The 57,671-nt window shown below is 37.9% G+C and carries 49 protein-coding genes, 1 rRNA gene and 1 riboswitch; of the genes, 12 read left to right on the top strand and 38 right to left on the bottom strand.

Translation table 11 applies throughout. From position 1 onward, the window contains the following. Positions 1-15 precede the first annotated feature (15 nt). From ACK3CR_RS24505 to allC, 5 genes are all read right to left on the bottom strand, one after another. Complete coding sequence (locus ACK3CR_RS24505; RefSeq protein ID WP_488976244.1) at positions 16-891, bottom strand: fumarylacetoacetate hydrolase family protein; 876 nt, start codon at positions 889-891, stop codon at positions 16-18. After that, positions 888-2,102 (bottom strand): amidase, encoded by a 1,215-nt coding sequence (locus ACK3CR_RS24500; RefSeq protein ID WP_488976242.1) that lies wholly within the window; start codon positions 2,100-2,102, stop codon positions 888-890. The genes ACK3CR_RS24505 and ACK3CR_RS24500 overlap by 4 nt, the downstream gene beginning before the upstream one ends. Positions 2,103-2,115: 13 nt before the next feature. After that, positions 2,116-3,456 (bottom strand): uracil/xanthine transporter, encoded by a 1,341-nt coding sequence (locus ACK3CR_RS24495; RefSeq protein WP_243515425.1) that lies wholly within the window; start codon positions 3,454-3,456, stop codon positions 2,116-2,118. Between the two features lie 140 nt (positions 3,457-3,596). Further along, complete coding sequence (locus ACK3CR_RS24490) at positions 3,597-4,868, bottom strand: pyridoxal-phosphate-dependent aminotransferase family protein (RefSeq protein ID WP_243515426.1); 1,272 nt, start codon at positions 4,866-4,868, stop codon at positions 3,597-3,599. 12 nt (positions 4,869-4,880) lie between these two features. Next, positions 4,881-6,122 carry an allantoate deiminase gene (gene allC, locus ACK3CR_RS24485; RefSeq protein ID WP_488976290.1) on the bottom strand — a complete coding sequence of 414 codons (1,242 nt, stop codon included), beginning with the start codon at positions 6,120-6,122 and terminating at the stop codon, positions 4,881-4,883. A 221-nt stretch (positions 6,123-6,343) separates the two neighbouring features. On the opposite strand from allC, the gene ACK3CR_RS24480 reads away from it, so the two are divergent. Further along, complete coding sequence (locus ACK3CR_RS24480; RefSeq protein ID WP_488976240.1) at positions 6,344-7,972, top strand: PucR family transcriptional regulator; 1,629 nt, start codon at positions 6,344-6,346, stop codon at positions 7,970-7,972. 233 nt (positions 7,973-8,205) lie between these two features. Next, positions 8,206-9,594 carry an NCS1 family transporter gene (locus tag ACK3CR_RS24475; RefSeq protein WP_488976239.1) on the top strand — a complete coding sequence of 463 codons (1,389 nt, stop codon included), beginning with the start codon at positions 8,206-8,208 and terminating at the stop codon, positions 9,592-9,594. A gap of 49 nt (positions 9,595-9,643) precedes the next feature. Here the strand turns inward: ACK3CR_RS24475 and ACK3CR_RS24470 are convergent, their stop codons facing one another. Then, positions 9,644-10,681 (bottom strand): polysaccharide pyruvyl transferase family protein, encoded by a 1,038-nt coding sequence (locus ACK3CR_RS24470; RefSeq protein WP_243515437.1) that lies wholly within the window; start codon positions 10,679-10,681, stop codon positions 9,644-9,646. A 142-nt stretch (positions 10,682-10,823) separates the two neighbouring features. Beyond that, positions 10,824-12,179 (bottom strand): cation:dicarboxylate symporter family transporter, encoded by a 1,356-nt coding sequence (locus tag ACK3CR_RS24465; protein WP_488976238.1) that lies wholly within the window; start codon positions 12,177-12,179, stop codon positions 10,824-10,826. A gap of 325 nt (positions 12,180-12,504) precedes the next feature. On the opposite strand from ACK3CR_RS24465, the gene ACK3CR_RS24460 reads away from it, so the two are divergent. After that, a complete protein-coding gene (locus ACK3CR_RS24460; protein ID WP_019390786.1) occupies positions 12,505-12,822 on the top strand; it encodes a winged helix-turn-helix transcriptional regulator in 318 nt (105 codons plus the stop codon). 102 nt (positions 12,823-12,924) lie between these two features. Continuing rightward, a complete protein-coding gene (locus tag ACK3CR_RS24455; protein WP_243515440.1) occupies positions 12,925-13,560 on the top strand; it encodes an FMN-dependent NADH-azoreductase in 636 nt (211 codons plus the stop codon). 49 nt (positions 13,561-13,609) lie between these two features. Here ACK3CR_RS24455 and gdh read toward each other — a convergent pair whose 3' ends face one another. After that, positions 13,610-14,395 carry a glucose 1-dehydrogenase gene (gene gdh / locus ACK3CR_RS24450; protein ID WP_040060818.1) on the bottom strand — a complete coding sequence of 262 codons (786 nt, stop codon included), beginning with the start codon at positions 14,393-14,395 and terminating at the stop codon, positions 13,610-13,612. Positions 14,396-14,447: 52 nt separating this feature from the next. Next, complete coding sequence (locus ACK3CR_RS24445) at positions 14,448-15,299, bottom strand: GRP family sugar transporter (RefSeq protein WP_019390783.1); 852 nt, start codon at positions 15,297-15,299, stop codon at positions 14,448-14,450. A 550-nt stretch (positions 15,300-15,849) separates the two neighbouring features. Between ACK3CR_RS24445 and ACK3CR_RS24440 the strand changes: the two genes are divergently transcribed. After that, positions 15,850-16,485, top strand: a complete 636-nt coding sequence (locus ACK3CR_RS24440) for an FMN-dependent NADH-azoreductase (protein WP_488976237.1) — start codon at positions 15,850-15,852, stop codon at positions 16,483-16,485. Between the two features lie 51 nt (positions 16,486-16,536). Here the strand turns inward: ACK3CR_RS24440 and ACK3CR_RS24435 are convergent, their stop codons facing one another. Beyond that, complete coding sequence (locus tag ACK3CR_RS24435) at positions 16,537-17,184, bottom strand: Bax inhibitor-1/YccA family protein (RefSeq protein WP_243515445.1); 648 nt, start codon at positions 17,182-17,184, stop codon at positions 16,537-16,539. A gap of 441 nt (positions 17,185-17,625) precedes the next feature. Here ACK3CR_RS24435 and ACK3CR_RS24430 point away from each other — a divergent pair, with 441 nt between their 5' ends. Further along, positions 17,626-18,762 (top strand): acyltransferase family protein, encoded by a 1,137-nt coding sequence (locus tag ACK3CR_RS24430; RefSeq protein ID WP_488976236.1) that lies wholly within the window; start codon positions 17,626-17,628, stop codon positions 18,760-18,762. 65 nt (positions 18,763-18,827) lie between these two features. On the opposite strand, the gene ACK3CR_RS24425 is transcribed toward ACK3CR_RS24430, so the two are convergent. Together ACK3CR_RS24425 and ACK3CR_RS24420 are read right to left on the bottom strand one after the other, a co-directional pair. Next, entirely contained in the window at positions 18,828-20,162 is a 1,335-nt protein-coding gene (locus ACK3CR_RS24425; protein ID WP_243515451.1) for a gluconate:H+ symporter, read from the bottom strand. 277 nt (positions 20,163-20,439) lie between these two features. After that, positions 20,440-20,736 (bottom strand): hypothetical protein, encoded by a 297-nt coding sequence (locus ACK3CR_RS24420; protein WP_243515453.1) that lies wholly within the window; start codon positions 20,734-20,736, stop codon positions 20,440-20,442. Between the two features lie 177 nt (positions 20,737-20,913). On the opposite strand from ACK3CR_RS24420, the gene ACK3CR_RS24415 reads away from it, so the two are divergent. The 4 genes from ACK3CR_RS24415 to ACK3CR_RS24400 all read left to right on the top strand — a co-directional run bounded on the left by ACK3CR_RS24415 (position 20,914) and on the right by ACK3CR_RS24400 (position 24,631). Beyond that, positions 20,914-21,369 carry a hypothetical protein gene (locus tag ACK3CR_RS24415; protein WP_430240177.1) on the top strand — a complete coding sequence of 152 codons (456 nt, stop codon included), beginning with the start codon at positions 20,914-20,916 and terminating at the stop codon, positions 21,367-21,369. Positions 21,370-21,380: 11 nt separating this feature from the next. Continuing rightward, positions 21,381-21,701 carry a DUF2653 family protein gene (locus tag ACK3CR_RS24410; protein WP_488976235.1) on the top strand — a complete coding sequence of 107 codons (321 nt, stop codon included), beginning with the start codon at positions 21,381-21,383 and terminating at the stop codon, positions 21,699-21,701. 807 nt (positions 21,702-22,508) lie between these two features. Then, positions 22,509-23,999: an FAD-dependent oxidoreductase gene (locus tag ACK3CR_RS24405; protein ID WP_410914386.1), complete on the top strand. Its 1,491-nt coding sequence runs from the start codon at positions 22,509-22,511 to the stop codon at positions 23,997-23,999. Between the two features lie 32 nt (positions 24,000-24,031). Continuing rightward, entirely contained in the window at positions 24,032-24,631 is a 600-nt protein-coding gene (locus tag ACK3CR_RS24400; protein WP_243520990.1) for a TetR/AcrR family transcriptional regulator, read from the top strand. Positions 24,632-24,815: 184 nt separating this feature from the next. On the opposite strand, the gene rlmD is transcribed toward ACK3CR_RS24400, so the two are convergent. The 9 genes from rlmD to pcrB form a co-directional block, all read right to left on the bottom strand. Then, positions 24,816-26,192, bottom strand: coding sequence for a 23S rRNA (uracil(1939)-C(5))-methyltransferase RlmD (gene rlmD / locus ACK3CR_RS24395; protein WP_243515463.1), 1,377 nt, complete (start codon positions 26,190-26,192; stop codon positions 24,816-24,818). 3 nt (positions 26,193-26,195) lie between these two features. Continuing rightward, complete coding sequence (locus tag ACK3CR_RS24390) at positions 26,196-27,158, bottom strand: diacylglycerol kinase (protein ID WP_243515465.1); 963 nt, start codon at positions 27,156-27,158, stop codon at positions 26,196-26,198. Positions 27,159-27,514: 356 nt separating this feature from the next. Next, the gene (gene gatB / locus ACK3CR_RS24385) at positions 27,515-28,945 is read right to left on the bottom strand and encodes an Asp-tRNA(Asn)/Glu-tRNA(Gln) amidotransferase subunit GatB (RefSeq protein WP_243515467.1); all 1,431 of its coding nucleotides are present in this window, start codon (positions 28,943-28,945) and stop codon (positions 27,515-27,517) included. A 14-nt stretch (positions 28,946-28,959) separates the two neighbouring features. Beyond that, positions 28,960-30,417, bottom strand: coding sequence for an Asp-tRNA(Asn)/Glu-tRNA(Gln) amidotransferase subunit GatA (gene gatA, locus ACK3CR_RS24380; RefSeq protein ID WP_328123825.1), 1,458 nt, complete (start codon positions 30,415-30,417; stop codon positions 28,960-28,962). A 17-nt stretch (positions 30,418-30,434) separates the two neighbouring features. After that, positions 30,435-30,725, bottom strand: coding sequence for an Asp-tRNA(Asn)/Glu-tRNA(Gln) amidotransferase subunit GatC (gene gatC / locus ACK3CR_RS24375; RefSeq protein WP_040060835.1), 291 nt, complete (start codon positions 30,723-30,725; stop codon positions 30,435-30,437). A gap of 244 nt (positions 30,726-30,969) precedes the next feature. Continuing rightward, positions 30,970-32,154 carry a CamS family sex pheromone protein gene (locus tag ACK3CR_RS24370; protein WP_243515473.1) on the bottom strand — a complete coding sequence of 395 codons (1,185 nt, stop codon included), beginning with the start codon at positions 32,152-32,154 and terminating at the stop codon, positions 30,970-30,972. Positions 32,155-32,247: 93 nt separating this feature from the next. Further along, the gene (gene ligA, locus ACK3CR_RS24365; RefSeq protein WP_243515476.1) at positions 32,248-34,257 is read right to left on the bottom strand and encodes an NAD-dependent DNA ligase LigA; all 2,010 of its coding nucleotides are present in this window, start codon (positions 34,255-34,257) and stop codon (positions 32,248-32,250) included. Positions 34,258-34,272: 15 nt separating this feature from the next. After that, positions 34,273-36,477 carry a DNA helicase PcrA gene (pcrA, locus tag ACK3CR_RS24360; RefSeq protein ID WP_243515488.1) on the bottom strand — a complete coding sequence of 735 codons (2,205 nt, stop codon included), beginning with the start codon at positions 36,475-36,477 and terminating at the stop codon, positions 34,273-34,275. A 21-nt stretch (positions 36,478-36,498) separates the two neighbouring features. Continuing rightward, positions 36,499-37,185: a heptaprenylglyceryl phosphate synthase gene (gene pcrB / locus ACK3CR_RS24355; RefSeq protein ID WP_488976234.1), complete on the bottom strand. Its 687-nt coding sequence runs from the start codon at positions 37,183-37,185 to the stop codon at positions 36,499-36,501. Between the two features lie 439 nt (positions 37,186-37,624). On the opposite strand from pcrB, the gene ACK3CR_RS24350 reads away from it, so the two are divergent. Then, on the top strand, positions 37,625-39,007 hold the full coding sequence (locus tag ACK3CR_RS24350; protein WP_488976233.1) for a glycine--tRNA ligase: 1,383 nt from the start codon (positions 37,625-37,627) through the stop codon (positions 39,005-39,007). 36 nt (positions 39,008-39,043) lie between these two features. Here ACK3CR_RS24350 and ACK3CR_RS24345 read toward each other — a convergent pair whose 3' ends face one another. Together ACK3CR_RS24345 and ACK3CR_RS24340 are read right to left on the bottom strand one after the other, a co-directional pair. Further along, positions 39,044-39,343 (bottom strand): YerC/YecD family TrpR-related protein, encoded by a 300-nt coding sequence (locus ACK3CR_RS24345; RefSeq protein WP_019395164.1) that lies wholly within the window; start codon positions 39,341-39,343, stop codon positions 39,044-39,046. A gap of 177 nt (positions 39,344-39,520) precedes the next feature. Then, complete coding sequence (locus tag ACK3CR_RS24340; RefSeq protein WP_488976232.1) at positions 39,521-41,263, bottom strand: adenine deaminase C-terminal domain-containing protein; 1,743 nt, start codon at positions 41,261-41,263, stop codon at positions 39,521-39,523. A gap of 104 nt (positions 41,264-41,367) precedes the next feature. On the opposite strand from ACK3CR_RS24340, the gene ACK3CR_RS24335 reads away from it, so the two are divergent. After that, complete coding sequence (locus ACK3CR_RS24335) at positions 41,368-41,625, top strand: YgaP family membrane protein (protein ID WP_488976231.1); 258 nt, start codon at positions 41,368-41,370, stop codon at positions 41,623-41,625. Between the two features lie 162 nt (positions 41,626-41,787). Here ACK3CR_RS24335 and purD read toward each other — a convergent pair whose 3' ends face one another. The 15 genes from purD to rrf form a co-directional block, all read right to left on the bottom strand. Beyond that, positions 41,788-43,035: a phosphoribosylamine--glycine ligase gene (gene purD / locus ACK3CR_RS24330; protein WP_243515505.1), complete on the bottom strand. Its 1,248-nt coding sequence runs from the start codon at positions 43,033-43,035 to the stop codon at positions 41,788-41,790. A gap of 30 nt (positions 43,036-43,065) precedes the next feature. After that, on the bottom strand, positions 43,066-44,604 hold the full coding sequence (gene purH / locus ACK3CR_RS24325; RefSeq protein WP_243515508.1) for a bifunctional phosphoribosylaminoimidazolecarboxamide formyltransferase/IMP cyclohydrolase: 1,539 nt from the start codon (positions 44,602-44,604) through the stop codon (positions 43,066-43,068). Positions 44,605-44,655: 51 nt separating this feature from the next. Further along, positions 44,656-45,240 carry a phosphoribosylglycinamide formyltransferase gene (purN, locus tag ACK3CR_RS24320; RefSeq protein WP_488976230.1) on the bottom strand — a complete coding sequence of 195 codons (585 nt, stop codon included), beginning with the start codon at positions 45,238-45,240 and terminating at the stop codon, positions 44,656-44,658. Then, a complete protein-coding gene (gene purM, locus ACK3CR_RS24315; RefSeq protein WP_111924704.1) occupies positions 45,237-46,274 on the bottom strand; it encodes a phosphoribosylformylglycinamidine cyclo-ligase in 1,038 nt (345 codons plus the stop codon). Before purM ends, purN begins: the two co-directional genes overlap by 4 nt. A gap of 18 nt (positions 46,275-46,292) precedes the next feature. Further along, positions 46,293-47,705 (bottom strand): amidophosphoribosyltransferase, encoded by a 1,413-nt coding sequence (gene purF, locus ACK3CR_RS24310; RefSeq protein WP_040060852.1) that lies wholly within the window; start codon positions 47,703-47,705, stop codon positions 46,293-46,295. After that, positions 47,681-49,909 carry a phosphoribosylformylglycinamidine synthase subunit PurL gene (purL, locus tag ACK3CR_RS24305; protein WP_328123820.1) on the bottom strand — a complete coding sequence of 743 codons (2,229 nt, stop codon included), beginning with the start codon at positions 49,907-49,909 and terminating at the stop codon, positions 47,681-47,683. Before purL ends, purF begins: the two co-directional genes overlap by 25 nt. Continuing rightward, a complete protein-coding gene (gene purQ / locus ACK3CR_RS24300; protein ID WP_243515516.1) occupies positions 49,893-50,576 on the bottom strand; it encodes a phosphoribosylformylglycinamidine synthase subunit PurQ in 684 nt (227 codons plus the stop codon). Before purQ ends, purL begins: the two co-directional genes overlap by 17 nt. After that, a complete protein-coding gene (gene purS / locus ACK3CR_RS24295; RefSeq protein WP_061803869.1) occupies positions 50,573-50,824 on the bottom strand; it encodes a phosphoribosylformylglycinamidine synthase subunit PurS in 252 nt (83 codons plus the stop codon). Before purS ends, purQ begins: the two co-directional genes overlap by 4 nt. Beyond that, positions 50,817-51,536, bottom strand: a complete 720-nt coding sequence (purC, locus tag ACK3CR_RS24290) for a phosphoribosylaminoimidazolesuccinocarboxamide synthase (RefSeq protein WP_111924701.1) — start codon at positions 51,534-51,536, stop codon at positions 50,817-50,819. The genes purS and purC overlap by 8 nt, the downstream gene beginning before the upstream one ends. A gap of 70 nt (positions 51,537-51,606) precedes the next feature. Next, positions 51,607-52,899: an adenylosuccinate lyase gene (gene purB / locus ACK3CR_RS24285; protein ID WP_243515519.1), complete on the bottom strand. Its 1,293-nt coding sequence runs from the start codon at positions 52,897-52,899 to the stop codon at positions 51,607-51,609. Positions 52,900-52,913: 14 nt separating this feature from the next. Then, positions 52,914-54,083, bottom strand: coding sequence for a 5-(carboxyamino)imidazole ribonucleotide synthase (gene purK / locus ACK3CR_RS24280; protein WP_488976229.1), 1,170 nt, complete (start codon positions 54,081-54,083; stop codon positions 52,914-52,916). Continuing rightward, entirely contained in the window at positions 54,025-54,513 is a 489-nt protein-coding gene (gene purE / locus ACK3CR_RS24275; RefSeq protein ID WP_243515532.1) for a 5-(carboxyamino)imidazole ribonucleotide mutase, read from the bottom strand. Before purE ends, purK begins: the two co-directional genes overlap by 59 nt. A 96-nt stretch (positions 54,514-54,609) precedes the next feature. Next, positions 54,610-54,711: riboswitch (purine riboswitch) on the bottom strand. 84 nt (positions 54,712-54,795) lie between these two features. After that, positions 54,796-54,993 (bottom strand): NETI motif-containing protein, encoded by a 198-nt coding sequence (locus ACK3CR_RS24270; RefSeq protein WP_243515534.1) that lies wholly within the window; start codon positions 54,991-54,993, stop codon positions 54,796-54,798. Between the two features lie 92 nt (positions 54,994-55,085). Further along, positions 55,086-57,263: a 5'-nucleotidase C-terminal domain-containing protein gene (locus ACK3CR_RS24265; protein ID WP_488976228.1), complete on the bottom strand. Its 2,178-nt coding sequence runs from the start codon at positions 57,261-57,263 to the stop codon at positions 55,086-55,088. Between the two features lie 151 nt (positions 57,264-57,414). Beyond that, positions 57,415-57,530, bottom strand: a 5S ribosomal RNA gene (gene rrf / locus ACK3CR_RS24260). Positions 57,531-57,671: the final 141 nt, after the last annotated feature.

Below are 57,671 nucleotides of genomic sequence, written 5' to 3'. Positions count from 1 at the left end.
TCTCTAGCTTCCTATTTATTTTGCAAGTAACAAATCCGCTCGTACATCATTTTTTAACGGTGCCAATTCTGTAACTCGACATTCTACAACGTCTTTCTCATTAATAAGGACAGAACCTGGTGTGCCTGTCAAAATTATATCGCCAGGATTAAGCGTCATGATACTTGAAAAAAACTCAAGGAGCCAAAGTGGCTCGTACATCATATTTGAGACTGTGTTGCTATATCGAACTTCTCCATTTAACACCGTTTCTACTTTAATTGCATGAAGGGAAGAAAACTCATCTAAAGTCACAAGGGAGTTCCCAATGCTACAAAATGTATCAAAACTTTTAGAACGTTGCAGATAGCGAGGATTTTTCCCATGAATATCTTTTGCTGTAACATCTAATGCCGTTGTAAAACCCGCAATAAACTCCTTTGCATCTTCTTGTTTTACATTTTTGCATTGTTTTCCGATTACAATCGCAAGCTCTCCTTCTGCTGTCACTTCTTTTGATTGAACAGGAAGTAAAATAGATTGATTTGGACCCACAAGTGTAGAGCTTGGTTTTGTGAACATTACGGGCTCTTCTTCCGGAAGTTTACCAGAAAGTTCAATTGCTTTTTCTACGTAGTTCATTCCAACACCTAAAACAGTACTAGGATTTTTACAAAGGGCGATTTCAATCGCTTCTTCTTTTATAGAAGGAAAAGCGCTTAGCTTTTGTTTTCCTTCTGTTTTATACCATGTGCAAAGCTCGCTGAATTGTCCTTCTCTTAGTAAAGAGACGAAGTCTTCTTCAAAGCACGTACCTTCCATTTCATTAATAGTCTCAATAGAAACAAAATGATTGTTATGAGTGAGGGCTATCGTTTCTTTTCCGTCTATACTTAAAGCAGCTAATTTCATACATTTTCACCTCTTTTGCTCGTTACGAAGCTTTGGTCTATTTTTCTTAGGAAGCGCTGAGACCAGCGTAATAGTTTCAAGTCTTGATTTCTATTTGCAATAAGAGATAACCCAACAGGTATTCCGTTCACTTCAACAACTGGAAGCGTCACTTGTGGGAGACGAGCTAAACCAGCAATACACGATAAGCTCATTGTTTTCGCTCTATACTTTTCAGCTGCTTCTCCTTGAAGATTAAGGAGAGGTGCTCCACCAGGGGCTGTTGGGATTACAAGTATTCCATCTTCCCCAAGTAAATGTGTAAGCTCATTCGTTATTTTCTCTCTTAGCTTATAAGCATCTTCATTTCGTTCTTTTTTTAATGTACTTATCCAACTGAATCGTTCAGAGATTCCTGGCCCAAAGGTTGGGTTTTCATTCTTAATCCATTGCTCATGCTCTTTCCAAATTTCGGTTCCTTGAATTGTTCTAAAGACACTTGACCACTCTGCTAAACCTTCTTGTGAAATTCTTTGCCATCTGCTGTTTTCACTTTCCTCTTCTAACAACTTTAAAAAGGGAGAAAAAGCAGCTTTTGTTTCTCCCCCAAGGAGTTCCCATGCCTCTTCTGCAAACTCAATGTTTGTAAAATCTCCGTCTTCTTTAAATTGAGGAAGCAGCACACGTCCAATTTCAAGTAATAAGTCAATGCTATTTGCCATCCATCCTACTGTGTCATAGCTTTTAGCAAGTGGAATAACCCCTTCTATCGGCACAGCTCCATGTGTTGGTCTGAACCCATAAATACCACAATAAGAAGACGGAATGCGGACAGACCCTCCGGTATCGGTTCCTAGAGAAAAATCAACTGTTTGAGCCGCAACAGAAACAGCTGATCCACTTGAAGAACCTCCAGGAATGCGATTTGGAGCTTTCGGGTTAATAGGTGTACCATAATGGAAATTCTCACCGTTTAAACTGTACATCAATTCATCTGTATGAGTGGTTCCACGCAGCTTTGCACCTTGATTAAGCAACATGTCAATTGCCACTGCATTTCTTTTAGATTCCTCATGTGTACGAAGCCATGTAGGATTTCCTGCACTGCTTTGATAATGTTGAATGGCAAAGACATCTTTCACAGAAAAAACCAAGCCATCCAAGCTACCTTTCCCTGTTGGGGCAATTGCTACATTCTGATTAAAAAAAGCATTCCATTGATCTTTTATCATAAGCTCCTCCTCATTATCCTTTATATCTTCTCTCTTCTTCTACTGAAGCTTCTTTTTTTATATTTCGTTTTGAAAGTTTTATATTTTCTAATAAAAGAGATAATAAAATTCCCACGAGTAAACCATTGCTAGCAAGCGGTCTTAAAATACTTGGCACTGTTTCAAAATAAGAAGCAGGAAACGTCATTAAACCTATACCAATAAACAAAGGAATGCTTAATCGATACACATTTTCTGGCGTAAACGTGATTGTAATAAAATAGTTAAAAGAAGAATGGAGCAACCGTAAGTATGTCACAAGCAAAACGGCACTACCTACACTAAGAGGAAGCTTAGCCATCATGTTTCCTACGTATGGAACGGCCCCCATCAAAGTAAACAGTGCTCCTCCAATCAGAAAAGGAAGTCGTTCAACAATTTTTGTTTGCTGAAGGAATCCAATAGAAGAGACATATGGTGCGAAAGGAACTAAGCCAAATAATCCAGAACAAATGCCTAACACGCCGCTAATTGTAAATGAGCCCCTATACTCTCCATTTGTCGCCTCTTTCTTATAAATTTCATCTGTTCCTTTTAGAGCTCCGAATGTGTTGGATGTATTGATGAGACCTGCAATAACAGCCGTTAAAATAATGCCAATATCAAAACTAGGAGAACCAAGTGGAAAAAGTTTTATACTTACTCCTTCTGAAACCTCTACAGCCGCTTTCTCCCCAAATAAAAGATTAAACGAAATCCACCCAACAATAATGCCAATAAGTAAGGAATATTTAGCAAAGGAAGGGCGGGCCTTTATACTAAAGATAATCACAAAAGCAACAACAGCTACTGACAATAAAAGAACTGGTACGTCGATATGTGCTTCTCCGTCGCCTTTGCCAAATGGAATACCTAGCATTCCTTGAAGGAACATTGTATTGAGACGGCAAGCTAATAAAAAAAGAAAAACAGCCATAACACCATTGTTAAATAAACGGGACAAATACCCTGATAGGCCGCTCAACCCAATAACAATTGTAATAATTCCTGAAATGATGATTCCAACACTTAAACTTCCTCCAATAGTTGCTAGAGACATACCGCTCTCAGCAGCTCCATAACAAAGGCTTAAAATAACTCCCCACCATAACCCTGATTGTCCTTCCATAATCGAACGCTTATGTCCTAGGAAAGCTTGTAAAATACAAGCTAGACCCGTAAACAAAAAGGAACATTGAACTAATGAAACAAGCGTTTCATGGGAAAGCTGAAAAGCCGCTCCAACTGTAATCGGAATAACAACTGTGTTGGTAAAAATAAAAAAGAGCCATTGCAAACCTGCAAGCCATCCTTTTATACTAAGAAACTCTCTCATAAACTCACCTTCTATATGTGTAAGGAATGGGATCTATTTATCTATTTTTCTATTTTTCTATTTATCTGTATCGGCTATAGTGCGCAAAAAGATTCCGGAGCCTCCGGAATCTTTTTCTAAAAATCACATCAGCATCTTCTTTACTTTATTACTGTGCTCTCTTTTCCATTCTCTTTTTCTTGAAGGCTTCCTGCTTCATACACATCTAGCGCTGCTTGAAGTCCTCTGCCAACTTGAATTTTTGCTCCATTACGAATAAGGGATGCTTCGAGCGCTGATAAAACAAATAAAATATTTTCTTTACGGCAGCTGTAGCCCATTGCTCCAATTCTCCAAATCTTGCCGTGTAGCGGCCCAAACGAACTAGCAATTTCAATTCCGAATTGTTCAAGAAGCATTGTTCTAACTTTTTCGCCATCAACGCCTTCTGGGATGTTTACACATGTTACCATCGGTAATTTTTGAGCTCCTTCATTAAATAAGGTTAAGCCCATTGCTTTAATTCCTTCAATAAGTGCTCTCTCATGGAAACGGTGACGCGAGAACCTTTCTTTTAAACCCTCTTGAAGAACAATGCGCACTCCTTCACGCAAAGCATATAGCATTGATGTTGCTTCTGTATGGTGATTAAGACGACGTGGTCCCCAGTAATCTTGAAGCTGGCTTAAGTCAAAATAATTGCTTCGAATCGGATGCTGGACATTGACGCGATCCTGATCTGTTGCAACGCCTTTTTCAACTTTTTTACGACGAGCAAGAATTTCTTCAACTCGCTCATTGTAAGTAATAGGAGCCATTCCTGACGGTACAGAAAGACACTTTTGTGTTCCGCCAATAACAGCATCAAGCTGCCACTCATCAACTTTAACTTCTGTTCCACCAATTGTTGCAACAGCATCTACGATTGTTAACACGCCAAGCTCTCGACAAGCAGGACCAACTTTATCTAACGGCTGCATACATCCTGTTGACGTTTCACCATGAACAACAGCAAGTACTTTAGGTTTCACTCGTTTTACTTCATTAATGATCTCTTCTTGATCAAATACTGTGCCCCACTCACATTCCATCAAATGAATGTCTGCTCCGTTGCGCTCAGCAATTTCTGTTAAAAGATGACCAAATCTACCGAATATCGGAATTAAAACTTTATCACCAGGCTCTAAAACACTGCATAACACAGCCTCAAGTCCTGATCTAGATGTTCCATCAATTGGAAATGCCCACTTGTTTTTTGTTTGGAATACTCCTCGAAGCATTTCCATTGTTTCGTTCATCATCGTTGTAAAAGCAGGATCAAATTGCCCAAGGATTGGGTTGCTCATTGCACGTAGAACTCTTGGATCAACTTCTACAGGACCTGGTGTCATAATTGTTCGTAAAGGTGAATTTATTTCTTGGAAACTTACCATCCTTTTTCCTCCTTAATAGGCTAACTTGTGCAATATTTTGATTAAAAGATTTATTCCCTTTTCTAAATCTTCTGTTTTAGTAAATTCGTGCGGTGAATGACTTATTCCTTTATGACTTGGGACGAACAAGAGCGAGGTTGGGATGAATTGTCCAAAAACCTGCGAATCATGTCCAGCTCCACTAGTCATTTCTTTAAATGAAGTGCCTTCTGTTTGAAGGATTGTTGTTGAAAGTTCGTTAAGATTTTCACACATTTTAATAGGCTGCTCATCCATCCACTTGTGAATGTCTAATGATGTGCCCCTTTCTCTCGCTAGACCTTCAAAGCTTTCAAATGCCTCCTGACAGAATGATTGAATAATATCACTGTCACTATGACGAATATCAATACTGAATGTTACCTGATTTGGGATAACATTTGGTATATTTGGCTCAACAATCATTTGACCCACTGTTACAACAAGATCAGCAGGCATTCTTTTCGATTTCTCCATTAGTACTTGAATAAGTGCTGAAGCCGTGTTCATTGCATCCTTACGCCACTTCATTGGGGTTGTTCCAGCATGGTTACTTTCACCGTTGACTGTTACATTGTATCGGCGCTGTCCAACAATATGAGACACAACTCCAATGGATTTGTTTTCTCGTTCTAGCACTTCCCCTTGCTCAATATGCAATTCAATAAAACAATCAAAATGAGCACTTCCTGGGTGCTGATACTTTCCCTTCCCAAATCCTGACTTTTCCATTGCTTCTATAAATGAAGTACCTTCTTGATCTTTTAATAAATAAACGTCATCAAGCGATCTTAGGCCTGTAATACTTCCTGACCCCCAGTAGGTCATTGGAAATCGACTTCCTTCTTCCTCACATAGTGAAACAACTTCAATTGTTTTTTTCGGACGACCGTAGTGTTCATATAAATATTTGAGCGCAAGAAATCCCGCAATAATTCCGTATGCTCCGTCATATTTCCCTCCATTTACGACCGTATCAATATGAGAGCCTGTAAGAATTGCACGCCCTTCTTTTTCACTACCTTCTAGCCTTCCAAAGAGGTTTCCAGCATCATCATAGTAAGCATGGAAAGAAGCCTCCTCCATTCGTCCTTTGAGTGCCTCTTGAGCAAGTTTCCAGCTCTCAGAATAAAGAAGTCGTGTCACTCCACCGCTTTCACTGCCTCCAAATGAAGCTAACCATTCCACCATCTCAGCTGTTTGCTGTGCTAGTGTGAGCTTTTTCTTTTCCTCCATTACCAAGCATATCCCTCCTCTCTCACAAAAACCCTTACTTATATTCCATTCGTTACTTTTCCTAACATTGTTTGTAATATATATTGATTTTAAAATAGATACCTGCTAAAATCATTGACATAATTGTAGAATATTCAGTCGTTTCTTTATGCATATTAACTAAAATCTTATCTTTCTTGTCCTAAACTTTTAAATATCCTACAAAAGGAGAACTGAGTTTTATGAAATTAAGCAAATTATTAGAGTTATCAGTATTTGAAGGCACGATTATACGAGCTGGAAAGAAGAATATAGATTATGAGGTAAATACCGTTAACATGATGGATGCCCCTGATATTATCCATTTTCTCAAAAAAGATGAACTCCTTATTACAACTGCTTTTCATTTTAAGGATGACCTTCACTCTCTTATTACACTTATTGAGGAGATGAAAAAGAAAGGTTGCTCAGGTTTAGGAATTAAAACAAAGCGTTTCTTACAAGAAATCCCACTACAAGCCATTGAATTAGCTCAACAGCTCAACTTTCCGCTTTTGGAACTTCCTATGCATACTTCACTAGGAGATATTGTTCATAAGTCTCTAAATTATATACTTGATATTCGTACAACTGAACTTCGAAATGCAATGATGACGCACCAGCAGTTTACAAATCAAATTATGAGTGGACAAAACGTACATAAAATTTTGCAAAGTTTATCATCACTCATTCATTTTCAGGTTGTTTTACTAAATCACCATTTACAACCTATTACAAATTCAAACCATGATTCTTCTATCTATGAAAAATTAGAAACTATTTTAGTTGAGAACGATATTTTTCAACACACGCCTTTCACTTTTTCACTTCTTGGTGCAGATAAAATTACGCTAACTCTTTTTCCTGTCCATACACACAAGCAATACAGCTACTTATGTGTTTTTGGGGAGATCCATCCAACAGATCGTTCTACTGTTCTTACAATTGAACAAGCTATTAATGTTATAGCTTTTGAGCTAATGAAAGAAAATGCCTTAAAACAAAACGAACGCCGCCTTCACAACGAGTTTTTTAACAATTTTATTAATGGAAGCTTTACAACATCACAAGAAATCCTTAGCCGAGGAAAAGAATTTGGATTAGAAAATGAGCAACGCTATGTTTGTGCAGTAGGAAAAACAATTGAACGTCATAAAGAAACTTCATTTTCACAACACAGACAAGATTATGAGCTTATTTATGACACAATCGAAGCTGAATTACAGCGCTTTTCTCAGACCGTTCATTTTTTCACAGTAAATGGAGCTTATGTTTTACTTTTTCCTTTAAAGAGCAAACAAGTTCAGATGGATCAGTTTATTCTCGATTTACTGAGAAAACTTCAAGTTAAGGTCTCAACCCGTTTCAAAAAAGACCTTTGTTTTGGACTTAGCAATTATGCTCAACAGCTTTTACATGTTCCTATTTCATACAAAGAAGCAAATGACACACTATATTATGGACAGCTATCAGGACAAGAAGGCTTTATTGAGACATATCAACCGAAAGAAGTTCCTGAAATTTTGCGCATGGTTCCATATGAGCAATTAAAAAAATTCTACAGTGATACATTTCAGCCTTTTTTTGACGGAGCGAAAAAAGATCATGACGTCTTACTCCACACCCTTTCTGTTTATTTGGAAACTCATTGTCAACTTTCTGAAACAGCAAAGCGTTTATATGTACACAGAAATACTGTGATTTATCGCCTTGAAAAATGTGAAGAACTTATAGGAAGAAGCTTGAAAGAGCCTGACGAAACACTCCGTTTGCGTCTCGCCTTTCGAATTAAAGCATTGATTCAAGGTCAAGGAGAAACCATTCATGTATAGACACTATAATATATACAGCCAAACATTCTAGTAAGAGATGTTTGGCTTTTTCACGCTTTCTTTTCTACTAAAATAATTTGTCATATTGCACAAAACATTTTCAGAAAATTCACAAATATGTCAATGACATCTCTTTTTTCATCTTATAAACTTTATACATGTCAATTTTCTTAACGTCTAAAGTCAAAACAATTAACTACATAGAGAACTTTATGAAAAGGAGCTGAATAATAGTGTCTACAAATTTAGCAAATCCAGTCGTAGAAGAACAAAGTACAAAAGACACCCTGAAGATTGATGAGTCACTTCTTCCAAAAAAGGAACGACCTGTTAGTCCTCTATCTTATATGTTCATGTGGATTGGTGACGGAGTAAATCTTGGTAATATGACGCTCGGTGCAAGCTTAGTTGTAGCAGGAACGGCGACACTCAACATCTTCCAAACATTTGTGGCAGCAGCCATTGCAATTGGGATTATCTCCACCTTTTTCACTTTGAACGATCGATTCGGCTATAAAACAGGCATTCCTTATGTCATGCAGCTTCGAATGTCATTTGGAGTAAAAGGTTCCATCATTTCTTCTCTCTTGAGAGGAATTCCAGCTATTATTTGGTACGGATTTCAAAGCTGGATTGGTGGTACTGCGCTCAATGAAATTGTAAAAGCCTTGACAGGGGGAACTGTTGATAATATTGTAGTATGTTTTATTGCCCTACAACTTCTACAAATTGTTCTCTCTCTTTACGGATTTCATGCCATTAAATGGGTTGAAACACTCGCCTCTATTGTCATTATGCTTGCTCTCCTCTATGTATTTAGTATCCTTCTCACTTCTTACAAAGATGTGATTACAGAAAAGTGGGTTCATACAGAAGGAACATGGGGACTTCCATTTTTCGCTTTTATTATGGTTTTCCTCGGTAACTACGCAGCAATTTTCTTAAGCGCTGGTGACTACTCTCGAGAGTTAAAAACAGGTATAAGCAATAAGAAACGTGGTTTGTTATATTTCTCTCCTATTACTATTGCTTATGGTTTTGTACTAACAATTGGCGTTATGCTTGCTTCAGCAACTGGTATTTCAAATCCAGTTAAAGCTTTTGCCGTTGTTGTAGACAATCCTTATATTACTGTTGGGGTATCTGCTTTTATTGTGATTGGAGCTGTAGCAGTTAATATGGTTGCAAATATTGTTCCGCCAACATACGTGATTACTTTGTTAACGAAAATGAAGTACAAAGCAGCTGTTATTGTAACTGGATTGCTTGCACTTTGTTCATTTCCATGGGTTCTTGTTCAAGATTCTTCTGCAAACGGACTCAATTTGTTTGTTCTCATCTATTCAGCATTCCTGGGTCCTATCGTTTCTATTCTTTTAGTAGAGTATTATATATTAAGAAAACAAAAAGTAAATGTTGATGATTTATATAAAAAAGATGGACCGTTTTCAGGTGTTAATCCATGTGCTTTAATTGCAATGCTAGCAGGGGCTTTAGCAGCCTTCATAGAAGTTGATCTCGGATGGATTATCGGTGTTGTTGTCGGAGGCAGTTCATACCTTCTTCTTATGAAGTTCACCTTCAAAAATTCTAAATTCAAAAAAGGTACTATTTTTGAGTAAATTAAAAAAGCGTGAGGAGTTCTTTCCTCACGCTTTCTTATGCAGCTTTTTATTTTTTAAAATAGGCGCGTAAAGGTCTAAAATCTTCTTTTAAGTCAATGTCATTTGGCTCTGCTTGGAGTAGACGATCAATCATTTCTTCGAGTTTATTAATATCTTTTTGATCTGTATACTCAATAAAATTCAATGCTTCAAGCCAGTCTCGATAAGAGTGTTTCGCTTTTCCATAGCTGTTACCAAATACAACACAAGGTGTTTTTGTAATAATGGAGAAGATCATTGCATGCAGACGATCTGTAACAATTAACTCGCTTGATCCGATGCGATTTAGCATCTTCATAAATTGATCTTCTCGGTCCTTGTAATCAATAACATCAATATCGTGTAGCACTGTATCTGTACGCCCAGTACGTTTCCCTTTTTCCTGTTCTATCCACTCTCTTAACTCAGAAATAAACTTCTCTTCTGTTACCTTTTCTTTATCTTCTCTTAGAATAAAGAGAACTCCTTCTCGCTCAAGCTCTTGAGGCTCAATATCTAATGATAATACCATATCAGGTGTATACATCACTTCAGAATCAAATGTATCTTTCACATATTCAAGCGTCTGCTGTTCTCTCGTTCCAATTGTTAAATGACGATTTTGATGATAAGCATCTTGGGTTTTCTTTTTCTCCTTATCTCCTTCCTCTGTTTCTTCAAAGTAAACAGATTGGGCAAAGGAGAGCGTCTTGTAATCTTTGAAAGTTGAAATTACTTTTCTTCGATCTTCCTCAATATCGAGATACAAGTTTCCAAGATTTCCGCCACCTGTAAAACAAACAATGTCATCTTCACTAATAATTTCTTTTACAATTTTGATTCCTTCATCTGTTGCATAGTCCATAATTTCAATATACTCATAGTAAGGGTAGTGATTTCTTATAAATTTCTCTTCTGAATAAGCAATTGCTTGGTCTCCTATATTTGTATAACTTGGAGAACCAAAGAGAAAGACTTTTCGTTTATCGTTTGTAAAAGCTTCTGGGCTTACATTTGGCCCGACCCCTTTTGGTAATTCCTTATTTAGAATTGTTTGTTTGCTCATTGTTATGGTCCTCCTTCATTTTTCTAGGTTTAAGTCGATACCTTTCCTATACCCTTGAAAAAAATAAAATATACCTCTGCATACTCACCAAGTTTATCCAAAATAAAAAAGATGCCTTGTTTAGAGGCACCTTTTTTATTGTTTATGATACAGTTTTGCTAGATGTTGTGACTTCATCAAAATCCTCTTCTATCTCCACATTTTTTGGTTCGTACACAAGCTCACCTTCAAGCATTGCTCGTGCCTGCTCTTTATCAAGCAACTTCTCCCAGCTTGAGATAATAAACGTAGCTACAGCATAACCAATAATGTTAACTGTTGTTCGATAGTTTCCCATAAAACGATCTGGCGCTAGCATCAGGGCAACAGCGGCAACTGGGATAGATCCCATCGCAGCGGCTGTTGCAGAAAGGGCAACAAAAGCAGATCCCGGAATTCCAGCCATTCCTTTAGAAGTTAAAAGTAAGATCCCTAACATAAGTAGCTGCTCTCCAAGACTTAAGTCAACTCCTGTTGCTTGAGCTAAAAAGACAAGGGCGATAGATAAGTAAATTGAAGCCCCATCCAAATTAAAAGAGTAACCTGTTGGAACAACTAAGCCAACTACAGCCTTATTACATCCTGCTTGTTCAAATTTATCCATCAACTGTGGCATAACGGCTTCTGTGGATCCTGTCGCAAAAGCAAGTAAAATCTCTTCTTTTATATATACAATGATTTTCCACAAACTGAGTCCAATCATTATCCGAACAATAACAGCTAATACTAGAATAAATAAAAGACAAGCAACTGTCATCGCAACAAACAGTTTGCCGAATGAAGCAAGTGTCCCAATCCCGTATTGACTTACTGCAAATGCCATTGCACTAAAGGTTGCTAGTGCTGTTAGTTTAATAATATAACTCATAATTTTGAAGAGAACGTTGTTTATTTTTTCTAGTACATCAAGCAAAACTTCCGACGTTTTCCCCCCAATATGCACAAGAGCAATTCCAAACAAACATGAAATTAATAGAACCTGAAGCATAGAGTTATTCGCAAAAGCTCCAACAGCACTATCTGGAATCATATTCAGAAAAAACTCACCTTCACTCGGCAGATCTGAACCGTTTGTTTTCTCTTCAACAGTTGCTGTACTTAATGTTGAAGGATCTACATTCATTGTTGAACCTGGATTCATCATGTTTGCTACAACAACCCCAATAATTAAAGCAAACGTTGTAACAACCTCAAAGTAGAGAAGTGTCTTCCCTCCGATTCTTCCAACGGTTTTGATGTTGCCTACTTTTGCAATCCCGACAACAACTACCCCAAAAATGAGTGGCGCAATAATCATTTTAATAAGCTTAATAAATCCCTCTCCAACTGGTTGAAGAGCACCCCCAACGCTTGGCCACAGATACCCAACAACTGTTCCTAAAATAATAGCAACAACAATTTGAAAGAAGATCCCTTTATAAAAAGGTTCTTTCTTTATCTCTTTCTTCGTTTCCCCCATTATATTTCCCCTTCCCCTAATCTACATATAATTGAATATTCCGATAAATAACTTTAAGTTACATCTCATGTTATATTAATTAACATTGTAATATAGGAGAAAGAGAACGTCATTGTACTTATTAACCAAAAGTTTCATTCTGCTTTGGAACATCTATGAAAACTTTAAAATGAGTTTCGAACAGAGTACATTCCTTTCTAATGATATTTACTGTTATGAAACTTTACTAATTACCTCATACTAAAAAAATCTATTTCATTCGGTTTTTTGTTACAATAAGTACATAAGTAATCCTTTGTCGAATTCAGGTAAGGAGGCTAAACGAGTGACAGAGAATAGAGAATTGCATCCAAAGGTAGAGAAGAGCTTTGAATTAATCGGGAAAAGATGGACAGGACTTATTATTTATGTTCTAATGAGCGGTCCTAAAAGATTTAGTGAATTAAGCGAAACTATTCCAGACTTAAGTCGACGTATGTTAACAGAGCGAATTAAAGAGCTTGAAGAGCACGGAATTGTTGTTCGCAACGTAATTCCAGATCGCCCTATTCGTTCAGAGTATTCCCTAACTCAAAAAGGAACTGAATTAGGAAAAATTCTTGGTCCTATTAGTCAATGGGCTGAGAGCTGGGTTAAAGATTAAAAAAGAAGAAATAGAAAACATTCTCTGTTCGCGGAAGGAAATCCCCCACGAGCCAGGCTGAACATCATTGCGTTTGATCGCAAGGAAAGGTAGGAAAAATGTATGGCAAATGTTTTATATATTACAGCACATCCATTACAAGCAGATGCATCACTTAGCATGGCAGTTGGCCAAGAATTTATTGAAACATATAAGAAAGAAAATCCATGTGATGAAGTGGTTCATTTAGATTTATATAAAGCGGATATTCCATATTTAGATGCTGACGTTTTTAGCGGTTGGGAAAAGCTTCGAGCTGGTAACTCATTTGAGAAACTAGAGACAAATGAAAGATTAAAAGTTGGAAGACTAGCTGAGTTAGGCGGGCAGTTTCTATTAGCAGATAAATATGTGTTTGTAACACCAATGTGGAACTTCTCTATTCCAGCAATTATGAAAACATATATTGATGCAATTGCCGTTTCAGGCAAAACATTTAAATATACACGAGACGGAGCTAAAGGGCTTCTAAAAGGAAAGAAAGCTGTACATATTCAAGCACGCGGAGGCATCTATTCTGAAGGTCCTGATGTTCATAAGGAGATGGGACATCGCTATCTTGAAGTAATGATGGATTTCTTTGGGATTGAGTCGTTTGAAACAATTGCAATTGAAGGACAAATGATCCACCCTGAAGAAACGGATAAGATAAAAGCAAAAGCTATTGGTCAAGCTAAAGATTTAGCACATCACTTTTAAATAAAAAAATCCCCTTTAGGTATTTCGCCTAAAGGGGGTTTTTTATTTATTAACCTCTACCAGCTTGGAAAGAAGGATATTTTGTCATACCACCGTCAGCAAATAGCGTAATTCCTGTTACATAGCTTGCTTGAGAAGAAGCTAAGAATGCTGCAACATTCGCTACTTCTTTAGGATCTCCAATGTAACCCATTGGAATCATGCTCTCAACGTCTGCACGCTGCTCAGGATCTGCAAATTTCTCAGCATTAATTGGTGTGTTCATTGCACCTGGTCCAATGTTGTTGACACGAATGCCTTTTGGAGCATATTCAAGTGCTAGTGTTTCAGTCATTAGCTTCATACCGCCTTTACTTGCTGCATAATGAACAAATAGTGGCCAAGGAATCATTTCATGAACGCTAGACATGTTGATTACATTTCCTTTAATATCGTTTTCTACAAAGTATTTAAGAGCTTCACGGCTACCAAGGAATGCTCCTGTTAAGTTTGTATCAATAACTTTATTCCAGTTATCTAATGTAAGCTCATGAGATGGAACAGGATTTTCAACACCTGCGTTGTTAATCATTACATCCAATGTACCGAATTCTTTTACAGCTGTTTGAACAAGATTAATAACATCTTCTTCTTTTGTTACGTCACCTTGAACAATGATTGCTTTTCCACCTGCTTCTTCAACTTCTTTTTTTGCTTCTAACGCTTCTTCTTCATTATTCCAATAGTTGATAACAACGCGAGCTTCTTCTTCTCCGAAACGAACAGCCATTGCTCGTCCTAATCCAGTAGATCCACCTGTAATAACGACAACTTTATCTTTTAAATCTGTATACATTATACTTCCTCCTTAAAAATGCTAACTTTATAATTTAACCTTCACGTTAACGTTAACTCTTAGCCATTCCTAAGAATACGCCACCTAAAATAATAAGAATAATACCGATTGTAATAAACACAAGCTGACGTTTTGATTTCTTTTCTCCTAAGAGGAAAATACCGCCTAGTGTTGAGATTACAATTCCCATTTGTGATAGTGAGAAGCTTGTAGCAACTCCAACTTTTGGCTGTGAAATAAATAAGAACATATTTCCTGCAGCCCAAATGAGCCCTGGAATAATATTGCGAATCGCATATTTATTAAATGGTTTATGTTTATACGTTAAAATGAGTCCACCAATAAACATCCCAATTGCTTGGGGAAATAGAGCTACCCATCCATCAACATTAAACAAACGCGCCACAACAACATAAATTAAATACCCGATAGTAGAAATAATAAGGGTAACAATCCCTTTTTTGAACTGAGCATTTTGATTGTCATCTTTCTTATCTTCCACTGAGGTAAGTACAATCCCAATAACGATGAAAATTAATGCTAACACACCTAAAATAACGGTCGTTGTTGTTGACCACTCGTGAAATACAATGACGCCAAATAAAGCAGTTGATACAAGCTGCATACCTGTTGAAATTGGCATTGTTTTTGAAACACCAATATAATCAATAGTTTTCAACTGGTTGCTTTGTCCAAGTGCCCAAAACAATCCTGAAACGATTCCAACTATGAAAATCGTTGGGGTCAACACTGGATGAACAACGAGATAGATAACAACAGAAAATAAAAGTGCACCGATTGTTGTTCCTAGTGTCTGACTATATGGACCTCCGCCTAATTTAACATTAAATAAGACGATACTCCCCCAAAAGATTGCTGGCAGAATAGCCAAGAGGATATCCATTTGATCCTAACCTTCTTTCTTAAATAAAAAGATTTAAGTGCTTAACTTTTGTAAGCAACACCACGTTACTAATAGTAACTTAAATTAAATAAAGGAGTCAATCATTTTGTTTAACTTACTTAATTATTAACTTAGTGTGGAAACCTTTTCTTTCTTCTTCTCTTTTCACCTTAAACCTTTAGAAATAAGTATTGGTAGCGATTACGTATAAATGGTCATTTTTAGAGTGAAATTTTTTTATTTTACGGCTTTAGAATTGGATAATATAGCGTTATCATGGGATATATTGCAACGTTAAGAAAATTTCATTTTTTCATTTCACTTTCAAAACTATTCCTTATTTACAAAAGTGAAATGTTTCACAAATTAAAATTTTTATCTTCTTTCATAACCTCCCTTCTTCTTTCTATATATAGAATTATGTTAGTGTAAATCAAAATGATTGACTAAAATAAGTACACAGGTTACTATTAGTAACAAGGTTAACTTTTTGAAACTAACAATACTTTCGCGAGTATACATTTTAAAAATAGAAAGGTGTCGATTCATAATGACAAAAGTATTATATATTACTGCACATCCACATGATGAGCAAACATCTTACAGCATGGCAGCAGGTCAAGCATTTCTTGAGAGCTATAAAGAAAATAATCCAAGTGATGAAATTGTTCATATTGACTTGTATAAAGAAAACATCCCACACATTGATGCTGATATTTTCAGCGGATGGGGCAAACTTCGTTCAGGAAGTGAATTCACTGAGCTTTCTGAAGTAGAACAACAAAAAGTAAGTCGTCTTGCAGAACTGAACGAACAGTTTATTTCAGCTGATAAATATGTATTTGTTACACCACTGTGGAACTTCTCGTTCCCACCAGTGATGAAAGCATACTTAGATTCTGTAGCTGTTGCAGGGAAATCATTCAAATATACAGAGCAAGGTCCTGTTGGCTTACTAACAGACAAAAAAGCCCTTCATATCCAAGCACGTGGCGGCTACTATTCAGAAGGTCCTGCAGCAGACTTAGAAATGGGTCATCGTTACATCGGTATTATGATGAACTTCTTCGGCGTTCCATCATTTGAAGGTCTATTTATTGAAGGACATAATGCAGAGCCAAGCAAAACTGAAGAGATTAAAGCAGATGGCATTAAACGCGCAACAGAGTTAGGAAAACAATTCTAATTTTAAATTACAAAAAAGAGCGAGACTGCTCAAACAGTCTCGCTCTTTTTCTTAATCATCGCTACCAAGAATACCGAAGAAGCGAAGTAAATTAATAAACAAGTTAATGAAATCTAAGTATAGAGATAAAGCAAGTAATGGCACGTCTGCTTGTGTAATCTGCATTCTCTTCATTTGGTTAAAATCATATAGAACATAAAGAGAAAATACAATTGTTCCAATAACAGATAAAGCCATTAAAGAACCTGATGTAAGTCCTCCTGTAAATAAACCAAATAGACTTACAAAAATCATTGATAGAACAGCAACTAATAAGAATGAAGATAAAAATGATAAATCTTTTTTCATTTTCGATCCAATCACAGCCATTACTAAGAAAATACCGAATGTAGAACCAAACGCCTGCAAAACAACGTTCGCTCCACTCATTGATACATAATAGCTTACAATTGGATATGTTGTAATCCCTGAAATCGCTGCAAAAGCATACACAAAAGCATAGCCAACACGGCTTTTTCTTCTTAACCAAAAAGCTGCAATAAGCATCACAACTTCAGCAACTGCAAGCGGCAGCATTAATGCAGCAGGCACGAATTGCCCTATGTATAATCCAACTGTTGCAATGAGCAGTGTTAATACAAATGTAGATAAGACCTTTTGAAATAGAGGTCTTTCTTGTACTGATACGTCTTTTAACACTCTAATCCCTCCTCTTTTTCCTATATTATATTTTCTATTCCATAATTTCCATCTTTTTTTGAAAAATCAGTTCTATGTCCCTGATTAGTAAAGAATGACAAATGATAATTTTAAAGGTTGAGCCCTCTTGCATTGTTTTTCTTCATCCATCTTTTCTAAAGAAAGTTTTTACTATACGGGTAACTTTCAAAAAAAAGAGTCAAAAAGCAAATATTTGAATTTCTGTAGAAGGGATATTGTTCTCTCGATAGCTATGTTATCGTGGTAACATACTGCTGTTCTATTTTCTGTTATAGTTTCTATCATAGCTAAAGCTTATTTTAATCAAATAGTATAAGCCATACTCTCTCTAACACCCTATCCATATATATCCATTGCGAAGAAATCAGACAATGTTTATAATTCTAAGTGTTTTATAACAGACTCGAAAAGGAGGGCACTATGAATAAAAACGATAGGGATTTAGCCCTAGCATCAAGTACATCAGTACCAAACGTGGAGCCAAGCCCTAAAAAAAAGAGAAAAGTTTTAAATGAAATTACGATTATAAGAGCCTTAGCATGTCTAAGCATTGTAATGCTCCATTCAACAACATTTACAGTCAACTATGCGCAAGAAGGAATACTTGTTACAACATTAGCAACAATACTTTGTTTTGGTACTCCAACTTTCGTTTTCATATCTGGATTAATTTTAGCTTATTCATATCCTAACAATCTTCCCAAAGGATTCTATTGGAAAAGAATTAAATTAATTTTATTTCCATTCATTTTTATGGCAATCTTCTATGCTGTATTCTCAGGACGTGCCGTACCTGAACAAATTCCAAGCTTGATTTGGAATAACCTCACAGGTGGATATCATGGCTGGTTTGTATTAGTTATCTTTCAATTTTATGTTTTACATCATTTATTTACAAAATTCTTTTACAAACTACCAGCTGCGCTTGTTTTAAGCGTTTCGCTAATTATTAACGTAGCTTATTTGTCTATCTTCAACTTTATACAACCTACTTCCCACACACCTTTTACAAGTTATCTGTGGAGCGGTGGATACTATATCCCATTTGTAGCTTGGTTATTTTATTTCTCTTTGTCATATTATTGTGGAAAAAACTTTATGACTTTTGTAGAAAGCTTAAAAAGATTCAAAGCGCTGATTTTCTTTTTCTTAATCGTTTCATTAGGTGTGCTTATATATAATAATGTGAATGAATATTTCGCTGTAGGATCGAAACGTATTGATATTATTTTCTTTACCGTTATGATGATTCTGTTCCTACTCCTTGTATGCCAAAGCCTTAAGAAGACGCCGAAAATTTTAACGATTGTCAGCCAATATTCGTTCGGTATCTATCTTGCTCATTGGTTCTATCTTACAATTATTCAAGACTTCATTGCTTCACAAGGATGGGAGCTCGGTTACATGCAAATTCCACTCTTGTTCATTTCAGCTCTTATAAGCTGTATTATTACGATTAATATTCTAAATCGTTTTCCATTTGGTAAATATATGATCGGGAAAGTTAATCGTAAGAAACAAACCCCTGTTAAAAAAGAGACCGTTGTTACTGGTTAATGATGTTTAATAAGAAAAGCTTGCTTTATCGAGTGATAAAGCAAGCTTTTTTGTTTTGGGCTTTATTAGAGAAACATGCCAAGCAATAGAACACAGGATAGACCTGTTACAGAAAGAACTGTTGTGAGTAAACTCCATGTTTGAAATGTCTCTTTCATACTTAAGCCAAAGTACTCTTTTACCATCCAAAACCCAGCATCGTTCACATGACAAAAAATAACGCTGCCCGCTCCTGTTGCTAATACAATTAAAGCGGGATTAACCGCGCTTGCCGCCATAAGAGGAGCTACTAATCCTGCTGTTGTTAAAGCTGCTACTGTTGCAGATCCTAAACATAGCCTTAAAAGAGCTGCAATCATCCAAGCAACTAAAAGCGGAGACAGATTTGTATCTTGAAATAAAGAAGCTATATAGTCTCCAACTCCCCCGTCTACTAGAACTTGCTTGAATGCCCCTCCTCCCCCAATAATAAGAAGCATCATTGCAATTTGAGAAATAGATTTTGATAAAGAATCTCCGATATCTGCCATCGGGATTTTCCTTGCATATCCCATTGTATAAATCGCAAGTAATAGAGAAATTAACATGGCTGTTCCAGGCATTCCAATAAATTCAACAATCTCTTTTATTTTAGATTCTTCGCGAAATAATAGAGACATAACGGTCGCAATCGCCATAAAAATAACAGGAAATAAGGAAGTTAAAACACTAATGCCGAATCCAGGGGTATCCTTAAGCTTAAACTCTTTACGAGGACCTAATGCTGTTAAATTCCCGCTTCTTTTATAAGCATTTGGAAATACCTTCATCGCAAATTTATTAAACAATGGGCCTGCTACAATTGTGGTTGGGATACCAATAATGATACCTAATAAAAGAACTTGCCCAATGTTTGCTCCATATGCAAGTGAGATAGCTGTTGGAGCTGGATGTGGAGGTAGGAATCCGTGTGTTACATTCAATGCTGCTGCCATTGGAATCCCCAGGTATAAGAAAGGAACCTTCAGCTCTTTTGCAATCGCATAAATGATAGGAATCAACAAAACAAGACCAACTTCAAAAAATAGAGCAATTCCAATAATGAAAGAAGAGACTACAACTGCAAACTGAATTCTCTTTCGTCCAAACATATTGATAAGTGTAATCGCAATACGATAACCACCACCTGCATCTGACACAAGCTTACCAAGCATTGCCCCTAACCCAAATACTAATGCTAAATGCCCTAGTTGACCGCCAATCCCCGCTTCAATTGAAAGCACAATCTTATCGAGTTCCATTCCAAGACCAATCGCAACTAAAAAGGAAACAACAACAAGTGAAACAAACGTATTTAGCTTTACTTTCATAATTAAAAATAAAAGAATAAGAACTCCTATTGCTACAATCAAAATTGGCATCTTCTTCTCCCCTTAACTATTATTATGTTTTATAAAAACCTCAAAAATTTAAAACCAACTCCCTTCTAGTTAAGAGTATAATTGAATGCGCTTTCATTCATGTTCTCTTTTCTTCCTTTTACCGGAAAATGACCAATAAAATAATATAAAGTATTATAGCATCTCTTGATTAAGTTATGGTTATTTTTTGATAATATATTTCTTTTTTATTTTTATGTGCAAACAATAAAAAAAGCAAGGTAGACATGCTACCTTGCTTTTTTTTAGTCTTTTTATCTTATTTTTTCTGTTTTTCTAGTTCTTCCAGTTCCATATGTGTTTGGGGAAAGCCGTTTGCTACCCAATCTGATTTTAAAGCTGAATCATATTGAGTAAGTCCTTCTTCATCTCTTGCTTTGTCCGCATCCACACTTTCTACTTGATCAATCTTTTTACTGTTTCTCATATCTGTATCTGGACGTACTTTAAAAGATGCTTTTCTTTTCTTTGTATATGCAGCAACCGCTAGTGCTGCACCGCCTGTTGAAATAAGTGTACCAAGTACCACTTTCTTTTTCTTCGATTTCGTCATCATATTTATTCCCTCCAGTTTTGATATTTTCTCTCTTATTATTTGTTGTACCCGTTTTTTGAATTTTAAAAAGTTTCATTTGTGTAACAAATGAGTTTTCCGTTAAAAAGCATTAGACGGGCATTTTATTATTTCATGTAGTAAAATATATATATTACTAACAAAGAGGTGCAAAGGATTTTGAAAAAAGTTTTATCAATCTTTACGCTTATGATGGTGGTAGCTGCTATGGTTCTTCCACATGCAGCAGAAGCAAGAGGTTACAGCAGTGGGGCACGAAGCCATTCATATAGCACACCAAGCTCTAGCTATTCATCTAAGAGTACGAGTGGTTACTCTTCTAATAGAAGCTATTCTGGTGGAACATCTACGAAGAAAGACAATTCACAAACATCTACAAACTCAACTCAAAAAAATTCAAACACAACAGCAAACAATAAAAAATCTTCAACAGCTAAGAAAATTGCTTCTTATGCCGGTGCATTTGGGGTCGGTGCTTTATTAGGAAGCATGTTCCATCCATTTGGCGGGGCAGGAACTGGATTCTCAATGTTCGGTCTGCTGTTAGATATCGTAGTCATCCTTGTTATCGTATGGCTTATTAAAAAAATCTTCACAAGAAGGAAGTCATCATAGAAAGAGGTTAAATGATGGAAATTAAATTTAACGAACAAAACGTACACGACAGTGTTTGCGAATATATAGCGTATCATGAAAAAAACGTTTCTCCTTACGAGGTGTCTGTTGAATTATGTACAGACGACTTTGAAGAATTCTATGCTCTTGTAGAATTTGGAGGATATGGAAAAACAATTTATACAAAAGAATTAATTGAAGCTATTCACTTGAACCTTGTTGATAAACATAACTTTGACCGTACTATGTTAAAAACAGAAGTTACGTTTGCAGAAGGTGAAGGGATTATTGCTTTTGTGAAGGTTGAGAAGGGCATTAGTTTGGTTAAGTAATAGGGTATATATAAGCCAAGCATTCAAAATTGAATGTTTGGTTTTTTGTTTAAGGTATAGAGAATAGTTATTATAAAATTAACTGTGCTACATACTCCCCGTGTATTGTGTGTTAGTCCCTAAATTAGACTACTACAAATAACGGATTCATAAATTTATAATGAATCGTTACCTCACTATTATCATTCACTTTAATTATCTCGACTAAACGATGTAATATCTCTACATTCAAATCCCCAAATATCAGAATTCTCTTAGCAACTCTAAAAAGCTTCTGCAACTGTTTACGATGTGTTCGTTACAATTGTTTTTCAAGCTTAATATCTCTAACCCTAACGAATTAATTTTCTCTTGATTAGGGCTTGTAATATCCCTATATTCACGTTGAGTAATTACCTCATTAGCAAGTAGCTTTAAAAGTTTTCTATTTTCATTCTTAAGCTTATCAAATTCTCTTTACTTTTGTATAAACTTCTTCTCCATCTCTACTTTAGTCTTTTGTGTGTTTTTTTATTCTATCAAAGAGGCTCTCTTTATCAATGCTTGCATGTGCAATTATCTTAAACTGCTCCATTTTAACCGTATTTCTTGTACAAGCACATTTACCAAGTTTAATATATCATCCACCCTTCTTGATTTCACTTATATCAAAAAGAAGTACCACAATCTAATTAAGTTTTTGTTGACATTTTATATAGTACAATTTATTCTTTTATTGAATGAACCATTCATTCTAAGATTTTTTTTTCGTTAGAAGCTAATTTATTATTAACAGTTTTACAAATGAGTATATTGGGGGCTATAATGATGATCAAAACAGGGGTATCATTTAAAAAAGGCAATTGGGAAAAAGCAATTGTAATTGGTGGAGGAATGGCTGGACTACTCTCTGCAAGAGTACTTTCTGATTATTATGCAGAAGTGCTTATCGTAGAAAAAGATGATCTACCTGTGAAACCGGAAATTCGTGCAGGTACTCCTCAAGCTTTTCACCCACATCGATTTACACCTCGAGGTAAAATGATAATAGAACGACTCTTCCCTGGATTTAATGATGAATTATTAAATCGCGGCGCTCCATCTACGCAGAATAAAATGATTCACCAGACCAATCAATATGGATCCCTTGTAATGCCCAATACAGAAAACGATGCAACATTCAGCAGAGCTCTGCTTGAGTGGGTGTGCCGTCAGCGTGTGAAAAAGATTTCAAATGTTCAGTTTCTTACAAAGGTTGACGTAACCGGCTTACTAACAACATCAGATCAAACAGTTGTAACAGGTGTCCATATACGAGAGCGAGAACAACTAGAGCAGCAGAAAACGCTTGGTGCTGACCTAGTAATTGACACTAGTGGCCGTTCCTCTAAATTGGCAAAATGGCTACAAAACCTCGGATTTGATGTACCAAATCCTGATATCCTTAAAGTCTCACTTGGTTACAGTACTCGCCATTACAAAATCCCCTCTCATTTGTCAGTAAAATGGGATGTCATTCGAATTGCAGGAGATGCTTCCAATAGGAGTTTAACTGGTGTATTTTCCACAATTGAGAATAACATAGCTGAAACAGTACTTTATAGTCCTGGCGGGCATTATCCATCCACTAATGTCGCTGAGTATGAACAAGAGATTGCAAAGCTGGCTGATCCATTGATAGCAGAAGTGCTGCAAGAGCTTGAACCGATTACAGTTCCTAGAAGTTATAGAGTTACTGAATTATTCCGTCATCACTTTGAAGAAATGGAGCAATGGCCAACAGGATTATTGGTTTTAGGAGATGCTTTCTGCAATTTTGACCCGATTTTCGGCCAAGGAATTACAATGGCTGCAATAGAAGCAGAAATGTTAGAATCCTGCTTGCGTGAACAAAGAAATTATCCCTCGCCTTATTTCGAACGTAACATGCTTCAAAAAATGAATGAAATTGTTGAACCTGCTTGGTGGTTGAATTGTGTTGCTGATCTACCATGGAAAGGAGTATCATATGTAGGAACACCGCTGAAGGGGATTGAATTTGCCCAGAAATACTTTGAATTGTATATTAAACATGCCACTACCAAACGTAATTTTGAACTATATGGTTTGTATTGGGCGGTGAATACTTTACTTTTACCACTAGATAAAATAATAAATTCGCAAATACTAGCAGCCATTCTTGCTTCTGAAGAAACATCTTCTGAAAGCAAAGAATTGCTCTGTGAACTCTCAAAGGCATGTGGTCAGACACTTGATGAACAATTGTCTCAGCTTATCCCTCCCTTTCCCTCAACAGCTTATGAGCATTTGAATGCTTAATAATAATGAAAATAATCTAGGAGTGAAACATCATTGCACCTTTAAACGAAGAACAGTTGCAGCAAATTCGTGATGAAAGAAAAGAACAAATTATAGAAGCAGCCCTTAGGGTCTTTGCTCGACGAGGAATTATTGGCACGAAAATGAGTATGATCGCTAGTGAAGCTGGAATAAGTGCTGGGCTTCTCTACCGCTATTTTAATTCCAAAGACGAACTATTTACTACACTCGTTCAGCAAGCAATAGACGAATCTATTGCTGGAATCAAGAGTATCTATCAACTACCTGGAACTCCATTAGATAAAATAAAAACTTTAACCGCTGAGATACTCAATGAAGGTTCCCAATTTTATTTCATGTTGATGCATCACGCTCGTACGTCAGATGAAGTACCCATAACTGCTAAAAAGCTTATTGAGGATAATACAATGAAGACTTACATCGACATATTGGAACCCCTATTCATTGAAGGACAGAAGAAAGGGGAAATTGCAGAAGATAATCCTAGTGAACTGATATCATGCTATTTATCACTTCTTTCCGGACTAATGACGGTGAATATTCAGGGAGATGAAAATTATCAGATACCAAAAGTCGACTTATTATTAAGATTTATAGTAAGACCCTCTTAACATTGAAAAGCTCAAGGGGCTAGTCTTTCCGCGACAAGCATATGACGATGCGGCTCGATGGATTTTTATCCTTTCGGTTTATCATCTAGGGCCCTGTTGCCTTTGGAGCTGGGAACAAAATCTCTATTTAAAAAGAGCCTTCCGACTTAGGAAAGGCTCTCTCTTTACTGTTATATCCTTTAATCTAATCTTTCCTTACAAGGAGTGCACAGCACTCCACATGCGTCGTATGCGGGAACATATCAACAGGCTGAACCTCAGCTGTCTTATAGCCGCCTCCCTCTAGCACCTGCAAGTCTCTCGCAAGCGTTCCAGGGTTACAAGATACATAGACAACGCGGTTTGGCTTCATGTCGATGATTGTGTTTAATAACGCCTCATCACAGCCTTTACGCGGTGGATCCACAACAAGTGTGTCAGCGCTAATTCCTTTTTTGTACCATGCAGGAATAACTTCTTCTGCTTTCCCTGCTTCAAATTCTGCGTTTGTAATGCCATTTAATTCAGCATTGCGCTTCGCATCTTCAATTGCTTCTGGAACAATTTCAACACCATACACTTTCTTTGCTTTTTGTGCAAGGAATAGAGAGATTGTTCCGATCCCACAGTAAGCATCAATGACTTCTTCTTCTCCTTGCAAGTCAGCGTACTCTAATGCTTTGTCATAAAGCACTTTCGTTTGTGTTGGGTTTACTTGATAAAATGAACGAGCTGAGATGGCAAACTTAATATCACCAATGTTGTCGTAAATATATTCTCCGCCCCAAAGCACGGTTGTTTCGTCGCCCATAATGACGTTTGTTTTCTTGGAGTTCACGTTTTGAACAATTGATTTTAGCTGCGGCAGACACGCTCTTAGTTCTTCGATGACTTTATTTTTGTTTGGAAGCTCTTTTGTACGAGTCACAAGCACAACCATTTGTTCACCAGTAGTCGCACCATAGCGGACCATAACATGGCGAAGCGTCCCTTTATGCTTTGTTTCGTCATAAGCACGAATACCGTACTTTGAACAAATTTCACGGACAGCTTGAACAACGTCATCATTTTGTTCTTGCTGGATCATACATCGTTCAATATCAATAATGTCGTGACTGCGCTGTTTGTAAAAGCCTGCAACAAGTCCGCCTTCACTTTCACCTACAGGTACTTGTGCTTTATTTCGGTAATTCCATGGATCTTCCATTCCAAGTGTTGGGTGTACCGTAACGTCTTTAATATTACCAAGACGAGCAAGCACTTCTTTTACTTGCTTTGTTTTGTAGTCAAGCTGTGCTTCATATTTCATATGCTGAAGCTGACAGCCGCCACACTGTTTGTATACTGGGCAAGGCGGTTCTGTACGGAAGCGGCTTTCTTTCGTTGTTTCCATCATTCTGCCGATCGCAAAGCCTTTTTTCACTTTGATAATCTTCACGTTTCCTTCTTCTTCCGGAAGCGCATTTTGAACAAAAATAGGGAAGCCGTCCACTTTTGCGACGCCTGCTCCTTCATGTGTTAAGTCTTCAAACTTAACTGTAACATATTGATTTTTCTCAACAGGTGGTGTTAGCTTAGCCATTTATTAAACATCCTTCAGTTCATTTTCCATATTCAATTCTTTTTCTTTCTCTCGAATTTCCTGCGCTTTCTCTTTTGGCATATACACATTGATATGACGATACATATTCACAAACTCTCCTGGAAGCAGTCCGCCAAATTCGCCGTCTAAGTTAAGCTGCATTTTCTCTTCTGTACTAATTTTTACTCTGTTCGCTTTTGTATAAATCACATGGGAATCATGCATATGCTCACCTCGTAGTGCAAGGGTCGCAACGCGAATGAACTCCGCTAAGTTGGCTTTCTTTAAAATAAGCAAATCAAATAAGCCGTCATTTAAAGAAGAATCTGGTGCTAATTTTTCAAATCCACCAACAGAGTTTGTAAGCGATACGAGAAAAAGCATAACTTCTCCATCGTACACACGTCCATCATATTCAATTCTTACATTTGTTGGTTTGATGAATGGAAGCATCTCCATTCCTTTTAAATAATAAGCAAGCTGACCAAGCATTGTTTTTGTTTTGCTTGGTACTTCATATGTTAGCTCTGTTAGCTTACCTCCGCCTGCAATGTTAATAAAATAATGGGTGTTGCCTTCATTTGTTACACAGCCAAGGTCAATTGGCATTGCTTCGCCATCTGTAATGGCTTGGCATGCGCCCATAATTGTTCTTGGGATATTTAAAGCACGAGCAAAGTCATTTGTTGTGCCAACAGGAATTACGCCAAGGTTTGGACGGTTCTCTTTTCCAGCCATACCGTTTACAACTTCATTAATTGTTCCATCTCCACCAGCTGCAACGATGAGATCATAGCCGCGTTCAACTGCAACCTCAGCTGCTACTGTTGCATCTCCTGCACATGTTGTTGCATGACAAGATGTCTCATACCCAGCTTGTTCAAAATGCTGAAGCACTTCTGCTAGATTTTTTTTAATTAATTCACGCCCAGATGTTGGGTTATAAATAATTCTTGCACGTTTCATCATACATCATCCCACTAATTAGATTTTTCGTTCTTCTATATACAAAGAGATCTGTTTATGATCGTGTTACTACTATTGTCTCCAATATATCGTAAGTAAAACTTCTCTTCTAAAAGCGTCCTAAATCCCCAAAAGCTTAGTTTAAGCTCTTACTGCCCGTTGACCTTACAATATAAGCCTCAACCGGCAGTAAGATGGGGATGCTCGCCTGTTTCGTTTCCAAACGTTAGTATATCGCGAAAAACTGAACCCTTCAACTCACAAGACATAGTAAAGGATAGAATGTTTCCCAAAAAAAGAAACACAACGGCCACGAGATGGTCGTGACCGTTGCTTTCATTTAAACAAACGTTTGATTAACGTTTTTTGATTTCTTCAAGTAAAATTTTGTTAACCATTGGAGGGTTTGCTTGCCCTTTTGATGCTTTCATAATTTGACCAACAAGGAAGCCGATTGCACGATCTTTCCCATTTTTGAAGTCATCGATGGATTGAGGATTGTTATCAAGCGCGTCTGTTACAAACTTACGAAGTGTTTCTTCATCTGAAATTTGAACAAGACCTTGCTTTTTCACAAACTCATGTGGATCTCCACCGTCTTTGATAATGTGCTGGAATACTTTTTTCGCAATTTTAGAAGAAATAGTTCCTTCTTCAATAAGTTTGATCATACCAGCTAGATTCTTTGGTGTTAGAGCTGTTTCACCAAGCTCTTGGTTGTTTTTGTTAAGGTATGCTGATACTTCACCCATTAGCCAGTTTGATGCTTGTTTTGCATCTGCTTCTTGTGCAATTGTCTCTTCAAAGAAATCAGACATTTCTTTTGTAAGAGTTAACACGTGAGCATCATATGATGGAAGGCCAAGCTCTTTGACATAACGCTCTTGGCGTGCGTCTGGAAGCTCTGGAATGCTTGCGCGAACACTCTCTTTCCACTCATCATCAATATAAAGCTCAACAAGGTCTGGTTCTGGGAAGTAGCGATAATCGTCAGATCCTTCTTTTACACGCATAAGAATTGTTTTCTTTGTTGCTTCATCATAGCGGCGTGTTTCTTGTTCAATTAAGCCACCTGAAAGAAGTACTTGCGCTTGACGCTTTTCTTCGTATTCAAGTCCTTTTTGAACATACGTGAAAGAGTTTAAGTTTTTAAGCTCTGACTTTGTTCCGAATTTCTCCTGACCGTACGGACGAAGTGAAATGTTCGCATCACAGCGAAGAGAACCTTCTTCCATTTTACAGTCTGAAACGCCTGTATATTGGATAATTGATTTTAACTTTTCAAGGTATGCGTATGCTTCTTCTGGTGAACGCATATCTGCTTCAGATACGATTTCAACAAGTGGTGTACCTTGACGGTTAAAGTCAACTAAAGAATAACCGTTGCCTGAGTGAGTTAACTTACCAGCATCTTCTTCAAGGTGAAGACGGTTGATGCGGATACGTTTCTTCTCACCTTTTACTTCAATATCAATCCAGCCGTTCTCACCGATTGGCTTATCAAATTGTGAAATTTGGTATGCTTTCGGGTTATCTGGATAGAAGTAGTTTTTACGATCAAACTTTGTGTCAGTAGCAATTTCACAGTTTAGTGCCATTGCTGCTTTCATCGCAAATTCTACCGCTCTTTTATTTAAAACAGGTAAAACACCTGGATATCCTAAATCAATTACGCTCGTGTTAGCATTTGGCTCAGAGCCGAATGCATTCGGGCTTGCGGAAAAGATTTTAGAATCTGTTTTTAACTCAACGTGTACTTCAAGACCGATAATCGTTTCAAAATTCATCTCTTTTTCACCCCTTACAATGCTGGTTTTTGTTTATGATGATCTGTTGCTTGCTCAAACGCATGTGCAACACGATAAACAGTGCTTTCATCAAAGTGTTTTCCGATAATTTGTAATCCTAGTGGAAGACCGTTAGAAAATCCGCATGGAACAGAGATTCCTGGTACACCTGCAAGGTTCACTGGAATTGTTAAAATATCGTTTGCGTACATTGTTAATGGATCATTTACGTTTTCACCAATTTTGAATGCTGGTGTTGGCGTTGTTGGTCCAACAATAACATCGTACTTTTCAAAAACATCTTCAAAGTCTTTTTTAATTAATGTCCGAACTTGCTGTGCTTTTTTGTAATATGCATCATAGTAACCAGAGCTTAAGGCAAATGTTCCAAGCATAATACGGCGTTTCACTTCATCTCCGAAGCCTTCGCTACGCGTTTGCTTATACATTTCAATTAAGTTCTCTGCATTGTCTGTACGGTGACCATAACGAACCCCATCAAAGCGCGCAAGGTTTGCAGACGCTTCAGAAGACGAAAGCAGGTAGTATGTTGCAAGAGCATATTTAGAATGTGGAAGAGATACTTCTTCCCATGTTGCGCCTTGTGCTTCTAATACTTTTAGAGCATCAAGTACAGATTGACGTACTTCTTCATTTACACCTTCTGCAAGGTATTCTTTTGGTACCGCGATTTTAAGACCTTTTACATCTCCTGTTAGAGAAGAAAGGAAATCTGGTACTTCAACGTTTGCAGATGTTGCATCCATCTTATCAACGCCAGAAATGGCTTGAAGAAGGAAGGCATTGTCTTCTACATTACGTGTAATTGGTCCAATTTGGTCAAGAGATGATGCAAACGCAACAAGACCATAACGAGAAACGCGACCATATGTTGGTTTTAATCCTACAACACCACAAAATGCAGCTGGTTGACGGATAGAACCACCTGTGTCAGAACCAAGTGCAAATGGAACTTCACCAGCTGCAACAGCCGCTGCTGAACCACCGCTTGATCCACCAGGTACGCGATCTAAATCCCAAGGGTTACGCGTAACTTTTAATGCAGAGTTTTCGTTTGAAGACCCCATTGCAAACTCATCCATATTAATTTTCCCGATTGTAACAGACTCAGCTGCACGTAGACGCTCTACAACTGTTGCGTCATAAATCGGATTAAAGTTATCAAGCATTTTACTTCCGCAAGTTGTGCGCAAGCCTTTTGTTACGATATTATCTTTTACTCCAATTGGCATACCAAATAAAAGACCAAACTCGTCTTTTGTGCCAATTGCTTCATCTAATTCTTTTGCATATGCATGTGCTTTTTCTTTATCTAATGTTAGAAATGCCCCAACTTTTTCATCTACTTCGCCAATTCGCTTGTAAGACTCATTAACAAGTTCTTCAACGCGAACTTCTTTCTTATGTAGTAAGCCGTGTAATTCAGACATTTTATGGTCAAACAATGACATAAAAAAAGCCTCCTTCCCTATTCTAAAATTGATGGAACACGAACTTGTCCATCTTGATGATCTGGTGCATTTTTTAACACTTCTTCACGTGGTAACCCTTTTGTTGGTTTATCTTCACGCATTACATTCTTCACTTCAAGAACGTGTGTTGTTGGTTTAACACCTGTTGTATCTAACTCATTCAACTGTTCTGCATATGTAATAATTGCATCCAATTGCTTTGTAAACATTTCTGTTTCTTCTTCAGTAATCGCTAAACGTGCAAGATGTGCAACGTGCTCTACTTGTTCTTTTGAAATTCGTGACATACCTTTCACCTCCACATATTCGAACCGTAACAATATACTGATAATATCAGATTTTATTGTTCTTAAGCAACTAACGTTATAATCCATTTTCCATTTTACCAAAAGGGAAGGAATATTTCTCGTTTTGAGAAAAAAAACATCAATCTCTTCTTGTTTTAAGAGAACGCCTTTTCTTCCATCATGATGGCAAAATATAAAGCTTTTAAACATATAAAAAAGCATCCCCACAGTGGATGCTCCTCTATTACTTGTAAATATGAACGAATGGTTTCTTCTCATCTGGCTCGCGAGAAATAAGAGCTTCTGGTCCTTGAACAGTACTAATGTTAACATTTACTTTCAAATATGAAGGGAAATGTTCCATAACAAGTCCTGCTATATACTGTGTAAAGCCTGTAATCTCTTGTTCACCAAAAAATTGAATTGGAATATCAATTGTCATTTCTTGAAGTTCCCCATTTTGGTAGAATCCTCGTCCAATAATGTTTGTGTAATTCGGGAAATAGTCTTGAATTTCTGCTTTAAAGTTTCCAAACATGTCGCTATCGCTTCGCTCATCTGCTGCTACTGCATTTGATGGGAAAAGATAATATCCTTCATCTACTTTATCCCAACTGCCAAGTTCGCTGCTGCCTTTTTTCGCTGTTGCTTTCGCAAAGTAGCTACCAGGCACAAGTGATGATTTTTCTTCCTGTTCAAAAAGTCCAACTGTAATTGGAACATTTTCTAATCCTTTGATCTTTCTCATCCGCTGAACGATCTCAGCCGCCATTTTTTCTCCTTCTTCCTGAAGTTTTTCACGGCTAATTTTCTTTTCACGCGGATAGCCTTTCTCTTGTGTATAGTAATAAACAGAGTTCATCGCAAGACCAATTGAAACGCCGCCAAGCTTTAATTCATCTCCATCTTTTACTAGATAATCTTGCTCTAGAATATGAGCTAGGTAGATTGGACTTTTTTCACTTTGTTCTGCTGCACTGCCTTCTCCCGTATTAATTGGGTTTAAACCAACATTTTTCACTTTATCTCGCTCTTCTTTATCGTAATCTTTCAGAACATCTTTATACTGTTCTTCTGTCCATTTACGACGAAGCCAAGAGCTGATTGTATCTTCATCAAGATACTGCCCTTCTTGATAATAGTAATCGTCTGTTGAAAACTCATCTTTAGAAAGACGAGTCAAACCTGATTCAAACTCTTTCACATCAAGACGTGTGTTTAAGTTCGATACGGTTAATCCTCTTGATTTACTTTCTTTGAATGGTAGAACACTTTGATATGTGTCATCTGAAATACTATATTTCGAAATGACCGCTTTTTGTTTGTTATCGTCTGTTTTCTGAACCACTTCTTCTTCTTTCGAAAAATCAGGTGCACACGCTGTTGTCACAAGCATGACAGAAAGAGCAAGGAAAACAATTTTCTTCAAACCTTATACACCTCACAAGTCGTATCCTGTACGCTTTTTATCCATGGAAAGAAGAATAAGCATAATGCCTATCCTTCTTTCTTTTTCCTAACTTTACTGCTTTTTGAGCTCTTCAATAAACTGTTGTTCACTCCATACTTCGATGCCTAAATCTTCAGCTTTTGTAAGCTTAGATCCTGCATCTTCTCCAGCTATAAGCAAGTCCGTTTTCTTACTTACGCTCCCTGTTACCTTTGCACCAAGTGCTTCAAGCTTTTCTTTTGCTTCATTGCGTGACAATACTTCAAGCTTTCCTGTAAGCACAACCGTTTTGCCTGCAAAAGTTGAATCACTATCAGCTGCTTGTACAAGTTTTGGTCCTTTGTATTCCATATTCACTCCATACGAGCGCAGCTCTTCTAAAAGCTCGACTACTTCAGGCTGCTCAAAGTACGTAATAACGGCGTCAGACATTCTCTCTCCTACTTCATCAATGGCCAATAGCTCTTCTTTTGTTGCTTTTTGTAAGCCTTCCATTGAATGAAAAACGCTTGCTAATGTTTTAGCTGCTTTGGCTCCAACATGACGAATTCCAAGTCCAAAAAGGAGGCGCTCAAGTGAATTTGCCTTTGAAGCTTCAATTGCTTGAAGAAGCTTTATGACCGATCTCTCTCCCATACGCTCAAGCTCTAGAAGCTGTTCTTTTTGCAGCTGATATAAATCTGCTACGTCCTCAATAAGCTTCTCTTTAAAGAGCTGTGTTACGACTTTTTCTCCAAGACCATCAATATTCATTGCATTTCTTGATACAAAGTGGATAAATCCTTCACGAATTTGTGCAGGACATTTCGGATTTAAGCATCTTAACGCAACTTCTCCTTCTAAACGAACAAGCTCACTTTCACATTCAGGACAATGAGTTGGCATTGTAAACTCTTTTTCCTCTCCTGTGCGCCGTTCTTCAAGCACGTTTACAACTTCAGGGATAATATCTCCCGCTTTTTTCACTACAACATTGTCTCCAATTCGGATATCTTTCTCACGAATTAAGTCTTCGTTATGTAATGAAGCACGACTTACCGTTGTCCCTGCTACTTGAACAGGTTCTAACAGCGCAGTTGGTGTAATAACTCCTGTACGCCCCACATTTAGCTCAATATCGAGCAGCTTTGTCACAACTTCCTCAGCCGGAAACTTATAGGCAATAGCCCAGCGTGGGCTTTTAGCTGTTGTGCCAAGCTCTTCTTGCTGAAAGAATTCGTCTACTTTTATGACGATTCCATCGATATCATATGGAAGCTCTGTCCGTTGTTCTGTCCAATGTTTAATATAGCTGTAAACTTCTTCTATCGTAACACATTTCTGTCGATTTGGATTCGTCTTAAAGCCCAATTGTTCTAGCTTGTCTAACGCCTCACTATGGGACGTTATACCTGTATTTCCAACGTCCGCTATAGAATAGACGAATATATCGAGGTTTCGTTTCGCTGCTAATTTAGAATCAAGCTGTCGAAGAGAGCCTGCAGCTGCATTTCTTGGGTTTGCAAAAGGTTCTTCACCTCGCTCAAGCTTTTCTTCATTAAGTTTCTCAAATGACTTCTTCGGCATATAAGCCTCACCGCGTACTTCCATTGAAAGAGGCTCATTTGCTCTTAATGGGATTGAACGAATCGTTTTTAAGTTATTGCTAATATCTTCTCCAATTGTTCCGTCCCCGCGCGTTGCTCCTTGAGCAAATGCTCCGTCTTCATAGCGAAGTGAAACAGCAAGTCCATCAATCTTTAATTCACAAACGTATGAAACATTATCTCCAACACCTTGACGAACACGGCGGTCGAAATCAGCCAAATCTTCTTCGTTAAAAGCATTTCCTAAGCTTAACATTGGTGTTTTATGCTCAACTTTTTCAAAAGAAGAGAGCGGATCTCCGCCAACGCGAACAGTTGGCGAATCCGGTGTTTTTAACTCTTCATATTCTTCTTCAAGCCCAATGAGTTCATGAAGCAAACGATCATACTCGCTATCTGGAACGCTCGGCTTGTCTAACACATGATATTCATAGCTGTACTGATGTAAAAGATTATGAAGCTCTTTAACGCGTTCTTTCGCTTGTGAAAACTCCATCTCATTCGCTCCTTTTTATGATTCTTTCGTTACAGGCGCAAATTTGGCTAACAATCGCTTAATTCCTATTGGGCTTGGGAAAGCAATATCAAGCTCTTTGTTATCTCCTTCGCCTTTTACGCTTACAACGGTTCCAACTCCCCATTTTTTATGTGAAGCTTTATCTCCGACGTTCCAATCAATATCTCCTCCACCTGTACTCTGAAGCACTGTTCGTTTTACAGATGGACGGCGTGGCCCTGGCCTTGAGAATGGGCTTTTCTCTTTAGATTGCCCAATGCTTTCAATTAATTCACTCGGAATTTCACCGATGAATCGTGAAGCAGGATTCACATTTGTTTTCCCAAACAGCGTACGCATAATTGCATTCAGTAAGTAAAGCTCTTCTTCTGCTCTCGTAATTCCAACATATGCAAGACGACGCTCTTCTTCCATCTCATCATCTTCAAAAAGAGAACGGCTATGTGGGAACACGCCTTCTTCCATCCCAATTAAGAATACAACAGGAAACTCAAGACCTTTTGCGGAGTGAAGCGTCATAAGTACAACTTGATTGTTTGTATCTTCTTCTTCATCATCAAGACGATCGATGTCTGCTACAAGAGCTAAGTCAGTTAAAAAGGCTACAAGACTTTTGTCTTCGCTCCCTTTTTCGAATTCTTGTGTAACAGATAAAAACTCGTCAATGTTTTCAAGACGGCTTTGAGACTCAATCGTTTTCTCTGTTTTCAACATATCGCGGTAGCCGCTTCGATCTAAAATTTCTTCTACAAGTTCTGTAATGGATAAGTAATCTTGCATATTTGTTAAATGATCGATCATCTCGCGGAATTCTAACAAACTTTTTTGCACGCGGGCGCTTACCCCAATTTGCTCTACTTCGGCAATTGCTCTAAACATAGAGATGTCTTGTGAAACAGCATAGTTTGCAATTTTATCAACAGATGTTGCTCCAACGCCACGTTTTGGTACGTTTACAATACGCGTTAAGCTAATATCATCATCAGGATTCGCAATTAAACGGAGATAAGCAAGCAAATCTTTAATTTCTTTGCGATCGTAGAACTTAATACCGCCAACGATACTGTAATTAATATTAGATTTTAACAGCACTTCCTCCATCACACGAGATTGAGCATTTGTACGATAAAGAATAGCAAAATCACTATACTTACGCTTTCCTTCATTAACAAGCTCACGGATCTTACCAGCAACAAACTGGGCTTCTTCATGTTCACTTGATGCTTGATAATGAGAGACTTTCGGGCCTTCATTATTGTCTGTCCATAAATTTTTCGGTTTGCGCCCTGTATTATGCTGAATCACTCTGTTAGCCGCTTCTAAAATGTTTTTTGTTGAGCGATAGTTTTGCTCAAGCAAAATCACGTTAGCACTCGGGTAATCTTGCTCAAAGGAAAGAATATTTGTAATGTCCGCTCCGCGCCAGCGATAAATCGACTGATCGGAATCCCCTACAACACAGACATTTTTAAAACGTTCACCAAGTAGTTTAACGAGCATATACTGCGCATGGTTTGTATCTTGATACTCATCAACATGGATGTATTGAAACTTACGCTGATAAAACTCAAGCACTTCAGGCACTTGCTGAAACAGCTGAATTGTTATCATGATTAGATCATCAAAATCAAGTGCTTGATTTTTACGCAAACGTTTTTGGTATTCTGTATAAACTTCTGCCGCTACTTCCTCTAGAAGAGAACCTCCTTTTGCCGCATATTGTTTTGGTGTTAACAGCTCATTTTTCGCTGAGCTAATTTTGCCAAGCAACCCACGGGGATCAAACTTTTTTGGATCTAAGTTCTTCTCTTTTAAAATTTGCTTAATCACTGAAAGCTGATCTGTTGAATCTAAAATCGTAAAGTTACGGTTATATCCAATGCGATCAATATCACGTCGCAAAATACGCACACACATGGAGTGAAAGGTTGAAATCCAGATATCTTCCCCAGATCCTCCTAAAATGTTCATAATACGCTCTTTCATCTCTCGCGCTGCTTTATTTGTGAACGTAATCGCTAAAATGTTCCATGGCGCTACTTCTTTTTCAACCATAAGATACGCAATGCGGTGTGTTAAAACCCGCGTCTTTCCACTTCCCGCTCCTGCCATAATTAAAAGCGCTCCGTCCGTTGTTTGGACTGCTTTTTTTTGCTCAGGGTTTAATCCTGTTAGTAATTTCTCACTTAAGTATTGCACACTTTCACCGCCCTATTGTAATTAACCTTTTACAGCACCTACCGTTTGAAGAGCTGCTTTCAAGTCTTCATAAATTACGTTGCCAACCACAACTGTATCAGCTGCATGTGCCATCTCTGCTGCTTGTTCTGAGGAAGCAATGCCGCCACCATAAAATAGCTTTGTTGTAGACAGTGCGTTTTTTACATTTTTAACGAGTGAAACGTCACTATAAACTCCGCTATATTCTAAATAAAAGATTGGTAAATGAAACATGCGTTCTGCCATTTGGGCATACGCAATAACATCCTCTTCGTCTAATTCTGTTTTTGCCTCTGTTACGTGAGCCGCTTTACAGTCACTGTTTACTATACAATATCCTTCAACAAAGATTTCATTCCAATCCATAATCTCGCCAAACTCTTTCATTGCTTGATGATGAAGTCCTGTGATGAAATCTGTATTGGAACTGTTCAAAACTGTTGGGATAAAATAAAAATCAAATCCAGGCGTTACAGAATCAATTGAGGAAACTTCCAGTGCGCATGGAACAGTATAGCGGCGAATACGAGCTAAAAGCTGAAGGACATTATCAAGCGTCACGCCATCCGTCCCTCCTACAATAATCGCATCTGTTCCAGATTCGCAAACCTGTTCTAAATGTTCATCTGAAATGTCTTTATTTGGGTCAAGTTTAAACACATGTTTCCACCCATTTATATCATACATATTTCTGTTCCTCCAGTCTATTTTCCATCTAATCATTATAGCAGAAAAAGCCTTCGTTTTTGATAGAGAATACAAACTACCGAAAGTGGAAAAATATAAAAAAGGAACATGCCCTTATCTTGTTTTGCCTGTATGAATGTGCTAAGATAAAAACAGTTTTACACTACAATATTTTAAAAAATGTTCAATCATATAAAAGTACGATGAAGGATTTATAGTATCTTATCTTCCTCTTCCACAAGCGAGCTAGGAATGGTGAAAGCCTAGTGAATGAAGTAAGAGAAACGGCAATCTGGAGTACATCTTTCCAAAGAGGATGCTAACATTAGCATCAATCAGGGTGGAACCGCGGGAGTCAAACTCTCGTCCCTGAGCTTATATAAGCTCAGGGACGAGAGTTTTTTTATGGATTGAACCTTAACTATAAGGAGGAACAAACATGGCTGTAACTATGGATCAGCTCGTTTCACACGGTAAACATCGTGGCTTTATCTTTCAAGGATCTGAAATTTACGGAGGTCTTGCAAACACTTGGGATTATGGTCCATTAGGTGTTGAGCTTAAAAACAACGTAAAACGTGCATGGTGGAAAAAATTCGTTCAACAATCTCCGTACAATGTTGGACTTGATGCTGCTATCTTAATGAACCCAAAAACATGGGAAGCATCAGGCCACCTTGGCAACTTCAACGACCCAATGATTGACTGTAAAGATTGTAAATCTCGTCATCGCGCTGATAAGCTTATCGAACAAAAGCTTGAAGAAGAAGGAAACGAAATGGTTGTAGACGGTCTTCCATTCTCTGAAATGGAACGTTTAATTAAAGACCATAACATCGTTTGCCCTGACTGTGGTTCAAGCAACTTTACAGAAATCCGTCAGTTCAACTTAATGTTCAAAACACACCAAGGTGTAACAGAATCATCAACAAACGAAATTCACCTTCGTCCTGAAACAGCACAAGGTATTTTCGTAAACTTTAAAAACGTTCAACGTTCAATGCGTAAAAAGCTTCCATTCGGAATTGCACAAATCGGAAAAAGCTTCCGTAACGAAATTACACCAGGAAACTTCACATTCCGTACGCGTGAGTTTGAACAAATGGAACTTGAATTCTTCTGCAAACCTGGTGAAGAATTAGAATGGTTTGACTACTGGAAAGAACAGTGTCACACATGGCTAAAAGCTCTAAACTTAACAGATGAAAACATCCGTCTTCGCGATCACTCTGACGATGAGCTTTCACACTATAGTAATGCAACAACGGACTTTGAATATAAATTCCCATTCGGCTGGGGCGAACTATGGGGCGTTGCTTCTCGTACAGACTATGATTTAAAACAACATGCAGAGTATTCTGGTGAAGATTTCCAATATATTGACCAAGAAACAAATGAACGCTACATCCCATACTGCATTGAGCCATCCCTTGGTGCTGACCGTGTAACACTTGCATTCTTAGTTGATGCATACCAAGAAGAAGAACTTGAAGATGGATCAAGCCGTACAGTGATGCGTTTCCATCCTGCTCTTGCACCATATAAAGCAGCAATTTTCCCACTTTCTAAAAAGCTTTCTAAAGAAGCACAAGAAGTGTTTGCAGATCTAGCTGAAGATTTTATGGTAGACTATGATGAAGCAGGTTCAATTGGTAAACGTTACCGTCGTCATGATGAAATTGGTACACCATTCTGCATCACATATGACTTTGATTCTGTAGAAGATAAACAAGTAACAGTTCGTGATCGTGATACAATGGAGCAACATCGTATGCCAATTAGCGAACTTAAATCATTCTTAGCTGAAAAAGTTAAATTTTAATATAAAAAAGCTGGAGACATTGCATCTCCAGCTTTTTTATTCTTCCTCTTTATCAACTCGGTCTAAGACCATTTGATAAGCGTCACTTCCATAATTTAAACAACGCTTCACACGTGAAATCGTTGCTGTACTTGCTCCTGTTTCAGTTTCAATTTTATGATATGTAAACCCTTTGCGAAGCATTCTAGCTACTTCTAGACGTTGAGCTAATGATTGAATTTCATTAATTGTGCAAAGGTCATCAAAAAATTGATAACATTCTTCAATGTTTTGTAGTGAAAGAACAGCTTCACAAAGCTGATCAAGCTCTTTTCCTCTTAATTTATCAATTTGCACTGTAACAGCACTCCTTTAAGCTTAAATATCGATTCTTTACTATATATCGTAAAGCTACTCTTTTGATTATTATACACACAAAATGCTTCAATGTCCTACTGCGTTAAAGTAGAATATTCTCATATACTAAATCTGTACAAAAGAAGCTGATAACTTATAGAACGTTATCAGCTCATATTATCTCATAACTGTCGGAAAAAGAATATTTTTATTCATCACATCGTAAAGGCCTCTTGGTGTAAGACGAATGTATGGAAGATGTGTTGATGATAAGAAAAGAAGCGTATAAATAGGATCACAGTGTTCGTAGCCGCGCTCTACTAAAGCTTCTCTCATCATTTTTTCCTCTTCTTGTAGAGCACTAAGAGGCTTCTCTGACATAAGACCATTCAGCTTAAGCGGAATCTCTGTCACGATCTCTCCATCTTCTGCAAGAACAATTCCACCACCGATTTCTTTCATTCTGTTAAATGCGGCAATCATATCAAGCTTATTTTTACCAAGAAGTACAATATCTCCAGTACTTGAAAATGAGCTTGCAAACCCGGAAACGTGAGTTGAGAATCCTTTTATAAGTGTATTGATTCGCCATTTTCCTTCACGATCCATAAGCATAAGAAAGCTTTCATCATTTTCTGTTGAAATTTCATCACGTGATACATCAAACGTAATCGAATACGGCTTCATAATAACGGCATTTTCAAGTTTTAAACCAAGCGGCATGGAAAACTGCAAATCATCCATTGTCAGATTCCAATCAAGAGAAAGAGGCTGAAATCCATAGTCTGACCATTCAATACCTTTAAAGTTTGATGTTTGCTCTTCATCTCTTAAAATCCATTTTCCTTTAGCAAGAACAGAAACCGGTGTTGGTTCATCTTTTGCTTTTAAGAAATTAATATTCGCTACTCTACCTGTCATAATGTTACCGTGAAGATATTCAATATTATAAAAGCGAGCAACGTTTACAGTCGCCATATTGTAAGCATCAACAAGTGGGACGCCGCTCTCAATCGCAAGTTTAATTAATTTATCACTTACTCCATCTTCATAAAAGGCAGGTGGAGATCCATCTGTTGTCATCATCATTTTATCAAAACAAGTAATGTCCATTTCCGCTAATTCTCTAACAATACGTGGTAAATCAGGTCTTATTGAAGAATAGCGAAGCGTCACCGTATAGCCATGAAGAAGACGTTCGTATACGTCCCTTCCTGACATTGATTCATGATCACTATCTGCACCAAGCAGCATGAGCTTTGCAAGTGTTTTTGGGGAAGCTCCAGGAAAATGTCCTTCAACTTGTTTTCTCATTCGTTTAGCTTCTTGAATCCAGTGAAGCATTAAGTCATCTCCATCAAGAAGCTTTGGCCAGCCTGTAAGCTCTCCTGCTTGTAAAACCGCATCATGTTCAAGCCATGCTTTTACATTGCCATGTGAAAAAGCAACTTCTTCATTGATAATTTCTGTTTGTGGATCTAATCGACACCACCAGTACATCGTCGATGGAATCGTTCGCATCTCTCGAAGTAAAGAAAACGCTTTCTTTTTATCAAGCTGTAAAGCAAGTAACATATTGTCATTTACAAGTGTTGTTGTTCCACGTTCTCCCGCATACTTTGCAAAGCTGTGGGGATTATATAACTGAAAAGGGTGAACATGTGGCTCAATATAGCCTGGAACAAGGAAGTAGTCCTCACAGTTCACAACTTCTGTTTCTTTCAAATTGGAAGGTAAGGCTTCACCAACATATACAATGCGGTCACCGTAAATCCATATATTAGCCTTCATCCACTTGCGAAATGTTTGATTTAAATAAGTTGCATTTTTTAATAACATAGTCGGTGCTTTTGCTCCATCAATAACAGCAACGTGTTCCCGCAACTGCTTGTTTTTCCATCGATAGCGCTGTTCCAGCATGGAAATCCCTCCAATTCATCGTTACTTTCATCGTATCATACCTTCTGTGCGAGAAACGTAAAGAAATTGTGAATTTTGTACAAAAACGTGAAAGATGATAGTATATGAAACCTAATATTAGTTTAGTAAATGCTTTAATTCGTATTGCATGTGGTCTAACTGTAATCTCATGGTCTACAGCACGATTAGCTCGAAGACCACATCATAACTCTTATCTCTTTATGACAATGATGGATGCCCTCAAAGTAGCAGAAGGTATTACCCGTTTTTGTCCTCTTACATTACTTATGCAGAACTATATAGATGATGACTTAGATTCACAGAATGAAAAGAAAGAGCTTACAATGTTGAATCAATATTAACGCGAAACATGGAGAATGTGAAGGGAAATGCTTAAATTTTCTGAAAAAGTTTCTAAATGAGGAAGATTCATCTTCATTATCCTGCTTTTCCTTCTTTTTCTACTAAGATATAAGACTTTTTAACAAAAAAGCGAGAGCTCATAAAGAGTTCTCGCTTTTTTGTTATTTTTTAGCACTTAACGCCTTATGACCAATATCTCGACGGTAGAAAAGTCCGTTAAACGTTTCTTTTTCAAGACTTTCATAGACTGATTTCTGAGCTGCCTCTATATCTTCTCCAAGAGCCATCACAAGACTTACACGTCCGCCATCTGAAAGAAACTTCCCATCCTCTTCTGTCACTCCTGCATGAAAAACAGTGTTGTCTCCAAGATGATGAAACCCAGGAAGTGCATGTCCTTTTTCATATGAACCTGGATATCCTTCAGAAGCAATAACAACACCAACGGCTGCTTTTTCAGACCACTGAAGTTCAACAGGCTCGTCTTTCAATAAAGCAATAATAACTTCTACAATATCTGTCTTTAAGCGTGGTAACACAACTTGTGCTTCAGGATCACCAAATCGAGCATTAAACTCAATAACTTTCACCCCTGAAGCTGTTGTCATAAGACCACCGTACAATACTCCAGTAAAGGCACACCCTTCTTCAACCATCGCTTTTGCAGTTGGCTCCATAACTGTCTTTACCGTTTCAGCTACAATTTCAGCTGAAATTTGTGGAACAGGTGAATAGGCGCCCATTCCTCCTGTGTTTGGACCTTTATCACCGTCAAACGCACGCTTGTGGTCTTGAGCAATAACCATTGGATACACTTTTTCCCCATTAACAAAAGCTAATAGTGAAAATTCTTCTCCCTCAAGATATTCTTCAATTACAACACTTGCGCCTTCTTGTTGGAATAATGAATCCAATGCTTCATTTGCTTCTTGAAGCGTCATCGCAACAGTAACCCCTTTACCAGCTGCTAATCCGTCTGCTTTTACAACAATTGGCGCTCCTTGCTTCTCTACGTATGCTTTTGCACCTTGAAGTGTTGTAAAGGCTTCATACTCAGCTGTTGGAATGCTGTACTTTTTCATTAAATCTTTTGCGAACTGTTTGCTTCCTTCAATTTGAGCCGCTTTCTGATTTGGACCGAAAACAAGGAGGTCCTGTGCTTTGAAGTAATCGACGATTCCTTCTGTAAGAGGTGCTTCAGGCCCTACGATTGTGAGCTCTACATTTTCTCTCTTAGCGAATGCTGCAAGCTCCTCATGATTTCCCTCTTCAATTGAAATAAGCGTTGCTACATCTTTCATGCCAGCATTTCCTGGTGCCACAAATACTTCTTCTACCTTTGAACTTTGTGCAACTTTCCATGCTAAAACATGTTCACGACCGCCACGGCCAATGATTAAAACCTTCACAGCTTTTCCTCCCTGTTGTTTCTCCGTTTTTTAATGTTTGAAATGTCTTACGCCTGTAAAGACCATCGCAATTCCGTACTCGTCTGCTTTTTGAATAGACTCTTCATCACGTACAGAGCCACCTGGTTGAATAATTGCAGTAATTCCTGCTTTAGCTGCTGCTTCAACCGTATCTCCCATTGGGAAAAAGGCATCTGAACCAAGCGCAGAACCTTTTGCTTTCTCACCAGCTTGGTTAATCGCAATGTTAGCAGAACCAACGCGATTCATTTGACCTGCCCCAACACCAACTGTCATTTCATCTTTTGCTAGAACGATAGCATTTGATTTAACATGTTTTACAACTTTCCAAGCAAGCTTCAAGTTTTTCCACTCATCTTCTGTTGGCTCGCGTTTAGTAGCTACTTTTACTTCCACATCATCAAGGCTAAGCAGATCTTCATCTTGAAGAAGTAAACCACCTTTTACAGATGTAAGCTTTACGCCTTTTGCATCATTTGCATTGAAATCAACTGTTAATAAACGAAGATTCTTTTTCTGTTTTAACACTTCTAATGCATCCTCATCGAATGAAGGAGCAATAATGATTTCAAGGAAAATTTCTTTCATTTTTCGTGCTGTGTGCACGTCAACAGGACGGTTTGCTGCAATGATACCGCCAAAGATTGATGTTGAATCAGCTTCATAAGCACGATCATATGCTACTTCAATGTTTTCGCCAACGCCAACACCACATGGGTTCATATGTTTAACAGCTACAACAGCCGGTTCTGTGAATTCTTGAACAATTTCAAAAGCAGCGTTAGCATCATTGATATTGTTATAAGAAAGTTCTTTTCCATGAAGCTGTGTTGCTGTTGCAATTGAAGCATTTGATGCTAGTGGTTTTTTATAGAAAGCTGCTTTTTGATGAGGGTTTTCTCCGTATCGTAACCCTTGTACTTTCTCAAATGTTACCGTTAATTTTTCCGGTGCTTCTTCACCTGTACGCTTTGTTAAGTATTCAGCAATCAAAGCATCATACGAAGCTGTATGACGGAACACTTTTGCTGCAAGATATTCGTTTGTTTCAAGAGATACGTTGCCGTTTTCTTTTAACTCTTCTACAACTTTGCTATAGTCAGTAGGATCAACAAGAACAGAAATAGATTCATAGTTTTTCGCTGCTGAACGAAGCATTGTTGGTCCACCGATATCAATATTTTCAATTGCATCTTGAAGAGTTACATTATCTTTTGCAATTGTTTCTTGGAAAGGATATAAGTTAACAACCACAAGATCGATTGGAGTAATGTTATGTTCTTTTAATTGAGCAATGTGATTTTCATCATTACGACGAGCAAGCAAACCACCATGAACGTATGGGTTTAAAGTTTTTACACGTCCGTCTAAAATTTCCGGAAACCCTGTTACATCCGATACACTCATAACGTCAACGCCATTTTCTTCTAACGTACGTTTTGTACCACCTGTTGAGATAATTTCAAAATCAAGCTCTACTAAATTTTGTGCTAGTTCTACAACGTTATTTTTATCTGACACACTAATAAGTGCACGTTTCTTTGCCATTGTTTCTCCCCCTGATGAAGTTTCTATAATGAATTATACGCTAATTTTCTATTAATTCAAAATTGACAGATGACGATGAATAACCTTTTGCAAGATTTTCGGGTATATAGCATGCTCAACTTCATGAATCCGTTTTGTAACGGCTTCAATGCTTTCTCCCTCACGAATTGAAACGCTTTGTTGAGCAATAATCGGCCCTGTATCAACACCTTCATCAACATAGTGAACAGTAACTCCTGTAACCTTCACCCCTGCTGCTACGGCTTGTTCAATCGCATCTTTTCCAGGGAATGAAGGAAGAAGTGAAGGATGAATGTTCACGATACCACCAGGAAAAGCTTCTAAAAGCGTCTCTCCTACAATTCGCATATAACCTGCAAGGACTACAAGCTGTACGCGATGCTCACGAAGCTTTATAAGAAGATCTTCTTCATATGCGGATTTTGATTCGTAGTCTTTTGCTGAAAATGAAAAAACGGGAATTCCTACTTTTTCCGCTCGAGCAATTACTTGTGCTCCAGGGCGGTCACAGACAACAAGAGAAATGTTTGCATCCAAGCGCTGATGTTTTACAGCTTCATAAATTGCTTGAAAATTGCTGCCATTTCCAGAAGCAAACACAGCAATATTAATCATGAAAGAGCGCCCCCACCGAACTCGATGCCTTCTTTGTTTGTAACACGTCCGATGATGTATGCTTTCTCGTTCTCGCCTTCAACTGCTTCAATTGTCTTATGAAGGTCTTCTTCAGCAACAACTAATACAAATCCAATTCCCATATTAAATACTTCGAACATTTCACGACGATCTAAGTTACCTTTTTCCTTTAAAAACTCAAAAATTGTCGGAATCGGCCATGAACCATAGTCAATTTCAGCTCCACATCCTGCTGGAAGCATACGTGGAATATTCTCAACAAATCCCCCACCTGTTACATGGGCCATACCAAGAATGTTTACATTCTCTGCTGCTTTTTTCACTGCTTTTACATAAAGCTTTGTTGGTGTTAGAAGTTCCATGCCAAGAGACTTATCGAATCCTTCATATGTTGTTTGAAGATCAAGACCTGCTTCATCTACAATGTGACGAACAAGTGAATAACCATTGCTATGAATTCCGCTTGATGAAATTCCAATCAAAACATTGCCAGCTTTGATGTTTTCACCTGTAATAAGCTTTGATTTTTCAACAGCTCCAACCGCAAATCCTGCAAGATCATATTCTTCTGGATCATACATACCAGGCATTTCAGCTGTTTCTCCTCCGATAAGGGCACACTCTGATTGCTCACAGCCGTCTGCAATTCCTTTTACAATGGCTTCGATTTTTTCTGGCTCGTTTTTTCCACACGCAATATAATCTAAGAAATAAAGAGGCTCAGCTCCTTGTGTAACAATGTCATTTACACACATTGCAACAGCATCTTGACCAATTGTTTCATGATAATTCATTGTAAACGCAAGCTTTAGCTTTGTTCCGACTCCGTCTGTTCCAGATACTAAAACAGGTTCTTTTAAATTGAGCTGAGATAAATCAAACATCGCTCCAAATGATCCGATGCCACCCATTACTTCTCGACGCTCAGTACGTTTTACATGTTTTTTCATCCGTTCAACTGCTTCGTACCCAGCATGGATATCGACCCCTGCTTCTTTATATGTGTTCGACATATAAATCCTCCTCTTTCTTTAGCACGTCACCTTTTCGTGAGGATGTGCTGTATCTGGATAAATTTCTGTTGGATATTTACCGGTGAAACATGCCATACACTGCCCACCATTTTCAAAAGGTCTACCAATTGCATTTACAAGACCTTCTTCACTTATAAAATAAAGTGAGTCAGCACCGATAATTTCACGCATTTCTTCTATTGAATGTTTAGATGCCATAAGCTCTTCTGTTGTTGACGTATCAATTCCATAGAAACATGGATTTTTAATTGGTGGCGCACTAATACGAACATGAACTTCTGTCGCGCCTGCTTCCCGAAGCATGTTTACAATACGACGACTTGTTGTTCCACGAACAATTGAGTCATCAACCATGACAACACGTTTTCCTTCTACAATTTTTCGAACAGCAGAAAGTTTCATTTTGACCCCTTGCTCACGTAGTTCTTGAGAAGGCTGGATAAATGTTCTACCAACGTAGCGGTTCTTAATTAAACCAAGCTCATATGGGATTTGTGACTGTTCTGCATATCCGATAGCTGCTGAAATACTTGAATCAGGTACACCTGTTACAACGTCTGCTTCAATAGGAGCTTCTGATGCAAGCTGTTTTCCCATGCTTTTACGTGCAGAGTGAACATTAATACCATCAATGTTGCTGTCAGGACGAGAGAAATAGATATATTCCATACTGCACATAGCACGATTTGCGTTATAAGCAAAGCGCTCTGACGTTATGCCATCATTGTTGATTACAAGAAGTTCACCAGGCTGTACATCTCGCTCATGTTTTGCCCCAACAATGTCTAGAGCACATGTTTCACTTGCAATAACATACGCATCACCTAGAAGACCAATAGAAAGCGGACGAAGACCGTGTGGATCAAGAGCAACCATTAGAGAATCTTCTGTTAAAAGAAGAAAAGCATATGCTCCTTTTACCATTGAAAGAGCATTTTTTAGCTGATCTTTTAATGTCGAAAAACCGCTTCTTTTAATAAGATGTGCTAATACTTCTGTATCTGATGTTGTTTGAAAGATACTTCCTTGGTTTTCAAGCTGATGTTTTAGCGCTGTTGCATTTACTAAGTTTCCGTTATGAGCAAGTGCCATGCTGCCTGTTTGAGAACGGAAGTGAAGAGGCTGAACGTTCTCGTAGCCTCCACCTCCTGCTGTTGCATAGCGAACATGCCCAATTGCAGCTGTTCCTTTTAAATCCTTAAGCTGACCGTTTTGAAATACTTCAGCAACAAGACCTGTGTCTTTATGAATGTTTACTGTTTCTTGGTCGCTTACTGCAATTCCCGCTCCTTCTTGACCGCGATGCTGTAAGCTGTGTAGCCCGTAATACGTTAACTCTGCTGCTTTTTCATGACCCCAAACCCCAAACACGCCGCATTCTTCGTTTAAGCCTTTGATTTCAGCAAGCATGAGATAGCCCCTTTCCAAGCTTCTTGTAATTGTGCTGTTGTTTCATCGATAATTACGTTTCCTTGCTCATCCTTCACAACAAAACGTTGGTTATCTGTCACAGTACCAATTTGCTTCGCATTCACGATATTTTCGAATGCTTCTTGGTTTTCAGGGCTTACTGTTACAACAAAGCGAGATTGTGTTTCACTAAATAGTTCAGCTACTACACCTTCACCAACTGTAATTTCAGCACCAAGATTCTCACTGTTCATTAATTTTTCTGCTACAGCTACTGCTAATCCACCTTCAGCAATATCATGAGCAGATGCTACAACACCATTTTGAATAGCTGTTAGAAGCTGTCCTTGACGTTCTTTTTCTGTTGCCAAGTCTAAAGCAGGTGCTGCTCCAAAGATTTTTCCTTCAAGAAGTTTTTGAAGTTCACTTCCGCCAAATTCAACGTCTGCTTCTCCAAGCACATAGATGAAGTCTCCTGCTTTTTTCGCACTTTGTGTTGTAATATGTTCAAGATCGTGAATTAAACCAACCATACCAACAACTGGTGTTGGATAAACTGCTTCACCATTTGTCTCGTTGTATAATGAAACGTTCCCACCGATAACCGGAGTTGATAGTGTACGACATGCTTCACTCATTCCATCTGCTGCTTTTTCGATTTGCCAGAAGATTTCAGGCTTCTCTGGGTTACCGAAGTTTAAGCAATCTGTAATAGCAAGTGGCTCTCCACCTGAGCAAACGATATTACGTGCAGCCTCTGCTACAGCAATTTGACCGCCAACTTCAGGATTTAAATAAAGATAGCGAGAGTTACAGTCTGTTGTCATTGCAAGGGCTTTGTTTGTTTCACGAATACGGATAACTGCAGCATCTGACCCAGGTGCAACAACTGTGTTTGTACGTACCATATAATCATATTGACGATAAACCCATTCTTTGCTTGCCACTGTCGGCTGCTTTAAAAGGGAAAGAAGTGTTTCTTTGTAATCAGTTACACGTGGAACATAATTTTCCATTTTTTCGAATTCTTCAATATATTCAGGTTTCTTAGAAGGCTTATGGTATACTGGTGCATCTTCTGCAAGTGCATCAACAGGTACGTCTGCTACAACTTCCCCTTTATGAAGAAGACGAAGTTTTTGATCTTCTGTTACTTTACCGATTGCAACGCCTTCAAGACCATACTTTGTGAAAAGATCAATGATCTCTTGCTCTTGGCCTTTTTTCACAACAACAAGCATGCGCTCTTGAGATTCAGAAAGCATCATTTCATATGCTGTCATTCCTGTTTCACGTTGCGGTACAAGGTCAAGGTTCATTTCAAGTCCCATACCTGCTTTACTTGCCATTTCTGCTGAAGAACTTGTAAGACCTGCAGCACCCATATCTTGAATTCCAACAAGTGCTTCACATTGAACAAGCTCAATACAAGCTTCAAGCAATAATTTTTCCATAAATGGATCTCCAACTTGAACTGCTGGTCGTTTCTCATCTGATGAATCAGAAAGTTCTTCAGAAGCAAACGTTGCTCCGTGAATACCGTCACGACCTGTTTTCGCTCCAACGTACATTACTGTGTTTCCAACGCCAGATGCAACGCCTTTTTGAATATCTTTATGATCAATTAATCCAACGCACATTGCATTTACAAGTGGGTTTCCTTCATAGCAAGGATCAAACGCGATTTCTCCTCCAACAGTTGGAATCCCGATACAGTTACCATATCCAGCAATCCCTGCAACCACTTCTTCAAACAAGTAGCGGACGCGCGGACTTAACAGCTCACCAAAGCGTAAAGAGTTTAAGATTGCGACAGGACGAGCTCCCATTGAGAAAACGTCACGAATAATTCCACCTACTCCTGTTGCAGCTCCTTGATAAGGCTCAATTGCTGATGGGTGGTTATGACTTTCGATTTTAAATACAACCGCTTGATCATCGCCAATATCGACAATTCCAGCTCCTTCTCCAGGACCTTGTAAGACTCTCTCACCTGTTACTGGGAATTTCTTCAGAATTGGTTTAGAATTTTTATAGCTACAATGCTCTGACCACATAACAGCGAAAAGACCTGTTTCCGTGTAGTTTGGCAAACGACCTAATAATTCTTCAACTTTTTGAAACTCCTCATCTGTTAAACCCATTTCTTGATAAATCTTTTGCGCTTTAATTTCTTCGGTACTTGGCTCAAGAAGTAATGACATGATTTTCCCTCCATTGGCGAACAATTGATTGAAAAAGTTGTAATCCATCAGCGCTACCTAAAAGCTCTGATACAGCACGTTCTGGGTGTGGCATCATTCCAAGGACATTTCCTTCCTTGTTTGTGATTCCAGCAATATCTGATACACTTCCGTTTGGATTATCTTTATAACGGAAAGCAATTTGATTATTCTCTTCAAGCTCTGCTAAAAGCTCTTCACTGCAATAGTAGTTTCCTTCACCATGTGCAACTGGAATAGTAATTTCTTGTTTTTCTTTATATGCATTTGTAAACATTGTTTTATTGTTTTCTACAACAAGCGTTAATGGCTCACAAATGAACTTCAAGTTTTCATTACGCTGCATTGCACCTGGAAGCAAACCAGATTCTAAAAGAATTTGAAATCCATTACAAACACCAAGCACTGGTTTTCCCGCTTTTGCTGCTTTTTGAACTTCTTCCATTACATTTGCAAATCTTGAAATTGCTCCACATCGTAAGTAGTCCCCGTATGAGAATCCACCAGGAAGTAAGATTCCATCAAAGCGACTTAAATCTTTTTCAGTATGACGAACATATTCTACTTCTTCGCCAAGTTCATCTTTAATTGCATGATACATATCAACATCACAGTTTGACCCTGGGAATACAATTACTGCAAATTTCATACTTTTGCCACCTCTTCAATTTCGAAACGGTAGTCTTCAATAACTGTGTTAGCTAAAAGTTTTTCACACATCTCTTTCACACGTGTTTCAACGTTTTCTGTTTCTTCTACCGTAAGTTCGATAAATTTTCCGATACGTACTTCGCTTGCTTCTTTGTAACCTAAATGATGAAGAGATTGCTCAACTGCTGTTCCTTGTGGATCTAAAACACTTTCACGTAATGTAACAAATACCTTTACTTTATACATGTGATTTTCCCCCGATTCGTTTTAAAATTTCTTCATATGCATCTGTAAGACCGCCAAGATCACGGCGAAATACGTCTTTATCAAGCTTTTCATTTGTATGAACATCCCAGAAACGACATGTGTCTGGTGACACTTCATCAGCTAAAATAATTGTGCCATCTTCTGTTTTTCCAAATTCCAACTTAAAATCAACAAGTGTAATGTCACGCTCAAGGAAGTATGGTAAAAGAATTTCATTTACTCGGCGTGCTAAGAACTTAATGTAAGCAAGTTCATCCCAGCCTGCTGCTTTTAGGAATAGCGCATGCTCATCCGTAATAAGCGGATCTCCAAGTGCATCATCTTTATAGTAAAGTTCAACAATTGGCTGCTCTGTTTTTGTGCCTTCTTCAACGCCAAGGCGTTTTGCAAGACTTCCTGCAATAACATTGCGAACAACAACTTCTAGAGGAATAATACTTACTTTCTTTACAAGTTGCTCATAGTTTGAAAGTCTTTCAACAAAGTGTGTTGGCACATTCTCTTTATGAAGCACTTCAAATAGTAAGCTACTAATCTCATTATTCAATACTTTTTTACCAGCAATAGATGACTTCTTCTCACCGTTAAATGCTGTTGCATCATCTTTATATTCAAGCCATAAAATATTTTCTTGATCTGTAGCATATATCTTCTTTGCTTTTCCTTCGTACAACAATTCTTGTTTTTCCATCTGTTCCTCACCTCATCTGAAGTATCAGCACTATTTTAGAAAGAAGGCGCAATGCCTTCTTTCTATGAAATTAAAGTCCTAGACGATTAAAGATCATGTCTACATTTTTCAAATGGTGCTTGTAGTCAAAGCATTCTTCAATCTGCTCTGCTGTTAAGCGACTTGTAATGCGCTCATCACTTTCAATTAGTGAGCGGAACGGAACTTGCTCTTCCCATGCTTGCATTGCTTTTGGTTGAACAAGGTCATATGCTTCTTCACGAACCATGCCTGTATCAATAAGTGTAAGAAGGACACGCTGAGAGAAAATAAGACCAAATGTTTTCTCCATGTTACGTTGCATGTTTTCTGGGAAGACTGTTAGATTTTTTACGATATTGCCAAATCTGTTTAACATATAGTTCAAAGCAATTGTTGCATCTGGTAAGATAACGCGTTCTGCTGAAGAGTGAGAAATATCACGCTCATGCCATAAAGCAACGTTTTCGTAAGCTGTTACCATATAGCCACGAATTAAACGAGCTAAGCCTGTCATATTTTCAGAACCGATTGGGTTACGTTTATGAGGCATTGCAGACGAACCTTTTTGACCTTTTGCGAAAAACTCTTCAACTTCACGAGTTTCTGTTTTTTGTAAGCCACGTACTTCTACTGCAAATTTTTCAATAGACGCTGCTACAAGAGCAAGTGCTGACATATAGTGAGCATGACGATCACGCTGAAGTGTTTGTGTAGAAATTGGCGCCGGTTTTAAACCAAGCTTCTCACACACAAATTTCTCAACAAATGGATCAATATTTGCGAAAGTTCCAACTGCACCAGACATTTTACCAACTGCAATGTTCTCTGCTGCATGTTTGAAACGCTCAACATTGCGCTTCATTTCTTCGTGCCAAAGAGCCATCTTTAATCCGAATGTTGTTGGCTCAGCATGAACACCGTGTGTACGACCCATCATTACTGTGTATTTATGTTCTTGTGCTTTCTCTTTTAAAATGTCAACAAAACGCTCAAGGTCGCCAATTAAGATGTCGTTTGCTTGTTTTAATAGGTAAGAAAGAGCTGTGTCCACAACGTCTGTTGATGTTAAGCCGTAGTGTACCCATTTACGTTCTTCACCAAGCGTTTCTGATACTGCACGTGTGAAAGCAACAACATCGTGACGTGTTTCTTCTTCAATCTCTTTAATACGATTGATATCAAAAGAAGCATTCTCACGCAGTTTTTTTACATCTTCCTTTGGAATAACGCCAAGCTCTGACCATGCTTCACAAGCTAAGATTTCAACTTCTAGCCATGCTTTAAAGCGATTTTCCTCTGTCCAAATTGCTCCCATTTCTTCACGTGTATAACGTTCAATCATTTTAGTTCCTCCGTTTAACTCCAAATTTTTAAGGCGTTGATTTTTTCTAGCGCCATCTCTATGTTATCAGCAATAACCGTCATATGTCCCATTTTTCGTCCATCTTTTACTTCCTTTTTTCCGTACAAATGAATGTGGCAGTCTGAAAATTGTTCGACTTTATCAAGTGCCTTGTTCATTTCATCTCCTAAAAGGTTTGCCATTACTGCTGGCTTTAGCAATGAAGAATCTCCTAATGGCCAGTTACAGATGGCTCGAATATGCTGACCAAATTGTGAAACAGCACAGGCATTCATAGAATAATGGCCAGAGTTATGCGGACGAGGAGCGAGTTCATTTACAAATAGCTCTCCGTCTCTTGTTATAAACATCTCTACAGCTAGTGTGCCCACAAGTTTTAAATGATTCGCGATTTTCAAAGCAATCTCGGTTGCTTTTTCTTTTGTTTCTTCACTCACACGTGCTGGTACGATTGTTTGATATAAAATGTGATGTTTATGAATATTTTCACCAATTGGCAAGCATGTTACATCACCATTTTCGTTGCGGTGAACAATGACAGACACTTCCTTTTGAAGGTCAATCCAGCTTTCTAGTACGCAAGTTCCCGCATTTAAAAGCTTTATGGCTTCATCAATATCTTCTTTGCGTTCAATTAGATGTTGACCTTTTCCATCATAGCCACCTTGACACGTTTTTAAGACGCACGGATATCCGATACTTCCAACTGCCTCTTCCATTTCCTCAGCTTTTTCAATAATGTAATAAGGAGCAATTGGAAGTCCTGCTTTTGTAATTTCTTCTTTTTCGAACTGACGATTTTGTGTGGTTTTGAGTAAGTGGCTTCCCTGTGGTACATAAGAATGTTCCTCAAGCCATTTAACCATTTCTACATTCACATTTTCAAACTCATACGTAATGACATCTGAACATTGAGCAAGCTTTTGAATTCCTTCAAAGTCATCATAACCTGCTACAATCTTGATATCAGCTATTTGCCCACATGGAGAATCCTCAGCAGGTTCTAAAACCGCTATATTATACCCCATTTCTTTTGCTGACATGGCCATCATTCGTCCAAGTTGGCCACCACCAATGATCCCAATTGTTTGTCCTGGTAAAATTCTATTCAAGTTCATCACTACTTTGCATCGCTTTTTGTTTTGTTGACTCACGGCGCTCATGTAAACGAGCTTCTAACTGATCGTCTCGAGTCGCTAATATTTGGGCTGCTAACAATCCTGCATTTGTAGCCCCTGCTTTTCCAATTGCAACGGTTGCCACAGGTACACCACCTGGCATTTGTACGATAGAAAGAAGTGAATCCAATCCTTGCAAATGACTAGAGCGAACTGGAACTCCGATAACTGGAAGTAACGTTTTAGCTGCTACCATACCTGGCAAATGTGCTGCACCTCCAGCGCCTGCAATAATTACTTCAATTCCTCGTCCTTTTGCTTCTTCTGCATATTGAAACATTAAATCAGGAGTACGATGTGCTGACACAACTTTTTTTTCATATGCTACATGCAGTTCATCTAAAATATCACAAGCATGCTTCATCGTTTCCCAATCAGAAGTACTTCCCATAATTACAGCTACTTTTGCATTCATGTATAAGCTCTCCTTTTGAAAATAAAAATGCCTAGAGTAGTTGGAGACAAGAGAAAGTCACCACCTACTCTAGGCATTCTTAGAATACATAACCTAGTGTAAGATACTTTCTCTCATAGTCCGACAATTTACGGTCGTCGGGTAGAAACTTGTGGGCCATATCCCCACTATTATACGAGAGTTCGCTTCTTAAAATTTCTATAATCATAGTAACAGCTTACCAAACCTTATGTCAATCAAAAATCGAATGTTTTATATTGTTTTTTATCTATTGTTCGTGTTTTACAGCTTCTTTCCTTCGAAAGTAATTTTTCGTTCTGTTGGAATGTACTCTTTTTTTCCATTTACTACTTTCTCAGTGAATACTGGTTTCTCAAAGCGACGTACAGGAGTATATCCTTCCTTTTTCATACGACCAAGACAATCAGAAATTGTCTCGCCTTGTTTTACTTCAAATGTTTTCTTATTTTTACTAGCCAATATAAATCCTCCTTAGGAATTTTCATGGTTCTTATTATAAACGGAATTGAATAAAGAAAAAACGAGAGAAATAAAATTTCTCTCGTTTTTTCTCACTTATCTAATAAAAAGAGCGATACAACTTTAGCCATTTGTTCACGTGTTGCTCCATTATATGGTTTAAATTTATCACCATATCCCTCTATATATTCAAGTTCTTCAGCTGCCGCTACAGCTTTCTTCATTTCACTATCTAATGTTTTAAGATCCGTAAATTTTGTAGATGTTCCTCCTTCATAAGGTGCTCCATGTTTCACCTCATAGGCTCTCATCATCATTGTAACCATTTGAGAACGTGAAATAGGTTCCCATGGTTCAAATGTCGTATCACTGGTTCCTTTAATTAATCCTGCTTTATAAGCTGCTGTAATTTCATCTTTTGTTTCTTTATCCATTTTACCTAAGTCTTTAAATGGAGAAGTGCCTTCTGCTTTTAAATCAAGAGCACGTACAAGCATTGAGGCAAACTGAGCACGATTTAATGAACTAAACGGAGCAAAGACTTCAGGACTTTTCCCCTTTACAACACCTTCATTTGCTAAATATGAAACATAAGGATTTGACCAACTGTTTAAAGGAACATCTTTAAAAATAGAAGATACTTCTTGAATACGTCCTTCTGCTTTGAAATGAACAGGACTTTCTAATGAGCGTACATAATCAGATGTAGCATCAATATCAACAGGACCTGTTTCAGGTTGATCTAGTGCATTATCTATAATAGCCTGATCTGCTCCAAACATATAGTTATTCACAACAACAGTATACTTCTCACTAGGATTGATTTTCTTGCCGTTTGGTAAGAAAATATCTACTACCTTCCCTCGCTTAGCATTATGATCATACGTATACGTATAACGAAGACCTGAGATAGAATAATCAAGTCCATAGCTTGTGATTTGACCATCTAATATTTCTCGCAGTCCTGCACCTGTTACAGTAAACTTGTTTAGGACATTCCCAAACGGTTGAATAGTGTACAGTTCACCAAACGTGATATCACCTTTATCGATTCCAGCCCGGACTCCTCCACCATTCATAAGAGCAATATCAGCATCCATTGTCTCTCTCATACCATCTGCAATCATATTTCCAACAGGATGGTCTCCAACTGGCCCAAATCCAGGATAGCGTTGAGAGGGATAATCTACAGCACTCTTGCTAATAACCTCTTCTTTTACAGGTTTCACTTTTTCATTGTACTTTTCCAAGATCGATTTTACTTTTTCATCAGGCTTTATGCCCTCTTGAGTTACCCACTCTGTTGTAGCACTCTTTTTTACAATATCACCTGTAGATGGATCAATCTCAATATCAACATCACCAAAAGCTTGTCCATATTCAAAAGATTGCACAATGAGCTTATTGTCTACAACGCCATTTGTAAATTGATGATTATGACCAGCGAAAATAATATCTACCTCATCGTCAATCTTCTTAGCAAATTCAGCTGTTTGTCCTGAGACAGCTCCATTAGCCTCTTGAATTGAAGGATTATGAGCAAGCACAACAATTGATTTTACTCCTTGTTCTTTTAATTCTTTCGCATACTTATTAATTGCTTCTACTTCGTCTGTAATTTGAAGATTTTCGTTTCCTTTTTTAATAACCATGCCTGGAGTCTCAGTTGTAACAACACCAATGAATCCTATTTTTGCTCCGTCCACTTCTTTTACAGCATATGGTGGAAGAATAAGTTTACCATTGCTTTTATCATACGCATTAGCTGCTACAACAGGAAAGTTCATTCCATCATAACCTTTTGTTCCTTTCCCCTCAGGATGGTCTCCTCCTTTAACCATGCGACGAAGCTCCTCAATTCCTTCATCAAATTCATGGTTTCCAACCGTACCAACATCAAAACCCATCTCTTCCATAATCTCTACAACTGGCTCGTCTTGAAATGCGCCGGAAACAAGTGGGCTTCCTCCAATAATATCACCTGCATGTACATAGAATGTGTTTTCATTATCAGCTTCATGTTCCTTCATATGAGCTGCTAAGTATTCCGCTCCCCCTACAACCTCTTCTTTTTTTCCGTCTCCGTTTATATCAGCCTTTGAAGAATAGTCAATTTGTCCATGAAGATCATTGATACTTAAAAGCTGAACTTTAATATTTTCTGTCTCAGCTTTCACATATGTTGAGCTGAATGGAATAAGGTATGTACTTACTGCTAAAGCAGATAAAAGAGAATAGCTCCCTAATTTCATAAATTTCTTGAATTTCATTTCTTTTCCCCCTGATATTATATGATTTTTCAAACTATTATCATTATATCAAGGTGAAAGAAGCTCGTTTGTAAACTTTCTGTAAAATCATCCCTCAAATACAGGATAAACAAAAAGGCTGATCTATTATAGATCAGCCTTTTTATATGGTGCCTGGCAACGTCCTACTCTCACAGGGACAAAGTCCCAACTACCATCGGCGCTCAAGAGCTTAACTTCTGTGTTCGGCATGGGAACAGGTGTGACCTCTTGGCTATGGTTACCAGACTATATTGAGTTGTTCACTCAAAACTAAATAACAAGGCAAGGAAAAACATATCCGATTATGATCAATTCTTAGGTTAAGTCCTCGATCGATTAGTATTAGTCAGCTCCACATGTCGCCATGCTTCCACCTCTAACCTATCT

This window comes from Priestia sp. TRM10, from assembly GCF_057808375.1.
Note: the sequence above shows the minus strand (reverse complement) of the source record. Positions and strands in the feature narration are given on the sequence as shown.

What these genes read in the sequence shown, in the direction of transcription:
- ACK3CR_RS24505 (WP_488976244.1), bottom strand. Translation starts at nt 891, where the DNA reads ATGAAATTAGCTGCTTTAAGTATAGACGGAAAAGAAACGATAGCCCTC.
- ACK3CR_RS24500 (WP_488976242.1), bottom strand. Translation starts at nt 2,102, where the DNA reads ATGATAAAAGATCAATGGAATGCTTTTTTTAATCAGAATGTAGCAATT.
- ACK3CR_RS24495 (WP_243515425.1), bottom strand. Translation starts at nt 3,456, where the DNA reads ATGAGAGAGTTTCTTAGTATAAAAGGATGGCTTGCAGGTTTGCAATGG.
- ACK3CR_RS24490 (WP_243515426.1), bottom strand. Translation starts at nt 4,868, where the DNA reads ATGGTAAGTTTCCAAGAAATAAATTCACCTTTACGAACAATTATGACA.
- allC (WP_488976290.1), bottom strand. Translation starts at nt 6,122, where the DNA reads ATGGAGGAAAAGAAAAAGCTCACACTAGCACAGCAAACAGCTGAGATG.
- ACK3CR_RS24480 (WP_488976240.1), top strand. Translation starts at nt 6,344, where the DNA reads ATGAAATTAAGCAAATTATTAGAGTTATCAGTATTTGAAGGCACGATT.
- ACK3CR_RS24470 (WP_243515437.1), bottom strand. Translation starts at nt 10,681, where the DNA reads ATGAGCAAACAAACAATTCTAAATAAGGAATTACCAAAAGGGGTCGGG.
- ACK3CR_RS24465 (WP_488976238.1), bottom strand. Translation starts at nt 12,179, where the DNA reads ATGGGGGAAACGAAGAAAGAGATAAAGAAAGAACCTTTTTATAAAGGG.
- ACK3CR_RS24455 (WP_243515440.1), top strand. Translation starts at nt 12,925, where the DNA reads ATGGCAAATGTTTTATATATTACAGCACATCCATTACAAGCAGATGCA.
- gdh (WP_040060818.1), bottom strand. Translation starts at nt 14,395, where the DNA reads ATGTATACAGATTTAAAAGATAAAGTTGTCGTTATTACAGGTGGATCT.
- ACK3CR_RS24445 (WP_019390783.1), bottom strand. Translation starts at nt 15,299, where the DNA reads ATGGATATCCTCTTGGCTATTCTGCCAGCAATCTTTTGGGGGAGTATC.
- ACK3CR_RS24440 (WP_488976237.1), top strand. Translation starts at nt 15,850, where the DNA reads ATGACAAAAGTATTATATATTACTGCACATCCACATGATGAGCAAACA.
- ACK3CR_RS24430 (WP_488976236.1), top strand. Translation starts at nt 17,626, where the DNA reads ATGAATAAAAACGATAGGGATTTAGCCCTAGCATCAAGTACATCAGTA.
- ACK3CR_RS24425 (WP_243515451.1), bottom strand. Translation starts at nt 20,162, where the DNA reads ATGCCAATTTTGATTGTAGCAATAGGAGTTCTTATTCTTTTATTTTTA.
- ACK3CR_RS24420 (WP_243515453.1), bottom strand. Translation starts at nt 20,736, where the DNA reads ATGATGACGAAATCGAAGAAAAAGAAAGTGGTACTTGGTACACTTATT.
- ACK3CR_RS24410 (WP_488976235.1), top strand. Translation starts at nt 21,381, where the DNA reads ATGATGGAAATTAAATTTAACGAACAAAACGTACACGACAGTGTTTGC.
- ACK3CR_RS24405 (WP_410914386.1), top strand. Translation starts at nt 22,509, where the DNA reads ATGATCAAAACAGGGGTATCATTTAAAAAAGGCAATTGGGAAAAAGCA.
- rlmD (WP_243515463.1), bottom strand. Translation starts at nt 26,192, where the DNA reads ATGGCTAAGCTAACACCACCTGTTGAGAAAAATCAATATGTTACAGTT.
- ACK3CR_RS24390 (WP_243515465.1), bottom strand. Translation starts at nt 27,158, where the DNA reads ATGAAACGTGCAAGAATTATTTATAACCCAACATCTGGGCGTGAATTA.
- gatB (WP_243515467.1), bottom strand. Translation starts at nt 28,945, where the DNA reads ATGAATTTTGAAACGATTATCGGTCTTGAAGTACACGTTGAGTTAAAA.
- gatA (WP_328123825.1), bottom strand. Translation starts at nt 30,417, where the DNA reads ATGTCATTGTTTGACCATAAAATGTCTGAATTACACGGCTTACTACAT.
- gatC (WP_040060835.1), bottom strand. Translation starts at nt 30,725, where the DNA reads ATGTCACGAATTTCAAAAGAACAAGTAGAGCACGTTGCACATCTTGCA.
- ligA (WP_243515476.1), bottom strand. Translation starts at nt 34,257, where the DNA reads ATGGAGTTTTCACAAGCGAAAGAACGCGTTAAAGAGCTTCATAATCTT.
- pcrB (WP_488976234.1), bottom strand. Translation starts at nt 37,185, where the DNA reads ATGTATGATATAAATGGGTGGAAACATGTGTTTAAACTTGACCCAAAT.
- ACK3CR_RS24350 (WP_488976233.1), top strand. Translation starts at nt 37,625, where the DNA reads ATGGCTGTAACTATGGATCAGCTCGTTTCACACGGTAAACATCGTGGC.
- ACK3CR_RS24340 (WP_488976232.1), bottom strand. Translation starts at nt 41,263, where the DNA reads ATGCTGGAACAGCGCTATCGATGGAAAAACAAGCAGTTGCGGGAACAC.
- ACK3CR_RS24335 (WP_488976231.1), top strand. Translation starts at nt 41,368, where the DNA reads ATGAAACCTAATATTAGTTTAGTAAATGCTTTAATTCGTATTGCATGT.
- purH (WP_243515508.1), bottom strand. Translation starts at nt 44,604, where the DNA reads ATGGCAAAGAAACGTGCACTTATTAGTGTGTCAGATAAAAATAACGTT.
- purN (WP_488976230.1), bottom strand. Translation starts at nt 45,240, where the DNA reads ATGATTAATATTGCTGTGTTTGCTTCTGGAAATGGCAGCAATTTTCAA.
- purM (WP_111924704.1), bottom strand. Translation starts at nt 46,274, where the DNA reads ATGTCGAACACATATAAAGAAGCAGGGGTCGATATCCATGCTGGGTAC.
- purF (WP_040060852.1), bottom strand. Translation starts at nt 47,705, where the DNA reads ATGCTTGCTGAAATCAAAGGCTTAAACGAAGAATGCGGCGTGTTTGGG.
- purL (WP_328123820.1), bottom strand. Translation starts at nt 49,909, where the DNA reads ATGTCATTACTTCTTGAGCCAAGTACCGAAGAAATTAAAGCGCAAAAG.
- purQ (WP_243515516.1), bottom strand. Translation starts at nt 50,576, where the DNA reads ATGAAATTTGCAGTAATTGTATTCCCAGGGTCAAACTGTGATGTTGAT.
- purS (WP_061803869.1), bottom strand. Translation starts at nt 50,824, where the DNA reads ATGTATAAAGTAAAGGTATTTGTTACATTACGTGAAAGTGTTTTAGAT.
- purC (WP_111924701.1), bottom strand. Translation starts at nt 51,536, where the DNA reads ATGGAAAAACAAGAATTGTTGTACGAAGGAAAAGCAAAGAAGATATAT.
- purB (WP_243515519.1), bottom strand. Translation starts at nt 52,899, where the DNA reads ATGATTGAACGTTATACACGTGAAGAAATGGGAGCAATTTGGACAGAG.
- purK (WP_488976229.1), bottom strand. Translation starts at nt 54,083, where the DNA reads ATGAGCGCCGTGAGTCAACAAAACAAAAAGCGATGCAAAGTAGTGATG.
- purE (WP_243515532.1), bottom strand. Translation starts at nt 54,513, where the DNA reads ATGAATGCAAAAGTAGCTGTAATTATGGGAAGTACTTCTGATTGGGAA.
- ACK3CR_RS24265 (WP_488976228.1), bottom strand. Translation starts at nt 57,263, where the DNA reads ATGAAATTCAAGAAATTTATGAAATTAGGGAGCTATTCTCTTTTATCT.